At 39.0% G+C, this 57,671-nt stretch carries 47 protein-coding genes and 2 pseudogenes (2 of these 49 cut by a window edge); 6 read left to right on the forward strand and 43 right to left on the reverse strand.

The features are described from left to right. From flaG to K7887_RS19610, 18 genes and pseudogenes are all read right to left on the reverse strand, one after another. On the reverse strand, positions 1-3 hold the 5' end (the start) of the coding sequence (gene flaG / locus K7887_RS19525) for a flagellar protein FlaG (protein WP_223491270.1). The gene continues 345 nt to the left of window position 1, outside the view; the window shows 3 of its 348 coding nt (coding positions 1-3); the start codon lies at positions 1-3; the stop codon falls past the left edge of the window. A 58-nt stretch (positions 4-61) separates the two neighbouring features. Then, positions 62-1,633: a DUF4046 domain-containing protein gene (locus tag K7887_RS19530; RefSeq protein ID WP_223491271.1), complete on the reverse strand. Its 1,572-nt coding sequence runs from the start codon at positions 1,631-1,633 to the stop codon at positions 62-64. Positions 1,634-2,102: 469 nt separating this feature from the next. Next, positions 2,103-2,216, reverse strand: a pseudogene (locus K7887_RS19535) (flagellin); the annotation flags it as partial. Positions 2,217-2,560: 344 nt separating this feature from the next. Next, positions 2,561-3,385 carry a flagellin N-terminal helical domain-containing protein gene (locus tag K7887_RS19540; protein WP_223491272.1) on the reverse strand — a complete coding sequence of 275 codons (825 nt, stop codon included), beginning with the start codon at positions 3,383-3,385 and terminating at the stop codon, positions 2,561-2,563. Positions 3,386-3,659: 274 nt separating this feature from the next. Next, positions 3,660-3,866: pseudogene (locus K7887_RS19545) on the reverse strand (flagellin N-terminal helical domain-containing protein); the annotation flags it as partial. A 171-nt stretch (positions 3,867-4,037) separates the two neighbouring features. Further along, the gene (csrA, locus tag K7887_RS19550; RefSeq protein ID WP_088019536.1) at positions 4,038-4,265 is read right to left on the reverse strand and encodes a carbon storage regulator CsrA; all 228 of its coding nucleotides are present in this window, start codon (positions 4,263-4,265) and stop codon (positions 4,038-4,040) included. Between the two features lie 15 nt (positions 4,266-4,280). After that, a complete protein-coding gene (gene fliW, locus K7887_RS19555; protein ID WP_223491273.1) occupies positions 4,281-4,718 on the reverse strand; it encodes a flagellar assembly protein FliW in 438 nt (145 codons plus the stop codon). 12 nt (positions 4,719-4,730) lie between these two features. Further along, positions 4,731-5,324, reverse strand: a complete 594-nt coding sequence (locus K7887_RS19560; protein WP_223491274.1) for a DUF6470 family protein — start codon at positions 5,322-5,324, stop codon at positions 4,731-4,733. Between the two features lie 86 nt (positions 5,325-5,410). Continuing rightward, positions 5,411-6,289 (reverse strand): flagellar hook-associated protein FlgL, encoded by an 879-nt coding sequence (flgL, locus tag K7887_RS19565; protein WP_223491275.1) that lies wholly within the window; start codon positions 6,287-6,289, stop codon positions 5,411-5,413. Positions 6,290-6,298: 9 nt separating this feature from the next. Continuing rightward, positions 6,299-8,161: a flagellar hook-associated protein FlgK gene (flgK, locus tag K7887_RS19570; protein WP_223491276.1), complete on the reverse strand. Its 1,863-nt coding sequence runs from the start codon at positions 8,159-8,161 to the stop codon at positions 6,299-6,301. An 11-nt stretch (positions 8,162-8,172) separates the two neighbouring features. Further along, positions 8,173-8,637, reverse strand: a complete 465-nt coding sequence (gene flgN / locus K7887_RS19575; protein ID WP_223491277.1) for a flagellar export chaperone FlgN — start codon at positions 8,635-8,637, stop codon at positions 8,173-8,175. Positions 8,638-8,662: 25 nt separating this feature from the next. Beyond that, complete coding sequence (flgM, locus tag K7887_RS19580; protein WP_223491278.1) at positions 8,663-8,926, reverse strand: flagellar biosynthesis anti-sigma factor FlgM; 264 nt, start codon at positions 8,924-8,926, stop codon at positions 8,663-8,665. Between the two features lie 65 nt (positions 8,927-8,991). Next, the gene (locus tag K7887_RS19585) at positions 8,992-9,405 is read right to left on the reverse strand and encodes a TIGR03826 family flagellar region protein (protein ID WP_223491279.1); all 414 of its coding nucleotides are present in this window, start codon (positions 9,403-9,405) and stop codon (positions 8,992-8,994) included. Positions 9,406-9,466: 61 nt separating this feature from the next. Further along, positions 9,467-10,180, reverse strand: coding sequence for a ComF family protein (locus K7887_RS19590; RefSeq protein ID WP_223491280.1), 714 nt, complete (start codon positions 10,178-10,180; stop codon positions 9,467-9,469). Then, complete coding sequence (locus K7887_RS19595; RefSeq protein ID WP_223491281.1) at positions 10,177-11,670, reverse strand: ATP-dependent helicase ComFA; 1,494 nt, start codon at positions 11,668-11,670, stop codon at positions 10,177-10,179. The genes K7887_RS19590 and K7887_RS19595 overlap by 4 nt, the downstream gene beginning before the upstream one ends. A 269-nt stretch (positions 11,671-11,939) precedes the next feature. Continuing rightward, positions 11,940-12,782: a DegV family protein gene (locus K7887_RS19600; RefSeq protein ID WP_223491282.1), complete on the reverse strand. Its 843-nt coding sequence runs from the start codon at positions 12,780-12,782 to the stop codon at positions 11,940-11,942. 157 nt (positions 12,783-12,939) lie between these two features. Beyond that, positions 12,940-13,659 (reverse strand): response regulator, encoded by a 720-nt coding sequence (locus K7887_RS19605; protein ID WP_223491283.1) that lies wholly within the window; start codon positions 13,657-13,659, stop codon positions 12,940-12,942. A gap of 25 nt (positions 13,660-13,684) precedes the next feature. Continuing rightward, positions 13,685-14,827 carry a sensor histidine kinase gene (locus K7887_RS19610; RefSeq protein ID WP_223491284.1) on the reverse strand — a complete coding sequence of 381 codons (1,143 nt, stop codon included), beginning with the start codon at positions 14,825-14,827 and terminating at the stop codon, positions 13,685-13,687. Between the two features lie 357 nt (positions 14,828-15,184). On the opposite strand from K7887_RS19610, the gene K7887_RS19615 reads away from it, so the two are divergent. Together K7887_RS19615 and K7887_RS19620 are read left to right on the forward strand one after the other, a co-directional pair. Beyond that, the gene (locus K7887_RS19615) at positions 15,185-15,820 is read left to right on the forward strand and encodes a YigZ family protein (protein ID WP_223491285.1); all 636 of its coding nucleotides are present in this window, start codon (positions 15,185-15,187) and stop codon (positions 15,818-15,820) included. 24 nt (positions 15,821-15,844) lie between these two features. Further along, positions 15,845-16,840, forward strand: coding sequence for an LCP family protein (locus K7887_RS19620; RefSeq protein WP_223491286.1), 996 nt, complete (start codon positions 15,845-15,847; stop codon positions 16,838-16,840). A 429-nt stretch (positions 16,841-17,269) separates the two neighbouring features. Here K7887_RS19620 and K7887_RS19625 read toward each other — a convergent pair whose 3' ends face one another. From K7887_RS19625 to K7887_RS19670, 10 genes are all read right to left on the reverse strand, one after another. Further along, positions 17,270-18,331, reverse strand: coding sequence for a glycosyltransferase family 4 protein (locus K7887_RS19625; protein ID WP_223491287.1), 1,062 nt, complete (start codon positions 18,329-18,331; stop codon positions 17,270-17,272). Between the two features lie 501 nt (positions 18,332-18,832). Next, positions 18,833-20,887 carry a S8 family serine peptidase gene (locus K7887_RS19630; RefSeq protein WP_223491288.1) on the reverse strand — a complete coding sequence of 685 codons (2,055 nt, stop codon included), beginning with the start codon at positions 20,885-20,887 and terminating at the stop codon, positions 18,833-18,835. 70 nt (positions 20,888-20,957) lie between these two features. Beyond that, complete coding sequence (locus tag K7887_RS19635; RefSeq protein ID WP_223491289.1) at positions 20,958-21,875, reverse strand: glycosyltransferase family A protein; 918 nt, start codon at positions 21,873-21,875, stop codon at positions 20,958-20,960. A 13-nt stretch (positions 21,876-21,888) separates the two neighbouring features. After that, complete coding sequence (locus K7887_RS19640) at positions 21,889-23,016, reverse strand: glycosyltransferase (protein WP_223491290.1); 1,128 nt, start codon at positions 23,014-23,016, stop codon at positions 21,889-21,891. Positions 23,017-23,572: 556 nt separating this feature from the next. Then, positions 23,573-25,876: a SpoIID/LytB domain-containing protein gene (locus K7887_RS19645; protein WP_223491291.1), complete on the reverse strand. Its 2,304-nt coding sequence runs from the start codon at positions 25,874-25,876 to the stop codon at positions 23,573-23,575. 27 nt (positions 25,877-25,903) lie between these two features. Beyond that, positions 25,904-26,641, reverse strand: a complete 738-nt coding sequence (locus K7887_RS19650; protein ID WP_223491292.1) for a hypothetical protein — start codon at positions 26,639-26,641, stop codon at positions 25,904-25,906. A gap of 58 nt (positions 26,642-26,699) precedes the next feature. Then, positions 26,700-28,793, reverse strand: a complete 2,094-nt coding sequence (locus K7887_RS19655) for a cell wall-binding repeat-containing protein (protein WP_223491293.1) — start codon at positions 28,791-28,793, stop codon at positions 26,700-26,702. Between the two features lie 261 nt (positions 28,794-29,054). Further along, a complete protein-coding gene (locus K7887_RS19660; RefSeq protein WP_223491294.1) occupies positions 29,055-33,623 on the reverse strand; it encodes a cell wall-binding repeat-containing protein in 4,569 nt (1,522 codons plus the stop codon). Between the two features lie 207 nt (positions 33,624-33,830). After that, positions 33,831-35,012, reverse strand: coding sequence for a cell wall-binding repeat-containing protein (locus tag K7887_RS19665; RefSeq protein WP_223491295.1), 1,182 nt, complete (start codon positions 35,010-35,012; stop codon positions 33,831-33,833). 154 nt (positions 35,013-35,166) lie between these two features. Then, positions 35,167-36,279: a heparan-alpha-glucosaminide N-acetyltransferase domain-containing protein gene (locus tag K7887_RS19670; protein WP_223491296.1), complete on the reverse strand. Its 1,113-nt coding sequence runs from the start codon at positions 36,277-36,279 to the stop codon at positions 35,167-35,169. A gap of 79 nt (positions 36,280-36,358) precedes the next feature. Here K7887_RS19670 and K7887_RS19675 point away from each other — a divergent pair, with 79 nt between their 5' ends. Next, complete coding sequence (locus K7887_RS19675) at positions 36,359-37,087, forward strand: PIG-L deacetylase family protein (protein ID WP_223491297.1); 729 nt, start codon at positions 36,359-36,361, stop codon at positions 37,085-37,087. 42 nt (positions 37,088-37,129) lie between these two features. Here K7887_RS19675 and K7887_RS19680 read toward each other — a convergent pair whose 3' ends face one another. Together K7887_RS19680 and K7887_RS19685 are read right to left on the reverse strand one after the other, a co-directional pair. Then, positions 37,130-38,467 (reverse strand): cell wall-binding repeat-containing protein, encoded by a 1,338-nt coding sequence (locus tag K7887_RS19680; RefSeq protein WP_223491298.1) that lies wholly within the window; start codon positions 38,465-38,467, stop codon positions 37,130-37,132. Positions 38,468-38,614: 147 nt separating this feature from the next. Further along, positions 38,615-38,806, reverse strand: a complete 192-nt coding sequence (locus K7887_RS19685) for a cell wall-binding repeat-containing protein (RefSeq protein ID WP_223491299.1) — start codon at positions 38,804-38,806, stop codon at positions 38,615-38,617. Positions 38,807-39,018: 212 nt separating this feature from the next. On the opposite strand from K7887_RS19685, the gene K7887_RS19690 reads away from it, so the two are divergent. Further along, positions 39,019-39,384: a hypothetical protein gene (locus K7887_RS19690; protein ID WP_223491300.1), complete on the forward strand. Its 366-nt coding sequence runs from the start codon at positions 39,019-39,021 to the stop codon at positions 39,382-39,384. Between the two features lie 53 nt (positions 39,385-39,437). Here the strand turns inward: K7887_RS19690 and K7887_RS19695 are convergent, their stop codons facing one another. The 3 genes from K7887_RS19695 to K7887_RS19705 form a co-directional block, all read right to left on the reverse strand. Further along, on the reverse strand, positions 39,438-41,279 hold the full coding sequence (locus K7887_RS19695) for a cell wall-binding repeat-containing protein (RefSeq protein WP_223493711.1): 1,842 nt from the start codon (positions 41,277-41,279) through the stop codon (positions 39,438-39,440). A 163-nt stretch (positions 41,280-41,442) separates the two neighbouring features. After that, entirely contained in the window at positions 41,443-43,629 is a 2,187-nt protein-coding gene (locus tag K7887_RS19700; protein WP_223491301.1) for a cell wall-binding repeat-containing protein, read from the reverse strand. Positions 43,630-43,694: 65 nt separating this feature from the next. Then, complete coding sequence (locus K7887_RS19705) at positions 43,695-44,462, reverse strand: SGNH/GDSL hydrolase family protein (protein WP_223491302.1); 768 nt, start codon at positions 44,460-44,462, stop codon at positions 43,695-43,697. A 140-nt stretch (positions 44,463-44,602) separates the two neighbouring features. On the opposite strand from K7887_RS19705, the gene K7887_RS19710 reads away from it, so the two are divergent. Then, positions 44,603-45,373 carry a hypothetical protein gene (locus K7887_RS19710; protein ID WP_223491303.1) on the forward strand — a complete coding sequence of 257 codons (771 nt, stop codon included), beginning with the start codon at positions 44,603-44,605 and terminating at the stop codon, positions 45,371-45,373. Between the two features lie 164 nt (positions 45,374-45,537). Continuing rightward, entirely contained in the window at positions 45,538-46,464 is a 927-nt protein-coding gene (tagU, locus tag K7887_RS19715; protein ID WP_223491304.1) for a polyisoprenyl-teichoic acid--peptidoglycan teichoic acid transferase TagU, read from the forward strand. Positions 46,465-46,509: 45 nt separating this feature from the next. On the opposite strand, the gene K7887_RS19720 is transcribed toward tagU, so the two are convergent. From K7887_RS19720 to tuaB, 10 genes are all read right to left on the reverse strand, one after another. After that, on the reverse strand, positions 46,510-47,313 hold the full coding sequence (locus K7887_RS19720; RefSeq protein ID WP_223491305.1) for an SGNH/GDSL hydrolase family protein: 804 nt from the start codon (positions 47,311-47,313) through the stop codon (positions 46,510-46,512). A gap of 174 nt (positions 47,314-47,487) precedes the next feature. Continuing rightward, a complete protein-coding gene (locus tag K7887_RS19725; protein WP_223491306.1) occupies positions 47,488-48,261 on the reverse strand; it encodes a tyrosine-protein phosphatase in 774 nt (257 codons plus the stop codon). 380 nt (positions 48,262-48,641) lie between these two features. Beyond that, positions 48,642-49,997 (reverse strand): sugar transferase, encoded by a 1,356-nt coding sequence (locus tag K7887_RS19730; RefSeq protein ID WP_223491307.1) that lies wholly within the window; start codon positions 49,995-49,997, stop codon positions 48,642-48,644. Positions 49,998-50,412: 415 nt separating this feature from the next. Next, on the reverse strand, positions 50,413-51,171 hold the full coding sequence (tuaG, locus tag K7887_RS19735; protein ID WP_223491308.1) for a teichuronic acid biosynthesis protein TuaG: 759 nt from the start codon (positions 51,169-51,171) through the stop codon (positions 50,413-50,415). A gap of 15 nt (positions 51,172-51,186) precedes the next feature. After that, a complete protein-coding gene (locus K7887_RS19740; protein WP_223491309.1) occupies positions 51,187-51,927 on the reverse strand; it encodes a hypothetical protein in 741 nt (246 codons plus the stop codon). A 1-nt stretch (position 51,928) separates the two neighbouring features. Continuing rightward, entirely contained in the window at positions 51,929-53,434 is a 1,506-nt protein-coding gene (gene tuaE / locus K7887_RS19745) for a teichuronic acid biosynthesis protein TuaE (RefSeq protein WP_223491310.1), read from the reverse strand. 124 nt (positions 53,435-53,558) lie between these two features. After that, positions 53,559-54,866: a UDP-glucose 6-dehydrogenase TuaD gene (gene tuaD, locus K7887_RS19750; protein ID WP_223491311.1), complete on the reverse strand. Its 1,308-nt coding sequence runs from the start codon at positions 54,864-54,866 to the stop codon at positions 53,559-53,561. Between the two features lie 5 nt (positions 54,867-54,871). Beyond that, positions 54,872-55,762 (reverse strand): UTP--glucose-1-phosphate uridylyltransferase GalU, encoded by an 891-nt coding sequence (gene galU / locus K7887_RS19755; protein WP_223491312.1) that lies wholly within the window; start codon positions 55,760-55,762, stop codon positions 54,872-54,874. A gap of 28 nt (positions 55,763-55,790) precedes the next feature. After that, positions 55,791-56,960: a glycosyltransferase gene (locus K7887_RS19760; protein ID WP_223491313.1), complete on the reverse strand. Its 1,170-nt coding sequence runs from the start codon at positions 56,958-56,960 to the stop codon at positions 55,791-55,793. Continuing rightward, positions 56,960-57,671, reverse strand: the 3' end of a protein-coding gene (tuaB, locus tag K7887_RS19765; protein WP_223491314.1) for a teichuronic acid biosynthesis protein TuaB. It continues 761 nt past the right edge of the window; 712 of the gene's 1,473 nt are visible here — the last part of the coding sequence; its start codon lies off the right edge, out of view; its stop codon occupies positions 56,960-56,962. The genes K7887_RS19760 and tuaB overlap by 1 nt, the downstream gene beginning before the upstream one ends.

Raw genomic sequence — 57,671 nt, forward strand, 5'->3', positions numbered from 1 at the left:
CATACGGGTCCCCTCCGTGAAATATATACTCTATTAGTATTATCGGATAATAGTCTCGAACTTAAAGAAGAGATTTAAATTTATTCTTGATACCTTCAAACCCGATGTCTTTAAAATCTTCTGGTAGTATTGGCAAAAATGCGTATCCATCCTGCTTTCTGTAGTAATCTATTTTTCTATCAGCCTTTTCTTTGTAGCCCTTGTATTTATTGCTATGATAGAGTCCGAAATATTCTACAATAATGGTTTGTTGTCCTTGATTGATTATCCAGTCCGGGTAGTAGCCCTCATTACTTGATGGGTTAATAAATTTAATCTTTTCTCTTGTAATTACTGCTTCCTGCAACCATCCACAAAGGAAGTTGTGGATTTGCAACTCTTCCATGGAATCACAGAGCTGACCGTCGACTCCCACTAACAATTTGAATTCTTCAGGAGAGAATGTATATTCCGGAAAGGCTTCCGTAATCCAAAGGTGAAATTTGCTATCATAATGTCGATCTACCAAACTAATAAACCTTGGGAAAAACTTTCGAAAATAAGACCTTGTTAGAGCGGGAAGGTCCTCACGCGAAATGCTTCTCTTTTCACAAAAGGAACGTAATGCTTGAATTCTATTTTCCCTACTGTACCAATACCTATTAGGGACCCGCTGGAATTCTGTTACTTCAAATTGCCCTGGATATAGTGTGTTAACCAGTTCAATAGGTGAGGCATTAAATTCTTGAATGAGTCCGTATAGACCTTGTTCTCGGAAAAAGGATTTCGTGAAGTATTTGGGTATATCATGATGAGGAATATTGTGTTTTTTAAGTAGTGAGTCGATAGTTGTTTTTATATTGTGGATATCTTTCCAATATCTATTGGTTTTGCGGAATTGATCTAACGTGAAATCTGATGGGAAAAGGGATAATAATAATTGAGAGGGTGAGCCATTATGTTTTTTTAATAGAGTAGACAATCCATACTTAATTAACATCTCTTGAGTGACTTTAATTGGTAGTTGGTTAAAGTTAATGTTTTCTTCATTAATAATCTCCATAATTCTTTTTCGAGCATGATTAGGGTTATTCCAGTACCTTTGAGGAACGCTCTCAAAATCAGAGACATTAAATTCATCAGGGTATAAAGCATTTATTAAGCGAAGCGGAGAATGGCCATATCTTTTTAGCGGATTAGAAAATCCCCAACTTACTAGAGTCTCCACCTTTGCTACCTGAGGAATATCTTGGTGAGTATACCCTTGTTTCTGAAGGCATTGCTCAAAATATGTCTTTATATTTTTTGTGTCAGACCAGTACCCTTTTGTCACTCTTTGAAAATTAGTCTCTACAAAGCAATCTTTATACACAAATTTTATTAATTTTGGAATAGAACGATAATGATTTAAAAGTCCAAATAACTTATACTCCTTGAATGATTTAGTAGTTAATAACGGTATTTGTTCACGCTTTGATTGTATGATTCCCTCAACTGCATATCTGAAAATAAGAATAATGTTTTCTTTATTTTCTAATGTACCCTTAGGAAAAGACTTCCTTTTACCTCTTAGGATTTCCATATAAAACTTAACTACTTCTTTTTTCATTATTTCGTCTAAAGGCATTGAACGATAGATATCTAAATTATCCAATTGATACACCTCCTATAATTCAATTATACCACAGAAAGAACATATGTTCTGAACATAGACAAAGAAAAAACCCGGAGTATCCAGGCTTTTTCTTGTAAAGATTAACGAAGAAGTTGTAAAACGCCTTGTGGTTGTTGATTCGCTTGCTTTGCGACTATGTCTTTCGATCATAGAATAGACTATATCTTCATCCTATTAATATAGGAGCTGGGCACTTCGAACAGTTAGACTGACCTACGAGATTCATAGTCATAGCTCTCGCCTTAGACCGTGTTCTCTAGTCGTTGAACCTTCTCCATCCTTTCGGAACAGGAGCTTGGCTGCTGATTATCCATTTTTTATCCTCATCATTTTCAAACCGTCACGCTTACCGTTTCCAGTTTCGTTGTGGTTGAAGAAGCTTTAGGAAGTTCCAGCAATTCACCCAGTTATACTCTAGCTCGTTACCGTGCTAGACGCCCTCTAATCATCATCTCAAGAGTTGAAGTACACCTTGAGGCATTTGATTCGATTGAGCTAACATCGCTTGTGATGCTTGTGAAAGAATAGAATTCTTTGTTTGCTCCATCATTTCTTTCGCCATCGTGCGAACATTTACTTTCATAAATGACTAGACTATATCTTCACCCTCACACATTTGTAGGGGTCGGGCACTTCGGATTCACAGTGCTGATGGACACCATTTCACCTATGGATTTCATCATCATAGCTTTTCGCCTTAGATGGTTTATCCTAGTCGTTGAACCTTCTCCACCCTTTCGGAACAGGAGCTTGGCTGCTGATTGCCAAATCTTTTCTTTTTTTCAAACCTTCACGCCTGTCGTTTCCAACTACGTTGTGGCAAGAAAAGCTCTAATGGGTTTCCAGCAATTCACCCGATAATAATCGCTAACCGTTACCAGTCAGGACGACTGTGCTTGTTGCTGCCTATGCAGCTAAAGCATAATCAACGTCACGGATACGAGATTCCGCAGCTGTTAGGTTTTCAGAAGATGTGTTTAGGTTGTTTATTGTGTGCTCCAGACGGTTCTGAACGGATCCTAAGTTAGCTCTTTCAGTAGAAACAGTTTTTATTGCATCATCTAGTGCTTCTACAGATAATTGTGCTTTATCTTTACTTAAAATATCGTTACCGTTTACTCCTAGAGCAGTTGAATCCATATTTCCAATTGATAAGTCAATCGTTTGATCTTTGTTTGAACCTATTTGGAATTTTGCTGCAGTTGCCGTTACTGCAATCGTACTATCTGCATCTCCACCAAAACTTGTTGTAGTTAGTGCATTATTAGCAGTAAAGGAGAAACCTAGTTTATCAAAATTAATTGTACTTGAATTTGTCCCTGTTGGGGCAATAATATTATCTAAAACTTGTGTTGTTGAGTTTCCATCACTATCAGTAAATGTAGCAGTTAACTCAACTCCGGTAGTACCCGCAGCTGATGATAAAACTATGTTACCTACCCCTGAACCACCAACATTGTAACTAGTAACACCTGAAGCAGCTACAATATCTGCACCCGCAGTAGCTGTAGCTCCAAATCCACCTTTTAATAGCGTTTTGGTATTAAATTGTGTTTGGTCTGCAATACGAGTAACTTCACTTTTCAGTTGTTGGAACTCTTTATCAAGAGCACCTCTATCATCGTCTGTATTTGTCTCATTTGCAGATTGGACTGCTAACTCACGCATACGCTGTAGAATATCATGCGTTTCGTTTAAAGCTCCCTCGGCTGTTTGAATCAAAGAAATCAAAAATGTTATCGCAGTGGCTTTTTATCCTCTGCTTCTTTATGTTTCCATAAAGTTCAGGTCATATCTTCACCCCGTTAGGGTGCCCCGCGCTCGTGGGTGGGTTATCGGTACGGTTCCTCACCACCTGACCGTCACACCTTCCTAGCTACTGCTTTCCCGATTCACTAGACTTGGCTCGGTATTGCCCACCATCCACTTCTCAGTTGGTTTGGGGTTCCACCGAATTCACGGAGTTTTCATTTAAGCATTGCTGCTTAAAGCGGCATTTCTATTTACCGTCTTGTGCATTTCGGGAAGCTTGATCAAGACCACGTACTTGCGCTCTCATTTTCTCAGAAATCGCCAAACCTGCAGCATCGTCCCCAGCACGGTTAATACGTAAACCAGAAGACAATTTCTCCATAGACTTCATTTGGCCTGCAGTTGCAGAACCCAATTGACGGTGCGTGTTCAACGCAGCGATATTGTGATTAATTCTCATTATATTTTTCCTCCTTGAGTTGTCGCCGATTTCACGTCCTTGTGTAATCGGTGTTAGATTTGCAGATAGGTCAAAAGTCGGCCGCTTTTTGATTCTATTTGCTTACATGTTTTATATCGGCCTATCTCGACAACTGTTAATAGGGTTGGAGAGAATTTTTTACAGATTGCATCATTTTTTTAGTTGGTTGCTTAAAGCTTGCAGTAGATCCAGGGAGGAGTGGGATGCTGCGTTGTTTTCCTCTTGAATGGAAAGGTAGATTTCTTTTCTATGTATCTCGATATGCTTTGGTGCTTGGATGCCGAGCTTTACTTGGTCACCATTTATACTGAGGACGGTAATCTCTATGTCATCACCAATTTTAATGGCTTCGTCTTTCTTGCGTGTTAATACTAGCATGCGGTCTCCTCCTTTCTATTTTGCTATCGCTTCCGGAAACAGATTATGCTTCGTCTGATAAGGACTGCCTGTCAGGATTACTTGTTTACCAAGCTTCTTTTTCACGTTTATCACGACTGGTGCCTGTAAATTGGCTGTCGTTAAATGGAAGGGGTCTACCATAGTCAAAACAGTATAAACAGTCACATCTTCAGCTGAATCAAGTTCGAGGGCATTCACCGCCTGATTCTCTAAATTAAAATCATACTCTGGGTAGAAAGTGAATGGATTCGTCAACACAAATCCGAGATCAGGTGTCTGGACCGATTGCAAAATAAAAAACGTTCCGTCCTCTGAAAAAGGAATCACCGCGAACTCCTTCTCCTCCAAAAAACCTGGCAGCCCATTCGGGAACCTGATCACTTCTTCTTCCAACACTTCTATCAATCCATGATACTTCGTTTCTATTTTCATCGTTTCACAACCTTAAATTTTTTGTTCGTAGCCGCCTGTGCCGACATGGCGCAGGTTCTCAAAATCTATCTCCAATGATGGATGATTGGCCAAGCTGACCTGTGTCGAACCAGGTGTGTAATCGTGTACCGGTTTGTTTATCTTCGCATCTATTATAGGTTTTCGTTCTTGCACATCAATTTCCACTTTGCCTGGTACATAATTTATTTTCACACTAAAGTGCGATGGAATCCAGCCAATGTTGAATTCTTTTGGAAGACCCTCACTGTTTCTCTTAGCCTGACGAACAATAGCTCCACCGCCATTTTCAATCTGCATCAACTCGTTTCCGTCCTGCGCAACCCGTGCCAGACCTGCCAACCAGTCCTGCCGTCCAAGCTGCGCCGCTTCTTCAATGCGCCTGCCCACACTCTTCAAATCCATATCCTCTCTCGCCTGGGTCTGATCTATCGTCAACCTCCCAGGCGTTCTCCTCATCGTCAACTCTGCCTTAGGTTGCTCAATACTCAACTCCGCTCTCGGCTTCTCAATTTTCTGAACAGGCTTTTGAATCTGCAACTCAGTTTGCGCAAACGTCGACCGCAACCGTATTTGAGGAAATAGCATGTATCCACCAGCTCCTTCATACCAAAATAAAAACTGCCCCAGAAACAACTGCCATCAAACAGCTCCCTCCAAGACAGTTCCTCACCCTACCTTAAAAAATCCAACAACGTAGGCTGAATCACACGCGCACCCACACCAAGAGAAGCGCGATGCACGCTCTCCTGCGACGTCAAATCCGTAATGACCTTCTCTATATCTGCATCTTCATTATCAGACAAGATTCGTGTAGCCACCACTTCCTGATATCCAATGCGATTGTCTACCATTTCCAACCGGTTGTAACGGGCACCTAATTCCGAACGCTCTGCTGAAATCGTATCAGCAGCCTTATCAAATCGTCCCATCAGATTCTTCAAAGCATCCGTATCACTGGTCTCAAGTGCCGACTGAAGTCCATTCCAAATCTCCATCATGTCCTTATTAAATACATTTTCTGTATTGATATTGGACTGTAGCTTGATGCCACGGGAAACCTCCACCTCGAACGGAGAGTTTTCCGTGCTTACAGACGTAGGATCATTTGCGTCCGTGATACGAGGCTTATCAATTGCTGTGCCGTTGAAAATGTATTTTCCCGCAACCTGCGTGTTAGCAACCTGCACAAAATCATGTTTCAGCTGCTCAATCTCTTTTGCCATCGCCTGACGATCTTCTGGAGAATATGTATCATTGGAACCTTGCACCACTAACTCACGCGCACGGTGCATGACACTTTGCACGTGATCCAATGCCGCTTCGGAGTTTTCCATCCAGGCATACGATTCACTTAGGTTCCGTTTGTATTGTTCAAGCTCCGTCAAGTTTGTACGGTAGTACATCCCTTTCATCGCCACGACCGGGTCATCGGATGGTCTGGAGATTTTTTTACCTGTAGAAAGCTGTTCCATCAGTTTGCCCATTTTACCGTAGCTTGTGCTTAATTGACGCAGTGAGTTCTGCGTCAGCATGCTCTGTGTTACTCGCATCTATCTAACCTACCTTCCGCCTATTCCCATGCCGTTTATTATTTTATCTAAAAGTTCATCCGTTAACGTGATCATTCTCGCAGATGCGTTGTATGCATGCTGGTACTGAATCATGCTTGTCATCTCTTCATCCAGTGACACGCCACTTACCGATTGTCGACGCTGATCTACTGCAAGCTTCAATGTCTCACTATTATAGGAAAGTCGATTTGCTTCCTGAGCATCTACTGCCAATCCGCCGATGACACTCTCATAATAGTTTTGGAAAGTAGTAGACACGCCATTTAACTGAAGCGAACGGGCTTTTACTTCTGCAAGAGCTACTGCGTTGCTGCCATCTCCAACACGCCCACCGACCTGTCCGACTTTCGGGATGTCTACATTGATGAAGTTCCCTTTTGAAACATCTTCAAGACGAACCTTATCCAAATTAAAATCAACCGATGGGTTTCCGTTCTCGTCCGTGAACTCCTCAGACAATCCAGCTCCCAGTTGTTCAAGACTTGCAAAATTACCCGAAGTTTTCAGTTCTTGTTTTGGCGACTGCGCTGCATCATAGACCGTATAAGTAAACTGCTGAACCCCAGCAGCATCTACAGTAGACTGCACAGTAACAGAGACATTTTCCACGCCGTTAAAACCATGAAATTCCCCTGTTGTGATGATCCCTTTGTTGTAGCCCGAAGCCGCGATATTGTCCAAGGATTGAACGATATCCGCTGAAACAGTGAAAAGTTTTGCCGCATCCTTTTTGTTATCAGCACTAATGTCTGTATTTTTAAACTCAAAGAACTTGAACGCCGTATGCTCTCCGGTCTCTATACTTGAAATGCTCCAGCCCGATTCATGAACCCTGTTAATCTCCTGGGCAAATTCATAGGCCACTGTATCAAGATGGTTTAGCATATCAGGGTATAGACCCTTTTCTGTATTGCCTTCCATGAAGCCGTAGGAATCTATTAGGCCGCGCAGTTTACCGGAAGCCTGCATGCTGCCAATTCCAAAGCTTGTATCACCAAGGCTGTATCCGTCCACCAGTTCCGTATCATAACGATACTCTAGTGATAGGCTGTTCACTTTAAGTGTTGTTGCATCGACCAGGTTGCCGATTTTGCGACCAGAATCGTCTACCATATCAATAGTAAACTTTCCTTCCGCGATACTGCTAGGATTGCCGCCACTGCCTACTGTAGAAGTTTTTATATTAACCAGCTGGGATAGCTCGTCCACTAACCGGTCCCTTTCATCGTAAAGGTCGTTAGCAAGATATCCATGTGGCTCAATTTCACCAATTTGCTTATTAATATTATTTATCTGTTGGCTTAGTGCGTTAACTTGCTTCAGCGTGACATCCATCTCATTTTTAATATCACCTTGAACCGAGCTCAGGGAATCTGATAAGAATCGGAACGTTTCAGAAACCGCCAATCCGCGCTGCCTCACTACAGAACGTGCACCTGCATTAGTAGGATTGACCGCCAGATCTTGAAACGACTGCCAAAAACGATCTAATGTCGTAGAAAGTCCTGTCTCTGATGGTTCGTTCATGATCTCTTCCATCTTTTGCAGCGAATCTGCACGAGATTCCCAATAGCCAAGCTTATTGTTTTCCCCGCGATACTGGGTATCCAGGAAACTCTCCCTCACACGTTGGATGCTGCCCGCTTCTACCCCTGTCCCAATCTGCCCCGGAATCTGAGGACGATTTAATGATGGAGCTGGATATGGCTCGGTTTGAACGAAATTCACCCGTTGTCTCGTATAGCCAGGGGTGTTGGCATTGGCAATGTTGTGACCAACCGTCTGAAGGGCAGTTTGCTGGGTAACCAGACCACGTCTCGCAACTTCGAGACTATGAAATGTTGAACGCATAGATGTTCCTCCTAAGCTCTTGAATCGAATAGCGAGCGCGCTGGAGCACTGACACTTTTTTTCGTATTCGCAGGTTTTTCGTAGTTTACCGCATTCGGCTGCGGATTTAAGGTATTTAAGGTCATCGTGACGAATTGTAGGGATTGCTGAAGCAGGAGCTGATTAAGCTCGTTTTGATTTTGGATGTTGCCAATTGTTTCAGTCAGCCTAGCTTTCAGGTCTTGCAGGGCACTTTTTTCCGATGGGGTGGCCATTTCCGCAAGCTCAGTTACCGTTTTTCCCTCTGACAGCTCCGTTCGTTGCTTCTCTAGCTGGACTATCGCTCGCGTATATTGTTTTTCTTCCCTTGTAAGCTGTTGTAATTCTTCTACCTTGTTCGCCTTTACAATCTCTTCTTTCCGCACAGTAAGTTCATAGAGGTAGGCATGCAAGGTCAGCATTTTTTCGAGTATGGTTATGATGGTTGGAATCGACATAATTTCTCCTTGTTTTGTGGCTCTATTATTTATTAAAATAGTAATCAATCATCTTGTTGGCGATGGCTTTTGAGTCAACTTGATAAGTGCCGTTCTCCACAGAGACTTTCAGTTTAGCGATTTTCTCCTGACGAGCTTCGGTGAATAGGGAACGTTCTTGCAGTTCTTTTGCTCTACTCGATATTTCTACCTGGTCGCTTTTTGTCTGATTCGCTTTTGCAGCATGTTGCTGTTTCATTTGATTTTTATATGGGTTAATCCCTGAAGGTCCTAAATTGTTTATTTTCATTTAATATCCCTTCCTTCCGAACAGTTTGTCTATCTATTTTATCGGCACAGTGGCCAGAATGTTTATTAAAACTTCTTATTTAAAACGTGGTATGTTTTTCCTTCTTCACGGATTGCACGTTTTCTTTCTTCTTCGCGCTCTAATTCAGAAAGCTGTCCGTGTATATCCTTTTTACAGCCCTGACAAAGCTTGTCTTCTCTAATAATCCTACCACAACGGTCGCAAGGATAACCTAAATTCGGAAAATGAGCGAGTTGAATTCGGCCTTTTCTTATAAACTTTATAATTATATATTCCTCTACTCCCGTGCCCTCCTCGACCTGATCCATCGTTGCAGTCCTGTTTTCTCGTTGGCGGATGTATTTGTAAACAGTATTGTACTTCGCTTCCTCTTCTTTATAGCACGTTTCGCATACCTCCCGAAACGCATTTTTCACATAAATCTGACCGCAGTTTGGGCAATTATCTAGTTGAGACATAACGCAACTCCCTTTCGAGCAATGAATTCTTACTCTTTATATCGTAAGGGACGGCAAAATGTTAACTGCGAACAAGCGTGTAGGAGGAAATATCCTTTGCACCGGCGTCTTTTAGGACTTTTGCCGCCATTCGTACTGTGGTTCCTGTTGTGTAGATGTCATCTATGAGGAGGATGCTTTTACCCTTTACCGGTTCTGGGTCTGGGACGTAGAAAGTATTCTCCCGTTCCATTCTCTCTTTTCGTGCTTTTTTTGATTGTTTTTCTGAGTTGAATCTGGAGAGTAGTTCTTCCGGCTTACCAGGTAAAAGCTCTGCCAAAAGAAGCGACTGATTAAAGCCACGGTCATATTTGCGATCTGCACTTAAGGGGATGGGGACAAGAATAGGATTCTCTTTATTCCTTACCGCCTCAAACGTTTCACGGAACGCTTTCTTGAAACTTTTTACAAATGTGGCATCTCCGCGGAATTTATATCTCGCTAACACTTCTTTCATATGGTCATTGTAATGGTATACGGACCGGTTCCACTGGAGAAGTCCGGTTGCGGATAGATCGTTTTCCCATCTAAAACAGTCGGAACAGAGATCTCCATGTCGATTGTCTAGTGCCACCATCGCCCACTCCCGACCACAAATTCTGCAGAGTTCTCCTGCGATTTTTTGAAAAGCACTTTCACACTCCTCGCAAACAGGGTTATGCTTTTGTAATCCTAGGAATGCGGCCCATCCAAACAAAGAAGAAACATCACCATGACAAATCAAGCAATTCCTCATTGGAAGAAGCCTCCCTTTCGTGCTTGATAATTCATCTTTCTAATTTGGTCAACCGCGGCTACCATTTCATTTGTCTTACCGTAATGAAAAAAACGGACGTCTCCACTCGGATATTGACTGCTGCGGCCAACCCTGCCAGCGATTTGCACGAGAGCACTTTCTGTAAAGACATCTTCCTCCGCTCCAAGCACTCCTACTTGGACGTTTTCTACCGTCACGCCACGTTCTAGAATTGTTGTGGTTACTAGTATTTTTATTTTACCTTCTCGGAACATCGTTACCTTCTCTTTTCGTTCAGTGTCCTTTGAATGCACACCCGCTACGAGGTTTCCATGTTCCTGAGTTAAAATTTTCACTACTTTTTCTAAAAGAGCTATGTTGGGGACAAACAAGAATATAGGGCTTCCCTTTTCCATATGTTTTCTCACCCATACACGGACATTAGCCGGTAGCAGGCCTTTTAGGATTTTCCTTTCCCATTTCCCACACCACATTAGTGTAGGGACTGGCAGTGGTTGTTGGTGGTACCTAGCCGGAATTACCACTGATTCCAAACTCTTAGCACTGACTTCCCTCTGAATTTTTCTCGATGGAGTGGCACTTAAGTAGATAAGACTCCCTTCTTCTTTTCGTGCTTTTTTTTCTGCATACTCAAGCGTTGAATCTATGGAAAAAGGAAAGGCATCGACCTCGTCAATGATGAGGGTATCAAATGCTCGGTAATAGCGGAGTAACTGGTGGGTCGTGGCGATGGTTAGTAAGGCATTTTTCGTTCTGTCTTCGCTGCCTCCATATAAAGTGACAACTTCGATGTTTGGAAAAACTTGTTTTAACCTTGGGGATAGTTCTAATACTACGTCCGTTCTTGGTGTGGCAATGCAAACACGGCCGCCTTTGCTTATTGCCGTTTCGATTCCCTTGAAAAGAACCTCGGTTTTTCCTGCCCCGCAAACTGCCCAGACGAGGAGAGATGTGTTGGACTGGATTGCTTTGACAACTCGGTCGGAGGCGAGTTGCTGACCTTTGGAGAGTGTGCCTTCCCACGAGAGGTTTACATGTTGACCCATTGAGCGAGGCTGCGGTCCTATCCACGAGATAAGCGGGGTGCATTCACTTACCCGTCCCATCATGATGCAATGGCGACAATAGGTGCACATTTGGTGACAGCGGGCACAGTTAAACGAAGCAAACAGGTTTTGATCATTGTTACCACATCGATTGCATTTGGTTCCTGTTTTGGTGGAGTGGATTCCATAATCCAGCTTTAAATATCCGTTTTGGTAATGCGTTTGGAGAGTGTCGTGGGTGAATGGGAGTTCGTCTGCTAAAAGTCTTTTGCAGGAGAGGAAGTGTTGGAGGTCTTGATTGAAGGGGAATGTTTCCTGGATGGGAGGTTGCTGAATATTAGGGATATCGGAGATTCTTCGGGTGTGGTCTGAGTTTTGGTTGGTGAATTTTATTATGTTATTCCTTGTTTGAGTGAAAAGCATTAGTATCCTCCTTGGATTCTGAATTTCAGTATTTGATGGGCTTCTTCTCCGCCCGTTTTGTTAATATTATTGGTGAAACGATCTGAGGAGCCCTCTCTAAGCCCGTTCTGCTACATTTTCGCTTCAAACGGTAACAGAGACGCCTTCTCTAAGACCGTTGTGTCAATTTTCACTGTCAAACGGTCACTGATATATATAACAAAAAAGACACCCTAAGCAACTCCCTGCTCCTGATGTCTTTCCAATCTCGAAGTTGTATCTATAAAACCCTACCGCTTATACCACCCAAGCCCCAAAGCACCTTCACCAAGATGCGTTCCTATTACCGGGCCGAAATAGCTCAAGAAGAACTCCACGTGAGGGTACTTCTGTTCAAGCTCTTTCTTCATCTCTTCTGCTTCTGCTTCACGATTCGCATGGATCACACACGCGCGCATCGGTACTCCCAAAGAAGCATCCTCATCAAACAGATCATGAATTCGCTTGACCGCTTTTTTACGAGTACGAATCTTCTCAAACGGAACGATTTTCGTATCGACAAAATGCAACAGCGGTTTGACCTGCAAAAGGCTTCCGACAATCGCTTGAGCGCTGCTTAGACGGCCACCACGTTGTAAGTGAGAAAGGTCATCTACCATAAAGTAAGCACGGTCAGATTCTTTCATGACGTTCAGTCGCTCCATAATTTGCTCTGGGGACTTTCCTTCTGCGGCCAATTCCGCCGCTTCTAATGCGTAGAAGCCTTGGATCATGCAGCTGATCTCGGAATCAAATGCATACACATCAATTCCATCCACCATATCACCTGCTGCAACCGCACCTTGGTATGTGCCGCTAATGCCGCTTGAAAGATGAATGCTCACAACGGCGTCATAGTCCTTTGCAAGTTTTTCAAAAAGGGAAACAAACTCGCCGATTGCCGGTTGTGACGTGGATGGCAGTTCTCTGCTGTTTTTGACCTCTTCGTAAAATTGCTCTACTTTGATGTCAACTTCCTCTTGGTACGATTCATTCCCGAAAATTACATTTAGCGGGATCATATGTATGTCATGCTTTTCGCGTAATTCTGCTGAGATGTAGGCAGTACTGTCTGTAACAATCGCCGTTTTCATATTGTAGACCTTCCTTATACTAAAGTATTTCTATTATCTATTATAGATTGTACATGAAACGCCAATAAGTTTCATCTATTGTTTGTTTTTTATTGGGAAAGGACAAGCCTCACACCAAAACCCCACAAAAAAACCCTGGAGAACTAAATCCCCAAGGCTACCTAACCTCTACCCAGCCATTCTTGATTGCTACAACAACAGCTTGTGTACGGTCATTTACATTCATTTTTTGAAGGATGTTACTTACATGGTTTTTAACCGTCTTTTCACTGATGAATAATGCTTCCCCGATTGCCTTGTTGCTCTTTCCGTCAGCCAACAGCTGCAGCACTTCGCATTCTCGACGAGTCAACAAGTGAAGCGGGCGGCGAATTTCAATCTGTTGATACGTTGTTGCCGTCGAGCCGCCACCATTGCTTCCACGTGAGCCGCTTCGCACACCATTTTCCGTTAAGCGACGGTATTCCCTTACAAGGTTATGCGTTACTTTCGGGTGAAGATAAGACCCGCCATCAGCAACCACCTTAACTGCATCCACTAATGCATCGGCATCCATCTCTTTTAAAAGATAGCCGCGTGCACCTGTTTGCAGTGCGTGTGTAACGTAATTCTCATCATCATGAATGGATAGTACGATGACCTTTGCTTCCGCGTTTGCTTCCACTAAACGTCTTGTAGCCTCCACACCATTTACTTTTGGCATGTTGATGTCCATGATGATGACGTCTGGATCATGCTTTTCCATTAGTTCCAGCGCTTCTTCTCCATCGTCACCTTCTGCCACAACGTGAAAGTTTGTTTCAAAATCAAGAATGCGTTTAACTCCTTCACGGAAAAGCTGATGATCATCAATAATCACGATTTTTGTCGTATCCATTCCTCTCATCCTCCCAAATACATCTTTAGCCTAACGGAATTTTGATGAAGACGGTGGTTCCTTTGCCAGAGGAGGATTGGATGTCCATTTCTCCGCTGATCAGTTCCACTCTTTCTCTCATTCCAATTAAACCAAACGACTTTTCTTTTTTTTCTGTCGTATCAAATCCTACTCCGTCATCTTTTACAATGACAATGATATGGGTAGGTTTCACTTCTAATTTTACATAGATGGAGCTTGCCTCAGCATGCTTTATGGCATTTGTCAGCGACTCCTGTACAAGACGGAACACTGCTACCTCAAGGTTCGAGGAAATACGGTGTTCCACTCCGAGGTTCATAAATTCAATCTGCGGATATCCATTATGATAATCCTCGATAGTCGAAATATATTTCTTTAAAGTAGGCACTAACCCAAGATCGTCGAGTGCCATTGGTCGAAGGTCGTAAATAATCCTTCGCACTTCATATAGAGCGGAGCGCACCATTACTTTCAGGGAGCGGATCTCTGAAAGAGCTTCCCCAGGGCCCCGCTCCCGGAAAGTCCGGTCAATCAAATCGGAGCGCATCATCACATTGGCCAGCATTTGCGCCGGTCCATCATGAATCTCTCGAGAAAGACGCCTGCGTTCCTCCTCTTGCGCTTCCATGATTTTAAAGCCAAAATCACGTTTCTCAGAGGCATCGGCAATCATCTGGCCTACTTGCTGAAGATCTCCTGTGACGTAATTTAAAATCACGGACACTTGACTAACAAGGCGATCTGCTTTCGTAATGGTTTCTTCAAGATTCAAAAGCCTGCGTTCAATCTCATTTCTTCGGTTGCGAAGCTGGGCCTCTTTTTGCGAAATTGTATGAAGCTCCAGTTGCAGCTCATGTGCATGGTCATATGCTTGTCTAATTTGATCTTCTGTATAATTTTTAAACTGTCTGCTCACTTCTGAAAGACGGTTTCTTGCATGCCGGACCTGAACCTCCAGCTTGTCCTGTTTATGGATAAGCTGTGCCACTTCCAGCTTGACCGCATTCAATTCTTTTCCGAGGTTCTCAAATTCCTTGCGGGAGCTTTCCCCGATTTCAAAAATCTCGTCCTTACTCACTTCAACGGTTTTCACCATCTGTTCAATAATCATGTCTAATTGTTTAGAGTTTATAACTTTCCGAGACATAGGACATCCTCCAAAAGACCCTGTATTCTTAAAAGAATATCGCGAATACTTCTTTATTGTTATAGTACATTATACCCAAAAGGAAGAAAGACACTATATGCTATATCATTCCAAATCTTCCAAACCTTTGTGGGGGTACCTGTCGAATATTGTCCACACTTTATTATATCGGACCAAAGTTTTACTTGTATAACATTATTATTACAATCGGATTAAACTTTGTCGATTTTTGCCACTAAAAGGAGTTATGGACTATATTTTATTTGATGTCCCTTCACCCAGCACTTATAATAGATGGAGTATGGCTTATTTTTATCATCATACAAAAGTGCCAATCATTAAAGGAGAGTTGTCAGATTGCTATCTCACTACTATACCGTAAAAGGCCAAGGAGAGCATGAAATTACCATTCAAAAATCAAGATTCATCGCTCACATAGCCCGTGCAACAACTGAAGAAGAAGCCCAAAGCTTCATCCAAGAGATAAAAAAGAAGCACTGGGATGCAACCCACAACTGCTCTGCCTATATGATCGGAGAAAATAATCAGATTCAAAAGGCCAACGACGACGGTGAACCAAGCGGCACTGCAGGCGTTCCCATCCTCGAAGTCCTTAAGAAAAAAGATCTAAAAGACACTGTAGTAGTCATTACCCGATATTTCGGCGGCATTAAACTAGGTGCAGGAGGACTTATCCGCGCTTACGGAAAAGCCACTTCAGAAGGAATTGCTGCAACAGGAATGGTAGAACGAAAATTAGTGCAAATTATGCATACAAACGTCGAGTACACATTACTAGGAAAAATAGAAAATGAATTACGTTCTTCAGCCATACACCTCTTGAAAAACATTCATTATCTCGAGGACGTAACGTTTGACGTGTATGTCGAAGAAGATAAATGTCAGGCTTACCTGGAATGGATGATAGACCTAACAAATGGAAAAGCAGAAACCACTCCTGGAGATCGTCTATACCTTGAACAGGACGTGTAAATTTATTATAGAGGAGATATAACATTGGTTAATTCTAGATATGAAAAGAAAAAGAGGAAAGGGAAAAGGTTAAAAAGAGTACTACTCGTCTTTTTAACACTTTTCTTAGCTGTAGTTGCATACGGTGGCTACCTTTTGTTTGAAACATACCAAGCCGCAAATAATGCTTATACAGAGTTGGACAGAGAAAAATCTAAGTATCGGGACAAAGAGGTGGAAATTAACAAAGATCCATTCTCCGTCTTAATTATGGGAATAGAGGATTACTCTTCCGGAGGAGAAAACGGCCGTACAGATACTTTGATTGTCGCAACACTGAATCCAAAAGAAAAAACAATGAAATTATTAAGTATCCCTCGTGATACTTTAGTGTATTATGAGCATCTTGGATATGAATCAAGGATAAACCATGCTCATGCATATGGCGGAAAAGAAATGACAATTGAAAAAGTGGAAGAATTACTTGAGGTTCCAATCGATTACTATTCAACTGTTAACTTTGAAGGTTTTAAGAATGTAATTGACATTATTGGCGGAGTAGAAGTAGAAGTACCTTTCGACTTTACAGAAAAATCTGATGTAGATAATTCCCTTCTTCAGTTTACAGAAGGTCCTATGAACTTAGACGGTGAGGAAGCTCTTGCATATGCTCGTATGAGAAAGCAGGATCCTCGTGGAGACTTTGGCCGTAATGATAGACAGAAACAGATTATCCAGGCTGCAATGAGCGAAATGCTTAAGCCTGGAAACCTGTTAAAAGTGGATGACATCGCAAAGGAAATGGGCGATAATGTACAAACTAACATTCGAGTTTCAGAAGGAATCGGTTTAAGCAAATTGTATGCAGGCTTTAATTCGTCTAGCATGGAAAACGTAACGCTTGAAGGTTCGGATGATACAAGTACAGGAGCATACTATTTTATTCCTTATGAGGAGAGTATTTTGGAAGTGAGAAGTATTCTTAAACAGCATCTCGAGATTGAAGATGCTACTGCCCAGACAGAAGAAACGACTGAATAAGGAAAAAAGACCTTGGATATGCTCCAAAATCTTTCAGGCTGTCGAGAAAGTCTCGACAGCCGTTTTTATATTCATTAACTTTAACAAATTACCGCGTTAATGTTTTATAATATATGTAGTATACATATGCGGTGATTATATTGTTTAGCACAAGAAATACAACCCAAAATGAAGTTGAATTTGTCTCGATTGAAGACTTGTCCCCCAAGATCATCTGCGCATAAAAATTGATAAGTACATTGATTTTCCCCTTCATCCTTGACCGCATACGTTCCTACTACTTCGAAGATAGTGCTGACCTTCCCCTTACTCGGGAAGATCTTTATGGTCTTTGTCTCACACACAATAAAAAAGCGCCAAACCCAACTGAGGGTCTGGCACTGACATCTATCATTCTATCAATATTTAGTTAGGTGACTCAAGTATTCATTAATGTCTTCCAAATACTTTCCTGTAGAACTTCATAAACGGCTTGTTCTGTCCATTAAAGATGCCTACAAGTTCTGCAATAAACTGGATTAAGATGATAAGCAGTACGGTAATTAAAATCGTACCCCAGATGGTCGCAGAAGTTAGGAAGATTGCACATGCTGCAAAGATGATACCAAATCCGTAAATGACAAGCACCGTATTCCTATGGGACAAACCGGAAGCAAGCAACCTGTGATGTAAATGACTTTTATCAGGTGCTGAAATTGGTTGCTTGTTCAAGATTCGGCGAATAATTGCAAATGCTGTATCGAATACTGGCACACCGAGGATAATAATCGGGATGACAAAACTGAAAAGTGTCACACTTTTATATAGCCCCAGTAGTGATAATACGGAAATGCAATAACCTAAAAACAATGCCCCGGTATCTCCCATGAAAATTTTGGCTGGGTGGAAATTATAAAACAGGAAGCCAATGGTGCTACCCAAGATAATAAGGGATAGGGTCAAGATTAACTCTTTACCGCCGAGACCTGCAATTACTGCAATGGTGCCAATGGCAATAGTGGAGATACCTGCCGCAAGCCCATCCAACCCGTCAATTAGGTTGATCGCATTTGTGATTCCGACAATCCAAAGAATCGTGATAGGGATGGACAACCAGCCTAATTCAAGGCGTTCTACGATGAACGGAATGGTAATGAAGTCAATTTTAAGGCCTGTATAAACGATAACACCTGCTGCTGCAATTTGGCCAAGAAGTTTTGTTCTCGCTTTTAGTTCATATTTATCATCAAAGATTCCAATCAGGACGATAATCAATGCTCCAATGGTAATTCCGGTGATTCTTTGGTCATAAAGACCAACAAATATATATCCTACAACAACACCAATGAAGATGGCGAGACCTCCTAAGCGAGGCATGATCTTCTGGTGGACTTTACGATGGTTCGGTTTATCGGTTGCTCCAATATAATGAGCGAATTTTATGACCAATGGCGTGATAACGAGGACAGTGATGAATGACACTACGAAAGCGAGTATTAGTTGTATATCCATTGTTGTCACCTAATTTCTTGTTCTTATTTTTAGCATTTCAAATTTGCGGAACAAACATGTCTAGTTTAATTATCCAATTGCTTGTATCGCATCCTTTGTCATTTTAACAGATATATTATTTATTGAAAATATAATCGTGTAAATGTAATAGTAGGTGTCCTTTGTTGTAATATGAATGACTTATTGCGTAATACAGTACCTAAATCTCACGTATTTATTGAGTCATATACCCCAAAACTCGTTTTTGAACGCCAATTGTATGCATAATTTACAAAACACCATACAAACTAAAAAATCTTAGCTTCTCTATTTGAGAATAAACTTACCGATTTCGTTTCACTGTTTTAAATTTTGACTCAATGGAGCTTTCAGTATGTTTTTCTGCATTTTAGCAATGATACTAATTATGTTTACCTTTACTTTTCATTAACATTCATTACATAAACAAACAAATGGCTATCGAAAATCGATAGCCATCAACATAATTAATCTTATTAAATATTATTTGCCCAAAAGAATGTTGTCAATATTCCACAATACGTTGGAATGAACTGCCTGTCTGCCACCCAGTATTTCAAATTCTTTATGGTTACGTTTTTCAAGATAGTTCTTTGTTGCAGAATCAATATTTGAAGGACGGACAAGCATTAAGGCTTTCCCTTGCTTCGCAGCTAGCAATCCACCTGTTAAGGCGTCTTTAAAGTCTGCTCCTGTGGCAAAATAGTAGCCATCATAGGACGAATTAAAGTACTCGGCAACCGCAATATTGGTTTTATATCGATTTGAGCCCGAAATCCGTGTAGCTGCTAAGCTTTTTTGAACAGAATTACTAATGGGTTTAGTTCCACCAACAATGTATTTATTCGTAAAATCATGTAATTCAAGGAAATCCCTTGTAGCACTTGGGACCCATGTTTCTTCTACAAACACAATTGGCATACTTCTCTTTGCAGCTTCGACTGAAGCAGACAATGCATCTGGAAAGCTCTTACCATTCACTATCATTACTTCCCCATTATCTTTCGCTACAAACTTACTTATTTCCACAGCCGTATCATAACGCGTCTGCCCTGAAATCCTCGTTGATTTCAATCCATTAGTATTTAATTTATCCTCTACACTTTTACTGATTGCCTGTTCCCCACCGACTACAATAACATGGTCCACACCCATTTCTTTCATAGAGGAGATGGTTGCCTGTGGCAGATAGTTCTTCTCTGATAAGAAAATAGGACTGTTGATTTTATAAGCCAAAGGAATGACTGAAAGGCTGTCTGCAAACGTTTTGTTGCTGGATATAATCGCGAACCTACCTTTTAAAACACGGTTACCATTTGTCAATGTGGATGAAGATACAGTATCCCACCCTCTTTTGGCAACTTCCACTGATGTTTCCAAGGAATTCTTGCCTGAAATCCTGTTTTTCCCATGATAATACTGAAGGGAGTCTGCCGCATTTACTTGGCCAAGTCGTACAGGAAAGTCTAATACGTTTTTACTTGATTTCTCTATGATTTCCTTTAACTGTCGACCTGTTAAATTCTTATCTGTACTTTTCAACATAGCTGCCTGTGAGGAAACTAAAGGAGCAGCCATACTTGTACCGCTCATTTTTCCGTACCCACTTATACTAGTTGAAAAAGTAGCAGGCAATGTGCTAAATATTTCAACACCAGGTGCAACTACTGAAACGGAGTCGCCGAAGTTTGAAAAATCAGCCAATTCTCCTGTTAAACTAGATGCACCTACAGACATAACTCCTGGATAGCCTGCTGGATACTCCACTGTATCAGATGAATTATTTCCGGCCGCGGCCACTACCATGACGCCACTATTTATAGCCTTATCAATCGCCTCTTTCAATGTATTGTTCTGTTTTGGACCAGCAATACTGATGTTTATGATGTCTGCTCCATTTTCGATTGCATAATCAACTCCGGATGCAATATCAGAGGCAAAAGCACCTTGGCGATCTCCTACCTTAATTGGCATTATGTGGGTATCTTTTACTATTGATACAATGCCGCTTCCATTATTTGTTTTGGCCCCAACAATACCTGCTACATGTGTGCCATGTCCAATTTCATCAACTGGCATGCTGCTTGGTGATAAAACATTGTAAGGTTTAACTATGTTTTCTTTCAGATCAAGATGGTGAAGGTCTATCCCCGAATCAAGCACAGCAACGACTGGCTTATAGCTTTGCACGTATCCAGACCATGCTTCCTGCACATTCATTACTTGTAAGTAATCTCTTTGGTATGGATAGTGGGGGTCGTCTGTATTGGTAGTTGTGCTTGTATAATAGAAGAAGCTGTCTTCTTCTACATATTCCACTTCCTCTTGGCTTTCAAGCTCCTTTTTTATTTTACTGAAGTCTTTCTTTTTAATGTTTTTTATTTGTGGTTTTACTTTGCTAAAAGAATAATTGCCATTTTCTTTATATTTGACAATTATCCTCATGTTTTCTTCTTGAGAAGCATGTACAACCTCTTTTTCGATAAGAGGGGTAAGGCACAAGAGCATTACGAGCATAAAACTAAGGCTTTTCTTCATCTTCGTTTCTCCCCAATCCCCCTTGATTTCATATTGCCATCACCATCTTCTGTTTTAAATCTCGTGTAAGTCAGTTACGTCTTCCTGGTTGGAATAACGAAACTACTGACAATAAAAACGGAGGTAATAACAATGCTACCGCTTTAATATTTGGATAATAGAATAAGCTTTTAAACGAATACTTCAACGAATAAAAGTAATTATTCCGGTGAACAGCCTTTGCTAGATGTAAGAATCTAGATGACTTAAATCTTCTTTGTAGTAAAGAGGATTTTCCCTCTAAAACTTCACGATATTTTTTAAAAAGATAGTTTAAAGCCCTGTGGTGATTCTCGCTTTTTCCACTAATCTGATTGGCTGCATTTTTAGCGATGGTATATCTGACATTATATTGATTATCATGCGCTACTTGTGTACGTTCACAACACCTTATCCATAGGTCATAGTCTTGCATAGCGGGCAGATTATTATCAAAACCACCAGCCTGTTGGAAAACATCTTTTTTTACTGCAACGGATGATGTCGTACCGATATAGTTATCTTCGAATATTTTTGGATACAGGTTCCCTTGAACCGTAGCGGGAATCATTCTTATCACTTTTTTACGGTTCGTATTATAAACAACTAACTTCCCCGAATACACCAGTCCAACTTGTTCATTCAACTTAAACTGTTGAAGCTGGCTTTTTATTTTTTCAGGTTCCCATGTATCATCATCGTCCAAAAACATCAAAATATCCCCCGAAGCATTTTCTGCCCCAAGATTTCGTGCATAGCAAGCACCTTTACTCTTAGGTATTTTAAGGTATCGGTACGTAAAGTGTTCACTGTTAAATTCGTTCAAGAAACGTTCAGTTTGTCTGTCCTCACCATCCATAACCACCATAACTTCGTCCGGCTTTTCCGTTTGCTCCTCTATACTTTGCAAGGCCAGAAGCAAAAGCTGCGGTCTATTATGTGTAGGGATGATGACAGATACATTATTCATAATTGCTCTCACCCTAACCCTTCGTTTCTTCTACCCTCTGTTGTAAAAACTCTTCATATTTGGAGACAACATACTTATCCTCCATTTGCTTTAAATGTAGGGAGAGGGCCTCATTATCTCTATAACTTTTAACTTTTATCTTATCTATCATAGCCTTAGCCAACTCGTCTGGTTTTCCAACCGGTACGAGCGAACCGAATTTCCCTTTTTGAAGAATTTCGTCAGGACCACAGTCACATGCAGTCGAAATGACCTGCTTGCCTAAATAAAGGGCCTCTACAAGTACATTGCCGAAGCCTTCCCATTTTGAACTTAATACAAACAAGGAGGCCTTATTTATATAAGCATAAGGATTATGGACAAACCCGCGTAGTTCTACCGCATGATTCATCTTCTCCTTGGAGATGATAGCCTCCATTTCTCTCCTTATCGTCTGCTTCCCGTCTCCCAAAATAATTAGACGTGCATATGGGGCTTCTTGGAGAACCTTAGCAAACGCTCTTAACATGGTAGGATAGTCTTTTGCTTCAAAGATCCTCCCTGCTGCAACCATTGTAAAAAAGTTAGGATCATTCAACCATGGGTTATCAACTGTTTCGAGCGCTTTCTCCTTTATTTTACCATTAATGACAGGATTATAGATTACTTTTATTCTATCATTTGTCAGCCCTAAAAAGTTACCCGATTGTTTTGCCACACACTCGGAAACTGCCACAAAATGATCCGCATTAGGGAACAGTTTCCGCATGATAAATGGATAAAAGCGGTGCAGTTTTGTTCTTGGGCGTAAGTAGGACTGCTTCAAGTTTGTATGCAGTGCAATAATATGTTTTGTATTTACTTTTGCAACACTCATCGCAAGGCTCGAAACGATATTGGCATTATCAAGCCCTGACAAAAGTACATCTGGCCTATTTTCCTGCAAATAATGTCGCAACTTCCATACACTAAGAAAAGTCTTTTTAGATCCAAGCGGTACAAGTCGTACCTTATCTGAAACTGTATGTAAAAGCTGACCCTCGCGTTTGATAAGGATCAAATCTACTTTATGCCCCTTTTCTGCCAACCCGTTTGCTAAAGTGATGACCACTTTCTCTGCTCCGCCAAAGGTTAGTACAGGAATAAACAAAGCAATATGCATTTCTTAATTTTCCCCTTTGTCCAAAAAATTTTTCATAACTGTCCGCAATGTTTGCAGTGGTAAAGTATAAGGAGCGTTCAAGTAGCTTTTCTTTTGACAAAGGGCTCTTGATAGTAGCATTCATAGCACGGGCTATGGCAATATAATCTCCTACGGTAACTAATGCACCGAACTTCCCGTCTTCCAAAATCCCACTGTGACCACTAGGGCGATCAGTGGAGCCAACGGGTGTTCAGGACTAAATAATTTAGAAAATATGGCGATCCTGGCAAAGCTGACAAGTGCCGGTACGCCGTGGGATAAAAAATAAACATAATCATGTTTCAATAAGATAAAACATGTTCCTCCACGTTATTAAGTACAATTCCATCCATTCATTTATTATACATAAAAGTTAAGATAACTAAAACTTAGAATCATATTGGGTAGCTATACCTCCGCTGGTGATTTCCGCAAATGGCTCGCTTTCCTAGTGGAGCTGCTGGAGCCTTAAAAACATATAATATTATTTAATTTAGATGAACATAAAAAGCTGCCCATTAGGACAGCTTTTTTATTATTTCAATATGTCTAACTCAATTTTACTTCTCGTACTTTCAGAAATTGCTCCTGTTCCACCCAAATAATGAATAGAAGGAACGTAATGGATGTTTTCATTGATATAGTCAGATACAACAACAGGTAATGTATCTTTCTTTGTTAATAGAAGTGGTGCATCCATTTTAGCAGCAAGTACCGATCCAGGAAGAGCATCAATAAATTGTTCTCCTCGAGCAAAGAAAAGGTTACGCGGGTCTAAATTGTACTCATTTACAATGGCTACACTTGTCGCGTAGCGATCTGGACCGCTGACACGTTTTACTACTCCACCTACAAGGTTTGACAGTTTCGCCTCTACTTCAGCGGAAACCGCATTTCCACCACCAATGATGGTTGCCTTTTTCACATTGTTATCTTTTAAATACTTCTCCACACTCTCCGGTAATTCATCTACCTTAGTGAAGAGAATTGGAATTTGATTTAAAGCAGCATGAGATGCAACAGATAACGCATCCGGGGAGGTAGAACTTCCTGAAGTAAGGATAACTTCTCCTTCAGCATCTATATTCGCCGCTACTTCCACAGAAGTGTCATAGCGGTTACTGCCTTTGATTCGTGTAACTTGAGTTGCATATTTGCTCAACTCTGACACTGTTTTTTCAGAAATAGCAGCTTGTCCACCTAATACAAAAATTTGGTGAATAGTTTGTGTTAATAACAATTCTTTGACAGAGTTTGGTAACTCGTCTGTTTTCACCAATAATAATGGTGCATCATACTTTTTCGCCAACACACTTCCTGTCAGTGCATCAACCGGGTTGTCTCCACGACCGATAACTACCGTTTGGAAGCCTTGATTCCATCCGTATTCTGCAATGGCTGCACTAGTTTCATAGCGGTCTGAACCACTTAAACTGTTATTAATATGATCTGAGATATAGTTAGAGAATGTGGTTCCCTCATAATAGAATCCTAGGATATCTGTATATGCTTTCCCTTGGTCCGCCATTGCTTTTGCACCATACTGACTCATCCCTACACCATGGCCCCAACCTTTACCTTTGATGTTATAGACTCCATCTTTTAGGCTGATGGAAGTGACAAAGTGACTCTTGAAATCATTGATTCCAAATATTCCACGCATAGCGGCAATCGGGCTATTTACCTGTTCAAAAGTGTGAAGCTTAAGCCGTGTTATCTTCTCGTTATCCACATTTGTTGTTTCCATGACAAAGCTTCCATCTTTATTCTGAACAAAATATTCGATAGTGTAACTGCCGTGAGTTCTTCTTTGTCCAGGTGTGGTAGAGTTGGAAACTGCCACATCGTTAATCCCGACTATTTTAATGTTAGCTTCTTTCAACGCAGGGGTATTGTTCTTTAAGTAATTTTTCACATTGTTGATTACTTTTGCTTCATTTGTGCTTGCAAACTTAAGCGGGTTTTGCACGCCAATTTCCTGTGTTGTTCCCCACCATTCCTGTGGTACTTCTAGGTCTAGACTTTCCACTTCAAGTTGTTGAGATCTTAACATAAGATTCCAATCAAAAGCTGGATCGTAAGGGTCTGCCTTTGCGTTTAAATAATCTAACTGGGAACCACCAGGCCATGCACCCTTATTGGCCTCACTATATCCACCATTATTGGAACTAAAAACAGCATCAATTAGACTGCCCTTATATGTTAGAACCTGGCCTTTTGTAGCGTTTACTGCCTCATTTGTGTTCGCATACTTGGATTCATCCCACCAAATGTATCCGTCATAACGTTGTGACCCAACATCATCCGTGATTATTTGATGGACTCTTTTTAACGCATAGGTTCTTGCCGCAACTGCTTGAGCCTTTAATGCTTCAGTATGCCAGCTAGGATAGATTTCACTTGGCAATACGCCTTTAAGGTAATCTTCCATCGGCAATTTGTTGACAGGAACTAGATAATTATTTTCGATCGTAAACCGAATGCCCCCTAAATACGGACGTCCATTTAAACGAATGTAATTGGTCTTTCCGTACTTAACCGGTTTAATTTCAAAGGTTTGATTAAAGCTCTTGATTTTCTTGCTATTTTCATAGAGTTCAATCACACTGCCATTCAATTTCACTTCATAATTTCTATCTTGCTTAAGCTCAAAATCACTGCCTGCCAATTGATAGCTCCCTTTGAAGTTGAAAGGAATAGCCTTTCTTTCTTTCAAGTGATACTTTAATTTCACAGAAACCTCATTTGGTATGGAAGCTTCAGACGAAGCCTCTACCTGTGTGAGGCTCGGCAGGAAAACAAGGCATGCCACAAGCAATGAAACAATCCACTTTTTCATTTTTCTTCCCCCATTGTGTTTCTTTTCTTATTTTTCTACAATCTCAAGCTCTGATTTTCCGGAATAACCATATTCCCCAGTCACTTCGTATGTTTCTTTTACTAATCCATAACCTGGAGCATAATAGCGTGTATAGATGGTATCAGCATTCTCTACTTCGTCTGTCACCTTCTTAATGACATACACATCTTCAAATGATCCATATGCTACATCTAGTTTCACTCCGCTTTCTACTAGTTCCCATTGTGCTGATGCTTCTGAAAGCAACACTTCCGGATTTCCGTTCGGTGTGAACGAATCTAGCAGATTAACAGATGCATCATCTACTGAAACTTCTTCATAAACAAGTGCCACTTCAGTTGGTGTCCATTTATAAATCTGAATAGACTGATTGCCGCCAACCATCATAGCAAACTGTACATATTCATCATTGGCAGCAATAACCTTCTCTGTAACAACAATGTCTTCGCCATCAGTGAACTTCTTTTCCCAGCCAATGCTTGGTTGATATATCTTAAAACCAGGATCTGAAGGTGTTTCATTTTCATCCGCTTCATCTGTTGAAGAAACATCTTCAGGTTTTTCTTCTTCTGTTGTTTCCTCGTCTTCTTTAGTATCGGCAGAACCGGTATCTTCTGAAGTAGATTCTTGTGTTTCTGAGTTCTTTTCATTATTTGTTACGATTTCTTTTTCTTCTGTTTTAGAGCAAGCTGAGATTACTAACATTAAGCAGGTTAAAACAATTACTAGATAAGACTTTTGCAAAACAATCACCTTTCAAAAGAAGCTCGATAAGATTAGGTCTTATCGAGTCTTCTATTTGTTATTTTAGTTTTGTAGTAATCGTAGAAATTTGTGCATCCTTGATCGCACTTGTTCCTCCGATAATTTCTACTTTATTTACTTTAACGTCATTTGTATAAGCCATCAGGAAGGACTCAACATTATTGTTTCTGCTTTTTCCTACAAGTACTAGTGGAGCACCATTATGAATGGCTAAAGGCGCTGAAACTAAAGCATCAGGGAAGTTTTGGCCTGTTGACAGAAGGACCGTTTCACCTTCTAGGTCGCTTGAGAACTGCCATAATAGTTGTGCCAATGTTTCATATCTATTAACTCCGGATAATCTAGTAATTTTACTTGCACCCGTAATGGAACCTTCCACTTTCGTTGACACCGCTGCAGTTCCTCCGACAATGACAACTTCTTTTCCTGACATATAAGGAATCGCATGCTGCGAAATCGAGCTTTGCTCTGTCAGTAGGATTCCCCAGCCCTTTTTCGCAGCAATCGGCGCAGCTGCAAGAGCATCTGCAAACCCTTGACCAGAAGCTATGAACACACCACTTATATCTCCCAATTCAGCTAGGATGGCTCTATTCGTTACATATCGGTCTTTACCAGAGATTCTTTCTACTTCCAAGCCACTATTACGAAGAGTGATTTCCGCTTGTTCAGGAACCGCACCATGTCCTCCGATGATTACCACTTTATTTGCACGTAAGCGAGTGATTTCTGCGATTACTTCTTCGTTCAATTCTGTGTTTCTAGAAAGTAATATTGGTGCATTTCCATATTTAGAAGCTAGTGGTCCTGCAGATAGGGCATCTGCAAATGTTTTACCTGTTGCTAAAATAACCGTTCTTTCTTTTTTAGCTTCGTCAAAACCATTTGGATAGATTTTTTTAGATGTTTCGATAGCAGTTAAGTATCTATCTGTACCGGAAAGTCTCTCTACATCCACTACCCTACTTACTGGAACTCCGCTAATATTTGTCCAAGCGACTTCATTTGTACCAATAACGATAATCTTAGAACTAGTACTTGCTTTAGCCGTATTTAGGGCATAGTCATAATCAAGATACTTTCCTAAGAGCTTATCCTGACTGTACACTTCATATTTAGGCGTAATATAATTCGACCAGACGATGTATCCCGTCTTGTCTTGAGTAACTCTTGTATCTTTTCGGTTTTTGGCAAAATTGATAGCATCTTGTTCTGTATAGAACTCTTGCAATAAACCATTCAATTTATCGTAAACTTTGAATTTATCACTTGTGTAGATAGTTTGTTGCTTATCCTTATCCCATACTTCCACAAATTTTGTTTGTTTTTTGGCATAGTTCAGCGCATCTTCTTTTTTATCAAAAGTTGCTAGTTTATCACGATCTTTATCATACACTTCATAGATTTTGAAGTAATTAATAACCGCTGTTGCCAATCCTTGAGCAGCATTTTGCTGGAATTGAGAAGTTTTGATTAGCTTCTCTTCGTCCTTGTTCGTCATAAACCCAAGCTCAACAAGTACAGATGGCATTTGCGCATTTCTGATAACGAAAAATGCTTGGTGGTTGTGAATACCTCTGTCAATGTATCCCTTTTCAACCTGTCTAATTTTACCAAGAGTTGAATTATGTACTAATCTAGCAAACTTTCCACTTTCTGCAGCTAGTCCTACCTGTATTGGGTCTGGTGGATATTGCTTTTCCGACTCACTCATCGCACTGTAATCATAGTAATAAGTTTCAAACCCTTTTGCCACTTGAGAGGTTGGATGTGCGTTATGGTGAATCGAAAGAAACAAACTTTCATCATTGTTGCCTTTAACAAAATTATTTGCCACTACCATTCTTTGAATCAAGTCTTCTTTTGAAGTTGCAGCGAAATCTTTATTATTAGATTCACGTGTCATATAAACCTTGATGTCTGTGTTCTTTAGTAATTCTTTTAAACGGATTGCTACATCTAAATTAGCATGTTTCTCACAATAACCAGTTTGGTTACCTGAGAATCCACAAGTACCGGAGAATTTCCCACCATGCCCCGGATCAATAACTAGTACCTTCTCTGCAAAAGAAACAATTGGTGCCATAAAAAATAGGAACACCAGCAAACTACAAATCTTAAAATAATTCACAATTAACACTTAACCTCCCAAGAATGAAAAAATTATCGAATCTTGCTATATTATACCATCGTAATTTACAGAATTGTGTCGTTTTTTACATTTTTTATATTTACATTTCGTAAGGATTAACAAGAATATTGCGACAAATAAAGGTTTTTCTTCATATTCATTAATTAAAATAAACCAAAAGCACTATATTTCAGATTATCCTTCCAACAACGAATAAAGCCGCCAGAGGTTACCCCCAGCGGCTTTATTACAATCAACCTATTACTTTACGATTTTTGCTAAGTGCTCAAACACTGAAGCAGATACAGCATTTTCTCCACCAATAACAGTTAAAGTATCTACTCCCTCAGAAGTTAAGAAACCTTCAACATGGCCAGAAACGCTAGTTCCAACTAGTAAAATACCAGTATGGTGATTTGCAGCAAGTGCCGCACCAGCTAGTGCATCAGCAAACTGCTTGCCTGTTGCAACATAGTAATGGTTTGCATCTAAATCAAAGTGCTTTGCAACATTTACAGCAGTTTCATAACGATCTTTTCCACCAATTCTCTTAGGATTTGGTAGGGATTTCAATACGTTGTCAGAAACAGCAGCTGTTCCACCCACAACAATAGCTTGTTTAGGGCTAAGTGCGATTAATGCTGCATTCGTTTGTTTTGGTAATTCTTTTTGATCCGTTAATAGAATTGGCATGCCGTTTTGTGCTGCGTAAGAAGCAACAGATAAAGCATCTGGGAAGTTCTTGCCATTAACAACAACTACTCCATTCGCTCCATTTGGTGCAACTTCTGTAGCAATTGCTCCAGCAGTAGACCATCTATCAGAACCGGATAAGCGTTTCACTTCAAGACCATGCGCTTTGAAAGTATCTTCCACACCTTTGCTTACAGCTGCAGTTCCACCAAGGATGTAGACTTTCTTCGCACCTAATCTCTCAATCTCAGCTTTTGTAGCATCTGGTAGAGATGCAGTTTTTGTTAATAGTAGTGGTGCATTGTATTTATGAGCCAACGGTACACCAGCAAGTGCATCTGCATAGTTGTCTCCACGTGCAATAACTACTACATCAGACTGTTCCCAACCTTCTTTACTTAATTCTACTGCAGTAGCATAACGATCTGCACCTCTTAAGCGATCAACACGCTCTGCAACTTCATTTCGGTAAACAGTTACTTCTTTCGTTACTGTGTTTCCACCTAGGTCTGTTAAAGTGAAGACAAAGTGGTTGTTTCCTGGTTCTAGACTTAGGGTAGTATCATATTCCACGCTAGCAGGCTCCATGATTTTCACAGGGCTTGTGAAAGGCTGTTCGAATACATGGTTATCATCCACGTGAAGAGAAACATAGTTGAAGTTGTCTTCTAAAAGAGTAGTAGCTGTTACTTCTTCTACATCCATATCAACAAACTTCGGTACATCTACAGTTAAAGTCGGCACTGTTGTGTCAACGAAAACTTTTCTTGAAATTCCGAATTCATTACCAGCGCCGTCAAGAGCAGTGATAAGAACATCGTAATATCCGTCTTCTTCATATGTTACTGTCGTTTCGAATTTGTAGCGGTCTTCTCCCTCTTCATTTACAAGAGTCGTAGCTACTTCATTACCATTTACCATTACCTTTTCTACACGGACATCATCTGTAACATAACCAGACACAGGTACCTCATTTGTTGCATATGCTCCAAATGGTTCTGGATCCATCATGAATATTACAGGTTCTGTAGTATCACCAAAAGTGTACGTATCGAAACCGATATTCATTACTTTGTCTACTGCAATTACATCAATATCATTAATATCAGAAGTAGGTAATGTTACATTTTTAGCACCAGCGTCAAGAACCGTCGCTTTACCATTAACATAAACAACGATTGCGTCGATTCCAACTCCTGCATCAGTAGCATTCCATTCAAGTTCACCAGTTTCTTCATTGAAAGATGTGATTTCCACTGTTGGTGCAGTAGTATCAACTACAACTGGAATCTTTTTAGATTGCCATTTATCTGTTCCATCCACTAGAGCGTTGATTTCATAATAGTATTTACCGTCAGCAACTACATTGCCTTTAACCGTACCATCCCAAGCACGATCAGCATTCAATGAGAAGTATGAGCCATTTCCAGCGTTAAAGAAATTCTTTCTTACATAGTTCGAAGATAAGATTCTACGAACTTGTTTTCCATTTTCATCAAGTACATTGTAATGTACTTCTTTGGCGTTACGCAGGTATGCGTTTAGGAAATTGATGCTATCGTTCCATCCGTCTTGGTTAGGACTTAAACCATAGTAAGCATTTCCTTCTTCATCATTTAAGTGAGTCATCCAGAACTGTGCATCTTCCACACCATCTTCAAAAACTGCATCAGCTGGGAATCCAACGTCATAATACTTATCTTCACCAAATGCCATGAAGCCATCTAATACAGAAGGCTCGCTCCAATCACCATAGAAGCCTAAGAATGGAACAGAAAGATCTGCTTCATATTCATGAGAAAGTGTTACAAAACCTTCTACAAAAATATTTTCGACTAGATCCATACTTGTAGGTGTGCCATCCGCTTTATAACCAGGGACTTTTGCATTTGCTAAGTCAATAGAAACAGTAAATTCTTTCGTTTCACCAGCAGCCAGTGTAAGCTCTTTAGGAGCTGTCACTTTCGCGCCTTCTAAAGCACCAGTTGTTAATGCGTTTAGAGTTGGACCATTATCTTGCTCTAAGAACGAGTCTGTTAAAACCGAAGTATCAACTTTGTATGAAACTTCGTAATCTGCAATATTAGTAGCAGAAAGAGTGAAACTTACTTTAGTGGAATCAAATGCTTTTAATTCTACTTTCCCTTCACCGCTATTCTTTTCCACTACATATGCAGGAGTATCGACTGCTGCAAAAAGTTGCATCATTCCCGCACCTTGACGGCGAGGAGAATAGTCATTACCATACAAATCTTCGATACTGTCAGCAGTGTTCATCATCAAAGCTTTTGCCATTCTAGTACGCTCTTCAGCGTTCAGATCAGTAAATCTCTCATCAGTTTTCAAGTATTGTTGAACTAGTGCAGCTCCACCAGCTACGTGAGGAGCAGCCATGGAAGTACCACTTTTAACTCCATACTTGTCATCATTTAAAGTAGAGTAGATGTTTCCACCAGGAGCTGTTATTTCCGGCTTTAATTCTAAACTTGGAGTAGTTCCCCAAGAAGTAAAGTCTGTCATTCTACCCATCTCAGGGCTTTCTTTTTGGTTCAATTGTTCTACGTTTCCATCAGTATTACCATTTTTAAGAGCTTCTACGATAGCTTGACCGTCCCCATAGCTAAGCTTCATGAACGGAATAGCCCAACCACCTTGATCTTCATAGAAGAGTGAAGCAGGGTTATTGTTATAAACGACAATTCCTGCTGCTCCTGCAGCTGCAGCATTTTGCGTTTTGTCGAAGAAAGTTAATTCTCCACGTGACATTACTACTACTTTACCAGTAACGTCTACACCTTGGTAATCAGCAGGATGACCAAGGCCATCTAATAAAAACAGTTCCACTTCTGCAAGGTCTTCCCAGCTATCAATGCCGTATCCAACCCCTTCAAAGTCTGTTCCATCAATAGTTAAAGAATGTTGATATAAATAAGCTGTGTTACCTGAAGCAGCCACTTGTAAAGTATCTTTGTTAAGACCTGGCGCTCCAACTACTCCGATATCAGGATTTTGGAATAATGGATTATCCCAACCGTATCCGATATGACCGGAGTTACCAGCAGATACAGAAGAAACGATTCCGTTTTCAACTGCACGAGTAATTGCTACATCTTCAGCGCTATCTGCTTCATAGAAGGAAGCAGTAGAACCTAAACTCATATTTAGGACATCTGCACCAAGTTTGATAGAATCATCGATTGCAGCAAGATAAATATCTGACCAAGTAGAAGGATATAAAGGATCATTTGAGAATACTTTCATCCCTAATACTTGCGCTTCAGGTGCTACACCCATGATTTCTCCATTTGCAACTACGGTACCAGCGACGTGCATCCCGTGTTCGGATGGAGCAGGTCCTACATCTTTAATTTCGTAGTTTTGGTCATAGTAGTTATAGCCATAAGGTACTTTTTCAGTATAGAATTTCCCTTTAAGACCTTCAGAGCTTACTAGACCATCTACAAGGTCTTTCGTTAAGTATTCTTCCGTGTCATCACTTAACACGAAATCTTTGTGAGAAGGATCTACTCCGGAGTCAATAACCGAAACGACCATACCTTCTCCTTTGAAATGAGCATCAGCCCAAACTTGCATAGATTGAATATAGTCATGACTAGTAGTCATGTTTGGTTCAAATTCTGGACGATTATACTCATTTGCTAAGTATACGTTTGCTACGCCATTTAAAGCTTCGATTTTCTTAATGTCACCAAACATCACTTCACCACTGAAACCATTGAAGGCTGTAGTAAATTGGTGCTTGTACTCCATAGATACACCTTTAGAAGAAATAGCAGATTTAACAGTAGCCTGCTGATTTTCGACTGCATCTACTAATGATTTTTTAGTAGATTCTTCAAGGTCTTTATAAAGAACATTTTGCTTTGTTGCATATTGAATTGGCGCTTCTCCATCCAATTCAACAATTACACGGACTTTATCCGTTGCTGAGAATGAAGCTTTCGCTACTTCTGCAGTTTCCTCAAACTTTTGTCTTTCATCAAGCATTTCTCTTACTTCTTTTAGATCAATCCCATTAGGTGTTTTCGTTACCGATGTAGCACCAACAGCAAACTGCAGGTTGGAGAACACTAGTAAGAAAGCCACAAAACCTAGAAAGCACTTACGAAGTTGCACTAACAAAAACCTCCCCCGAATATTGTTGAAAAATGAAACGATACGTAAAAAGATAGTCCTCCTTTCTTCCTACATAAGATTTCAAATTACAGTATAATTTTACAGAGGGATTACTTTTTAGTCAATTGTTTATCTTTTAAATATTTAGAATATTATTTGTTGCATAGAAAAAGGAGCCTCTAATTAAAGAATGACTCCTTCATAAAACTATTTTACTATATTTGCATTTATTGAATTTTTTCCGCCATAGATGTAATAATGCTCAACCTTCGCTTCTTTTAAATATCCTGTAAGTTCATTAATCATCGTATGCCCATTTACTAATACTATTGGCATATTGTTCTTGGATGCAAAGTTACTTCCGCTCAATGCATCCGGGAACATTTTGCCGCTTGCTATTCCTACCGCTACACTTTCTGGATAGAACTTTTTGGCTACTTCAACTGAAGTCATGTATCTATTAGTACCTGACACTCTAGAAACATTCTTGACACCGGCAGCTTTCAACTTTTTCACCGCATCTTCTGTAACCGCAGACTTTCCACCTACTACAGTGACCTTTTTCACTTTGTGTTGTTTTACGTATTCCTCCAATTCTTTTGTCAAAGTAATCTTGGAGGTATTAAGCAATACAGGTGTCGTAGTATTTGATGCGTATGTGGCGATACTTAAAGCGTCAGCAAAGTCTAAACCTGATACTACTATAATTTCATCTGGATTTTTCTTCACTTTTTTTGCTATTTCAATAGAAGTTTTTGTTCTGTTTTCACCAGAGATTCTATCTACTTTAAAGGATTTTTCAAAGCTTTTTTCCACATTGGAAGAAATTGCATTTGTTCCTCCAAGGATAATTACCTTTCCATCTTTCTTCAAAAGGCGCTTCGTTTCATCTATTGCACTTTGTAGAACTTTGTCGCTATCGTTAACTAGCAAAGTAGTTCCGTTCATAACTTGATTCAATACGACCGCAGCCAATGCATCTGGATAATTCTTTCCATTCGCAAGAAGAACGACATCCAAGGAGTGGTCTGGAATTCTATTAGAAAACGCTAAGGAGGTATCATATCTGTCAGGACCAGAAATCCTTTCTTTATGCCCTTCTCCTGGTATCATTTTCGTCTTAACCCTCAATTGATAAGGCTTTAAACTAGGGTTTCCATCTGAACTTGAAACAGCTAGATAATATGGTCCTGAATCTTGAACGACAGTCATTAAAATTTCTGTATCACCTTGTCTATAAACACTTGATTCTTTTACCAAAGTCCCTTTTTTGTCGTACAATTTAATACTAGCATCAATGTCAGAAAAGTTAAGGTAGCCAGTTGACTCCCATTCGAACTCCCCGGCTTGCTGTAATGCAACAAGTTGTTCTTTTGATGTGTTATACATTATTCTTGTCAGGTTCTACCCCTATATGATGAGCTTCTACATTTCCCAAGCTCACTTCTTCCTCTTACCAGCAATGTTCTACCTTTATTAATTTCCGCTACTTTTTACAGACAAAAAAAGAACGCAACTTTAGTCACGTCCACCTAACCAACACCTACACTCTCACATATTTCTTATTAGCATGCATAACCACTGCAACGATGGACCAGAACAATACAAATAAGCCACTATAAAAGATATGCGGATACGCCACACTTCCCTCTAAAAACTCAAACAATAATGAAGCAAGAGATCCTTCTCTTCCATACAGATTAATAACAATCTTTCCGAATAACAGGAATACAAGCATCTTCCCAAAATAAATTAAAAAGCTGTTTCGTCCGAATGCCTCTAAGTACCAAAGAGGGATTCCTGTAAGCTTCCCTTGCTTCCTTTCTCTTGTATCAATAAGGTAAAAAAGGATCGCCAGAAGTAGCAAGGTTAATCCGCTTGCTAGCATTGCAAAAGAAGGTGTCCATAACCGCTTATTTAATTCTATAAAGTTATTAAAAATAAATGCTAATGATATGAGCCCTATAGAGATGCTAAAAACTCGTCGAAGAATCTGTTTTCTACTATTTAACACCAGCCCCACCGCAAAACCAAAAGCAACATTAGACAAGGCACTAAATATAGACAAAATTCCCTCAGGATCAAATCCTTTCTCTCCTTGTGCATACATGTGATTTTCACCGAACACTATCGCATCTACCACTCCTGAAGGATTACAATCTCGCTGAGGCACACCACCTTCACAACCTCCGCTACCTAACACAAGAACTGCTAAATAAGCACTTGCTATAAGCAACCCTATGGCCAGCATACTCTTCCAGCCTTTAGCCAAATAAGACAGGATAACAACCCCAAGTCCAGTGAGCGCAAACAATTGCAAAACACCGGTATACCTTAACGTAGCAAAATCTAGGCTCCAAGAAGATATTAAGTTAAATAGAAGTCCATATAGAACCAGTAAAAAAGTTCTCCTAAGAAGGTCTTTCCATTTCACGCCTTTCCGGTAAACAATAGCCAAGCCAATTCCGTACACTGTCAAAAAGGCCGGAAATACAAGGTCTGTTATCGTCAACCCGTACCAATATGCATGGCGGAGATAATCATAATCCCCTCCTCCAGGCAACGCACTGACAAATACAGATAGGAGGACGACAATCCCCCTTGTAATATCTATGGATCTATATCTTTTTTTCACGCTAGAATTATTGGCTGCCATAATATTTGTGCCTACACTTTCATCTATAAAGTTTGATAAAATGATTGTAGCATACTTGTCGAACAGGAAAGGACCACTGATGAAAAAATTAATACTTCTATTAACAATAATATTAGCAGGCTGCTCTGCCACCAAGAATGATCAGCTTGAAGTATTCTATTCCCCCCATCCAGATGATGAGGTTCTTAGCTTAGGACCGGCTATCATTCATGCCTTATCTGCAAGTAAAGAAGTCCATGTTGTATTATTGTCAAAAGGGAAAGCAAGCAAAGCCATCAATACCGTTAATGAGCGATTAGAATCGGAAGGCCACCCTCTCATCTCAGTCGATGAGTTTGGGGATGCAAGAGCAGCAGAATTTAAGACGGCAGTTAGTGCTCTTGGTGTGAAAGCATCCAACGTGACAATCCTTGATCTGCCAGACGGAAAACTAAACAAAGATGACATATCAGAAATCATTCTCCAAAAAGAAAACCTTAATGCTAAAGTCATACACCACGTTATGAGTGATAAAGACCCTCACTCTGATCATTCTGTGACAGGACAAGCACTCCATGACTTAATAGATGCAGAAATAGTGCATAATGGAAAATTCTATTTTCCTGTCCAAGAACACGGAAATTTCCCTTTTGATAACAAAATAAAACTTATAAACAAAGATCAAAAATCCCGCATGAAAGATGCATTAGAAGCTTATGAAAAATGGGATCCTGCTTCCGGCAGTTATTCCATAGGCAAAATTTCTGTCCCAGATTACTTTATTTCAGCAAAAAACAATATGGAAAGCCGGTACCATTACAAACCATAAAAAAAACAGGATGGAAAACAATTGTTTTCCATCCTGTTTTTTTCAATGATAACGTTTAGCGCCAAGATATCTTGGGTAAAAGTAACTATTGGACATTTCATCAATTGTCACACCAATATTAGATCCAGCTGATTTGGCATGGATGAATTTGTTATCCCCGATATAAATGCCCGCATGGGAAGCTCCATTGTAGCTTGGGTCTGTTTTGAAAAATACAATGTCTCCAACCTCTAGCTTGGAAACCGATTTACCACCAGCATATAGGTCCCGTGTAGTTCTAGGTGTACTAATTCCATGTTTCTCAAACACGAATTTAATATAGCCACTGCAATCAAAGCCAGATGGTGTAGTGCCTCCATATTGATAAGGAGTACCTAAGTACTGTTTAGCAGTGTTCACAAGGGCATCCGTGTTGAAACCAAGAACACTTTCCACATTCGAAGAAACCGCACTTGTCCCACCAATAATGGAAGCTTGAGAAGAGCTTACAGAATTTAAAACAGTCTGAACAGGTGAAGGAACCTTGTCCTTTTGAACCAATACAAGGGATGAATTTTTCTTTGCAGCTAAGACAGAACCTGTTAATGCATCTGCATAACTTTGACCTGTTGCCACATATACATTTTCCCCAAACTTAACGTTAAGACCATTGACTACTTTAGATACAGTGTCATATCGATCTTTTCCAGAATACCTTTTCGCATTTGGTACATCTTTCATAATCTTGTCTGAGATTACGCCTGTTCCACCAACCACAATTGTATTTTTATACTTAGAAAGTACCTTTTTGGTTGCAGGAGGCAAAGAATCTGTCTTCGTTAACAAAATAGGATAGCCTTTTCTAGCTGCATGCGACGCAATTGCTAAGCTATCAGGGAAATTTTTCCCATAAACCAGTACTGCAGTATCCGTCTGGCCGGCCAACTTCTCTGCAATTTTAACAGATGTTGAATACCTGTCCGTGCCGCTAATTCTTTCTATATTTGTAATGCCAATCTTTTTCAACTGAGTTTCTACATTTGCAGTCACTACACTTGTTCCACCAAGGATGATGACATGTTTAGCCTTTAATCTTGTTATTTCATTCTTTGTTTCACTAGGAAGAGAACTATTTTGTGTTAATAAGATAGGTGCATTCAGTGAATAGGCAAGCGGTGTACCGGTCAGAGCATCAGGAAATTGATTTCCGGCTGCGATAATAACCGTATTAGAGCTTGTCCAACCTTTCTTAGAAACCGCCACTGCAGTTTCATATCTATTTTCCCCATTGATTCTATCAACATTAAAACTGTTTGCATAATTAACGGAAGGCAAAGTGACAATAACGACCATACCAAGAACAAGAGCGACTATGTATCGTTTCCATGCTGAAGTCTTCATTTTTTCCCCCTAAATCTACATATTATTACATAATTTACTTACTCATTATAACACTAGTAAAATAGTCCGAATATTAAAATTCAGTAACAAAAAAGCGCTTAAATGTAATATTATAGACGCTTTTTTGGCCAAGACTATTTAACTAGATTAATAACGGTATCTGTTCGTACAGCAGAAGTACCACCCCAGAACAGATATACTGGAAAAATCTCTAGCACGTGCCAACTGCAACGTTTCTGTTGGTAAGTATGTTGGATTCACAAGTAGAAGTGGTGCATTCCTTTTAGCAGCCAATACTGATCCAGTCAATGCATCTGGAATATAGGTCTTTTCAGTCAATAAAATCGGGCTGCCGTTTCAAAACGGCTAGCCCCTTCAATTCTTTTTACCTCTATCCCCATATTAAGGACACCGGTTTCCCCTTTTATTAATTCTATAAAAGTTGTGAAATGAATGTTACAAATCTAGTATTTGGGGAATAAAGTAAAGTAGGAATATTACTAGAGTGGCATACATATGTTGAGAATAGAAGAATAAAGGGGAGGTTTCTAATGGAATTTACAAAACGGTTTCTACCTGCACTAAAGCTTAAACGACCAAAGTTAAACATGGCCTTTGAAAGAGAAAATTTCTCGGCTTTTTTTGAAACATATTGGATACAAATGATTATAGTGTCTTGCCTTTCCAGCGTTGCACTGGGACTGCCAGCATACATCATTAAATTTGCCTTCACCGAAGGGATCTTTACCTTTTATTTGCTTGCTCTATTACTCTCCCTCCCATGGTTTTTAGTTCCGATACTATTTGTTTTGTATTATGTGAAAGACATTACTATCGCCAAAAAGGCGGCCGTCACTACTGGTGGAATATTACTTTTAACTTTCACTATTTGGATTATTGCACTTTTTCAATTATAAAAACTCATGAAACCAGTAATCCCCACTCCGGTTTTAGGAAGTGGGGATTATTGTTATTTAAGGATAAGTCTGCTCAATACATCATTATTGACTGCAGAGTCTCCTCCTAGTACATGGAAAGTATCAATGTTGTGTTTAGCAATGAGATTTGTGGTTTCTATGCTCTCTTGGTTTTGCGTATTTCCAATTAGCAAGATTGCTGCATTCTCCTTAGCTGCTAAAACAGAGCCGGTCAATGCATCAGCAAAGCTCTTTCCTGTTGCAACATAAAGCATATCTGTTGGCATGTTAAGTTCTTCAATGATCGCAACAGATGTAGCATAACGATCCTTACCGGCAATTCTATCAGCTTTAGGTAAGGCATCAAATGCTTTTTTACTTACTACATTATCTCCACCTACTACAATGGTTGAAGTAACCTTATTGTTCTTAATGGTATTAGCCACAATGGAATTTAAAGGTTCGCTTCCTCCACCTTTTGTTAACAAAATAGGGATGCCACTTTTGGCGGCATATGGTGCAATGGCAAGAGCATCTGGAAAGTTGCTGCCACTAGCTACAACTGCTTTAGAAGTAACACCTAGTTCTTTCGCAATAAGGGCAGATGTTTCATAACGGTCTTTTCCAGCAATTCGTTTAACTGTCAAGTTCATATTTTTTAGAGTAGATTGAACCTCAGAAGATACGGCACTTTCTCCACCTAAGATGATTGCCTTTGTTGCCCCTAACTCTTTTATTTTTGCTTTAGTAGATTCATTTAATTTGAATTGTTTATGGGAAGTTAGCAAGATTGGTGCATTTAGCTTGTACGCTAAAGGTGCACCAGATAAGGCATCTGGGAAATTGCTGCCGTTTGCAATAATTACCGTATCCGCTTTATTCCCCCATCCTTCTTCCGAAATCTTGGCAGCAGTTTTATATCTATCCGTTCCTGAGATTCTTTTTCCCAATGGCTTTAAATATGACGAGGCCAGATGACCTGTCCATTCATTCTTCATCGCTCCGTTGGAAGCCAAATACCATCCAAAATGATTATAGGAACCTTCTTCATTACTTTTAGGCGTTTCATCGGTTTTGAACATACTTTCTATTGTTAAAACACCTGGGTTAAAATAATCTTGAGTTTGTTTAACCGTACTTGGTTCCGATCTTCTTCTAACCTTTTCATCCACTCTAACTAAATCGTCAGGTCCAAACAAGTGAGTAGTATGTGACAACGGTCCGTAAATAGTGTACATTTTCTTTTTAAAGTTAACTATTTCTTTTCCACCTGAATTTTTTACATACTCTAAATCCTCAGGTTTGATCTGATCCAGTGTCCGATTTAGATTTAATCCAGGGTTACCGTCTTCCAAAACCGTAAAAACACGATCTTGATAAGACTCCATGTTTCTTTGCCCCTTTTTATCTTCATCATTTAGAATGAGTGGGCTATTCTTAGGTACAATACCGTTATAAGCCATCAACGCGAAATACCAGTTCTCAATATAATTACGGTTTCTATCATTAAGTGTTGGAATTCCCTTCCCACTGAATCTCTCAAACTTGTCATTGAGAATCATCACACCTTTTTCGATATTATATTGAATGTCGGAAACTAATCTATTATGATCAAGTTTATACTCCCCTTCAGGATCTGTGACTTGCATAATGCCAATTCCACCATCTTCAGATATAAGAGCTTTATCTCCCACGCAGTGAACCCAACCTCCTGCTTCTACAAAGGCAATGGCTTTAACAATTTCCGCGGGTACGTCTTGTTTATGTGCCTCTTCTGTCAACAAACGGTCAATCTCTATTAACGAAGACGGTTGTTTACACCCCGTATTTTCTTGCGCACTAATGGATTGTGGCAATAGTAATGCAAATACCACTAACATTACTAACACTTTCATTTTTTTCACTTGTTAATATCCCCCTTAAGTTTCAGTTCGTCCTTTTCTATGATAACAAGATCAAAAGATAAAAACACTAATTATTACCATAAAAGTAAAATAGATTAATAGATTTACATAAAAATGGAGAATCCTTTTTAAAAGATTCTCCAAGATTTATCTATCATTTTCCAATAAACATCTGGGTCCAATGCTTAGACTCTTTTTCATACCCTACACCAATATGCGTTATATCAGGGTTTAATATATTCGCTCTGTGACCCTCAGAGTTCATCCAAGCATTAACAACTTGTTCAGGAGTCAAGTGACCCCTTGCGATATTCTCTGAAGCACTAGTGTACTCAATTTTGAAATGATTCATCATCTCGAATGGAGTACCGTAAACAGGACTTGTATGGTTAAAGTATCCATTAACTTTCATATCTAGCGATTTTTCTCTTGCTACCAAGCTTAATTGGACATGGGTATAAAGTGGATTAACACCATATTTTATTCGCTCCGCATTAACCAATTCAATTACTTTTCTTTCTTCTTCACTTAATACAGCAGTATTGTAAACACCTTTACTAGCTTTAAAGAGTAAGTTTAGAGCTTTATCATTTACCGCACTTCTGCCACCAAGTACTTGGAAGTTAGAAAGATTCCTACCACTCACCAGCTCAGAAACGACTGGTCTTTCTTTATCATCAACCAGTAAAATGGACGTTCCTTTTTTCGCTGCAAGGACAGAACCTGTTAAAGCATCAGCAAATGAGCGACCTGTAGCTGTATAGATATTTTCAGTCGGAAGGTCGAGCTCTTTTATAATTTCAACAGATGTAGCATAACGGTCTTTACCAGAAATACGTTTCCCTCCTGGTAATTCTTCCAACACCGCATCAGTCACTGCAGAGGTGCCTCCTGCTACAATAGTTTGTCTAATCTCTTTATCTTTCAATAATTTTGCTGTTGGCTCATTGATAGTTTCAGATTTTTCTTTGATTAATAGTATTGGGTAGCCGTTTTTCGCTGCATAAGGAGCAATAGCAAGTGCATCTGGAAAATTTGACCCGTTAGCAATTACTGCTTTCTCAGGTGCGCCTCCCAAGCGTTCTGCTATCTTAACAGCTGTTTCATAACGGCTTGCACCACTTATTCGTTCCACTTCAACACTTTTGTTCATCTCAATGCTCTTCTTCACATCATCACTGACTGCACCCGTGCCGCCTAATATGATTACCTTCCTTGCACCAAGCTCCTCAATCATATTCTTTGTCTGCTCTGGAAGACTGTCTTTTTTAGTTAAAAGAATTGGAGCATCTAGTTTATACGCTAGAGGTGCACCTGCCAAAGCATCTGGGAAGTTCTGACCACTTGCAATGATAACTGTCTCAGCTGTTTCCCAGCCTTCACGTGCTATTTCATTAGCTGTAGAATATCTATCTGGACCAGATATTCTTTTACCGAAAGAAGTTAAATAAGAAGAAGCGACATAGCCATTCTTCTCAATGCTTTCTAGTTCGCTAGATACAGGATACCAAACAAAATGATTAAAATTTCTTTTGTATGCAGCCGTATCATAGATAAACGAGTCTTCAATCATGACTACTTCCTGATTAATTTTCCCAAGACTTGTCCCTGTAGCCCCAGGGATATTTCTAATGTTAACTTCCTCCGTTGCTACAACAAGTTCCTTTGGCTGAAACTTATGCTTTGTTTTATGTACAATCCCTTCTTGTGTATAAGCCATTTTATTAAACGATAATGATCCGTTTTCACCATAATTTAGATGGGATAATTCTACCGTTTCTAAAGCAACATTTATATTCAGATCCGAACTTTTCCCAATACGTTGGAAAACACGATCTTGATAAGATTCAAAATTTCTTTCCCCAGTAGCTCTTATTAGTGGACTATTTACTTGTTTAATCCCGTTATATGCCATTACCGCAAAATACCAATTTTCAATAGTATCGCGGTCTCCATCATTTAGCACTGGAATATTAATGCCGCTATAACCGTATTTTTCATTTAGAATACTAACCCCAACTTGTATGTTGTATTCTATGTCATACTTTAATCTCTCTTCATCATACTCATTGGAGTGGTCCGTTATTTGCATTATCCCTATGCCATTATCTGGAGCAACCAAAGGTTCTCCATCTTTACACTGCACCCACCCTGATTCTTCAAACGCAATTGCTTTAACTATTTCTGCTGGGATTTCTTGAGACAAGGCTTCTTTTGTTAGCAATAAATCAATCTCCTCATATGGAGGTTGCATACATAGATTGTTCTCTTGTGCATTAATAGATTGAGGTAATACTAAAGTAAATACCATAAATAATGTTAATAACTTAATTCTCTTCAAAAAATCAGCCCCCTTATTTGCTATTTCAATTCTATCGATTTCTAAAAATATTGGTGAAATTCCCTTTATTCAGCAATAAAATACTCTATTATAAAATCAGCCCAAATGCTTTGCCCTTTAGCATTAGGGAATGTGCCTTGGAGAAATGATTTGATATTTTCAGAAGATGTGTCTGGCCAAACCTCCCAATGGTTAAAATACTCGATATTATTTTGCATCGCGTACTCTTCCAATGCGTTAACTTGTTCCATATATGTCTCTGGTTCATATATAGGATTTGGTGGCTGTATTATCACATATGCTTCATTGTTAATCTTCTTAACTGAATCGATAATCATCTCTAAATTTCCCAGTGTATCTTCCATTTTAACAAAACCGTTATCATTCAATAGTAAGGGCTCTATAATTAATACATCAGGGCTGACAGCAGCTATCTCATCGTGACCTTTTGTCTCAATTAAATGATTGGTAGTTATCTTTTCAAAGTTCATTATTTCAATATCAAAAGTATGTACACCATAGTTCTCTTCTAGCGCATTTTTCACCTGTAATGGCCAAGGCGAATTGTTGGAATCACTATTCATAATTGCGTCAGAACCAACAATTAACAGTTTGATAGTTTCTTCAGAATCCATTTTTTTCTTTATACTATTTTTTAATTCATCATCCATATTTCTTGTTAAATCTAGTAGATTGTTGTCTTCCACCTCCATTGGTTGGTCTTGACTTGTAACTTTTCCCGCCTGTGCAATTTTATTATCATACTGCACCTTACCTAAAAATATTAAAGATATTGCTACCGTACATAATAGTATAATGATAATATTTTTCATCTTTTTACACTCCTATAAAGAATCTACTACAATTATATACATATTCTTTGTAAACTAATAGATTTACAAGCAATATTTTACAAAATATGATAAAATAAGTTTAAATAACAAGATTTATATAAAAATATTAGGAGGGAATTATGGTAAAGTCTCGCGTTGCTTTATTATCCACTCTTGCTTTTTCTACAATAGTATTAGGATTTGGATCTTTATCCTATGGAGAAGTTAAAAGCAATTACATATCAAATCAAAAAGAGAAATTTATATACTTAAATACAGATCCGATTATAGATCCAATTACGCCAGAACCTGAACCTGAACCTGAACCTGTGCCAGAACCTGAACCGAAACCAGATCCTAAGCCGGAACCAAAACCTGAGCCCAAGCCGGAACCAAAACCTGAGCCTAAGCCAGAACCGAAACCTGAGCCTAAGCCAGAACCAAAACCTGAGCCTAAGCCAGAACCAAAACCTGAGCCCAAGCCGGAACCAAAACCTGAGCCTAAGCCAGAATCGAAACCTGAACCTGTCCTAGAACCTGAATCAGAACCTGAGGAAATTATGGATTCGGTAGAAACTGAAGAGGAAAATATAGAAGTTTTAGCCACACCTTTGTCCAAGGATTTTCTTATTGAAACATATAAGGAAATGGAGTCAGATTTCTCAACACTAAATACATATATTTTCACGAACATAATTACTATACTCATAGAAACAAACAACTACACTTCTGAGTCATCAAGTTCATTTTCAAATCTACCGTTAAATGATTTAGCTACCAAGCTATCTCTGCAACAAATTGAAGAATTGGAAGAGTTTCTGTTAACGGAAGAACTAAAAGAAATGGACACACTTCTAATTACTGAAAGATTAGAAGAAATTCATGAAAAAAAATTAAATCTCATCCAATAGAAGAGTATCTTAAAGAGAAACCTCAACTTAACCATAAAAAGTTGAGGTTGTTTTGTAATATAATAAATTTCATGAAGTACTTCCTTCAGATACAAGAAGTAATTGTATAAACAATTGATAACACATATAATCAAAACTAGAATATAAAAAAGGAAGAGTGCAAAATGTTCAAGAAAAAATGGTTTATTATATTAGTAAGTATTTTAGGTATTGCGACTATAGGTGTTGGAATCTTTGCTTTTAGTGTGTATAAGTCGCTAGAAGATGCTGCATCTTCTATGCACACTCCACTTGAAAGGTCTAACTCTGAAAAAAGAACGACTGAAGTTGACTTCAATCAAAAAGATCCATTAGCTTTTCTGATCTTAGGGGTAGACGAAAGACCTGGAGATAGAGGGCGTTCAGATTCTATGATTGTTCTGACCGTTAATCCAAATGAAAAGTCTATTCAAATGGTAAGTATCCCACGTGATACAAGAACAGAAATAATCGGAAAAGGTTTTGATGATAAAATTAACCATGCTTATGCATTTGGTGGTCCAGAAATGTCGATTGCCACTGTCGAGAACTTTCTTGATATTCCCATAGATTATTTTGTTCAAGTAAATATGGAAAGCTTTAAGGATATTGTAGATGCCGTTGGAGGTGTCACGGTTAATAACAAATTAGAATTCAGTCATAATGGACATCATTTCCCCTTAGGAGAAATTGATTTAGACGGAGAGGAAGCTTTGAGTTTCTCAAGAATGCGCTATATTGATAGCGACTTTGGTAGACAGCAAAGACAGCGCGATGTTATTCAAGGTGTTATTAACAAAGGTGCATCCATTTCTTCCGTCACAAAAATTGACGACATTCTTGACATATTAGGTAATAATGTCCGTACCAATTTAACATTCGATGAAATGGTGGACATTCAGTCCAACTATAAAGAAGCACGTCATACACTTTCTCAACACCAGTTAACAGGAACTGGTACAAAAATTAACAACATCTACTACCTACTTGTAGATGAAAACGACCGCTTGGCACTTTCCAATCAGCTAAAAGAGCATCTTGAGCTTGACTCAGAAGTTGCGAAAAATAACTAACAGAAAGAGGGCTACCAATTTTATGGTAGCCCTCTTTCTTATTTCTTAATTTTTAGTTTCACCTATAAAATAATCTATTAAATGCTCTGCCCAGATTTTGTGACCTTCTTCATTCGGTATAATATCGTCATTTACTATGTATTTTGAAACCTCATCTGATTCTTTTGGCCAACTTTCCCAATGGTTAATATAAGGATAACCATTCTCTTCCGCCCATGTTTTCAATTCCTCAACATCCATGGGGTAATAAGTTGCATTTCGAAGAGGTTGTCCAGGTTGTAGAAACACAAAAAGTTCAGGATTCTTCTCTTTTAAACCGTCAATCATAGTTGAAATGTTCTGAAGAGAATGTTCCATTATAATAAAACCGTTACTTTCCAGTAAGAACGGCTCCAAAATAACAATGTCAGGTTTTGTAACTACATTCTCCAAATAAAGACTTTCATTCACTACATCAGCTGTTGTCACTTCACCAGGTATAGCATTTACTGTTATGTTAAATAGTCCTTCATATGTAGTTTCCAACTCTTCTTTGAACAATTTAGACCATTTATTATCGGCTAACTCGTTAACTTCTGAGCCGATAATTACAAGTTCTACTACTTCACCTTTATTTTGTTTTTCTAAAAGGAATTCTGATACTTCTAAAGGGATCTCCCCAAAATCTTGCTCCGTCAATTCTTCCTTATTTCCCACCACTTTTTCATCAGTATTTGATGGATTAGTATTGGCGCTAGTACTCACATATTCTTGATCCATTGCAGACCCCAATTTAGCGTTCCAATGGAAATTTCCATATACTATTGCACCAATACAAGTTAAAACCACTAACATCATTATCGCTCTCATTTATTACCACCTCATACCAAATATACTACTTTTTTAATACTTTTCAATAGTTTTGGCAATAGGAAAAGTAGTATTCTTCTAGATTTATGCATATGTCCGCTATTTGTAAGTACAAACCATTATTGAAATAAAATAAAAAAGAGGCTACTCAAAAATGAGCACCTCTTTTTTCTCCTACCCTAAAATACCAAATAACTTCTTTTTCTTTTTAATTCTCTCAGGTACTTCTTTTATTACCATGGAACCTTCCACCAGTAATTCAGCATTTTCTAATAACAAATATTTTGCATCAGTACCACACTCTTTTTCAATTACATTAAAGGCTTCCGCCATTTGGAAGTTTCTTCCCTTTAAATTATGAGCATCAGATGCAACAAAATGAGTCAGATTAGCTTCAATGAGTTCTAAAGAGAACTTCTTTATTTTCTTACCGAATTTACCGGCTACACTTGCAGCGGTAACCTGTGTACAAGCACCTTTTTTTACTAATTGGTAGAGTTTCTCGGGATTTTCAATCAATTCAGCATTTCTCTCGGGATGTACGATAATTGGGGTGAGGCCTTTCATCTGTATATCATAGATAATTTTTTCCGTATATAGAGGCACTTGACTTGAAGGTAATTCTATAAAAATATATTTATCTCCGTCATTCATTGTCAGCAGTTCGTCTCTTTCATATTGCTCCAACAGTTCTCCTGAGATTCTGGTCTCCTGACCAGGTAACACAGTAATATCAATTCCTTCTTTTTCCAACCTGTCGTTCAACTCTTTTACCTTTTCAAGAATCTCTTCTCTTATATTGTAATATTGCCCGTTGTTATGGTGAGGAGTTGCTACTATTTTTGTTATACCTTCACTATAAGCAGCACGTGCCATTTCCAAGCTTTCTGTCATGTGTCTAGCACCATCATCTACCGATGGAAGGATGTGACAGTGAATATCTATCATATTTAAAACCTCCAAAAATAGTACTTTTATACCATTTTTCCTTCTAACTTAGTCTATCATAATCTTAGCACAGTAGAAAGATATAAGATATGGGTGCATTTTGTCGAAAGAGGAAAATTATACTATGTATATTATTCATAATAAATGAACCTTTATCTATTATTTATTTCACTATTTTTCTAAAAAATAAACCTCCAAAGAAAAAAACCTAAAAATGTAGAAGTCTTAACCTACCGAACAACTACACGCTCAGGTTACAGAATATAAATAGAATCCTTCAAAATATATGGGTTGTCCTTTATGACCAAAATAAAAAAACTTGTAGAGAACCACATAGGTTTCTCTACAAGCTGAAGATCTTGGAGGCTCCAAGGTCTTTTTTATGAGGTTTTTTGATTTGCAGTTTGAGATTCCTTAACTCCTTCTGACTTGGTTTTATCAACCATTACCAGAACAGTCCTTAAAATGATAACAATATCAAACATCACTGAGAAATTACGGATATAGTGAAGATCAAAACGTAATTTGTCCTCTACACTTGTTGTGTATTTCCCCATAATTTGTGCGTAACCAGTTATGCCAGGTTTTACAGTGTTACGGTACTGGTAGGAGCTGATGTCCTTTTTAAACTGCTCAATAAAGAAACTTCTCTCCGGTCTAGGGCCGACAATTGACATATCCCCTTTTAATACATTAAAGATTTGAGGTAATTCGTCAATTCTTGTAGCTCTCAAAAAGTTTCCGACTTTCGTAATACGAGGATCTTTGTCAGTAGCCAGCATAGGTCCTGTAGATCCTTCTGCATTTTCTATCATCGTACGCAACTTTAGAATTTGGAACTCTTTGTTATCTTTTCCTAGACGTGCTTGAGAGTAGAAAATTGACCCTCTAGGCTCCTGAATCTTAATAAGTAATACTCCCAACAAAAAGAAAGGAAGGATAAATGGAAGTACTAAAATGGAAACGGCAAGATCAAAAGCTCTCTTTAAGATTTGTTGATCGACAGTTAATCCGAATTTTTTCACAGAAAGAGCCATCGTATCTTCAAAAGGAGTAATATCTGATTTAGATAACAATAAATCATAAAAGGATGGCACTAAGTATAAATTCTTTTTATTTTTGAAAGCATAATAGATGATTGAACTTTTTTTCTCGTCTGTATCCTTTGGTCCTAATATGACGGAATCAGACTTCTTAATAGCTTTAAATGTATCATCAAGTGGTGTGTGGTATTCTGCATACTTGATATTAACTTTAGAGGCAAAAGTATCTTTTATCTGATAAGTAAGCCTTAATTTGTCTTGTGGTTTGCATATGAGCAAGATATCTTCCGGGTTGGTTGCTTTCTTGAAAGAAATAAATATCATTTTCCAAATAATCAATAAGACAACTGAGAATAAAAATGATAATAAGATTACAGATCTTGGTAAACCAAATGCACGGAAAAAGAAAGAAATTGCCATGGTAGCGACAGTGATGGAAAAAGTACTGACTAGTATACTTCCGATGTAGTCAAAGAACCGCTTTCTTCGAGAAGGGTTGACTTCATATACGGACAAAAAGAACGTGCTGATTAATAGTACCCACGGCAGGACAACAAGGAATGAGTCCCAATTCTTTGCATCATAGGTTTCGTAACGCACATAAAAAGCTAAGAGATATGATATGGTTATAATTAGTAGATCAGTTAATATAAACAGCAGACGACGACTTTTTTCATCAAGTAAATTGCCCAAGCTCAAAACTCCTTTAGTTATTCTTTTAATGGACAAAACGTAAAATAGTATTACGGCAACAATATTAATATCAGCGTATCACATTTTTTCTTTTACAAACAGTGCCAGATTTAGTCAATCCAAATCTCCTATTTTAATGGATAATTCTACAAAAAAAGATGCAAAGCTCTACATTCCCTGTAGTAGCTAGTTTTTTCGGCAATTTTTTTAGCCTAAACCCTGTATCATTTTATCAAAATAAAAGCTGTTGTAAAACATGTTTCTACATTAAATTATGTTAAGTTTGTGACACCTCGAAATGACAACTCCTCATTTTTATACCCAATAAATAAGACGTAAAACATGGAAGAAAGTTTCAATAAAAAAAGAGCCCTTTCTAATTTGGAAGGACTCTTACTTTTGTTCCTTATAAAATTTATGCTTGTACTCGTTTTTTTATTGCATAGAAAGCATAATTAATAAAGCACCAGCTTGCATAAGGTAGACTTAGCTTTTCAATTTCTCGATAAACATACCAATTTCTTTTGGCTGTCTTTAATTTGTTACTTGAGATAGACCCTTCGACAATTCGATAGTTGGCCAAAGGCTCCTGCATTCCATATGCAATATGACCTTCGCGCAGAACTTTTAACCAAAGTGCAAAATCTTGCCTTGTCCGAATTAATGGCATCTGCAGAGGTTCTACTTTTCTTGTGTCGATCATTACCGTCAGACATCCAATTATCGTGTTTTTCAAAAGGCCTTTGTAATCAATTTGCTCAGGAACATCTATCACTTTATCAAGTGGTTTCCCGTTTTCATCCATTAAGTTGTAAGCTGTAAAACTGAATGCATAATCATTTTCTTGCATAAAAGCCAATTGTTTTTCCAGCTTATCCAACACCCATAAGTCGTCACTATCCAAGAAAGCAACATAGTCTCCTTGAGCTGCTTTTAAAGCGGTATTCCTTGCCACCGCTGCACCGCTGTTTTCTTCTAGAAAGATTGGCTTAATTCTTGGATCTAATTCAGCATATTTTTTTAAGATTTCTCTTGTTGTATCCTTTGAACAATCATCAACAATGATCATTTCCCAATTTGTATATGTTTGAGTTCGAACTGATTCGATTGTTGCTGATATAAACTTCTCCGCATTATAGGAGGGAGTAATCACTGAAACAAGTGAGGAAGACATACATATACACCACCTTTACATATCTTCTTCTCTAAATAATAACGGAACGACAATATAACCAAACACAATCGTTACACCGATTAAGCCACCTAGAACGGCTCTTTTTTTGCTGGAGAAATCTTCGGAACGAGACTCACTCACCTTGACTGGCTCTGTTAACTCCGCTGGATAATAGGATAATAATATTTCTTTATATTCAATAATTAATTTTTGTTGTTCCACTAAGGATAACTCGATATTTACCTGTGTATCCTCCAATTCTTCTAAGCTTTTTCCTTCTATGAAATTATTGTAAATTTCTTCTAAGCTTTTTCCTTCTATAATATCTTTGTAAATTAATGAGTTCTCCTCTAATTCCTCGTTGTCATCCGCTAAGAATGCATCTACTAATCGTTCTAACCCCTCTTCTACTTCTTCTTCATTGTCAGAACGGTAAATAAGCTCAATAGTAGTACCGGACAAAGTATTAATTACGATACCCGATCTTAATGCTTCTAACTCCTCAGGCTCATAATCAGGAAAAGTGGATTCAAGAAAGGTGTTACCGGTAATGTAACGTTTGGCTCTTTCAGCATTGTTCATTTTTTCGTTTTCATAAAATCCTAGTTCTATTTTTGCGCTCGCAGCATAGCTGACAACAGGTTCCGATTTCATTTCAAAAAAGTAACCTAATCCGGCTAACAACAATGGAATGATAATTAGCAAAGGAATGGATTTTTTTATTCTTTTTATAAGTAAGTTTAATATATTTTCCATCTTATTCTCCTTCTATTAGAGGGTTATGAGTAGGTGATAAAACCACTTTCTCGTTACTCTTTCTCTTTCTCTTTGTTAAGATGTTAAGCGTAACTATTCCAAATGCAAAAAGTACCCAATGGAAAAACAGGTTAGAAACGGAGCTAGGGCTTATACTGGAAATAACAAATGCTGCCAATGCCACAAGTATCGCTTCTGTGATAAGCCTATACTGGTTGGATAACCCTTTATTAAAATGTTGGAATAACTTAATCATTAGGTAGGCATATAAAGTTATATAACCAATAACGACAAATATTCCAAAGTTGGTGAATATCTCCAAAAACCAAAAATGCACATTCACCACTTGATCCGTATCGTGTATGGAATAGTTCTCCATGTAATATTCTGTATTTCCTGCACCCACTCCCATAACAAAGGAGTCCAATGAGAAATTGAAAGCATTCCTCATTAAATTGGCTCTTCCTATATTCGATGGAAGTCTTCCAGCAACATCATGGATGGTAGGGCTAAGAAATAAGCTGGAAAAGGTCGACCATAATTTATTGTAAAAGAGGAGAACAAACAAAGAAGCTCCCACTGCGCCTAAAGCCAATATCCACTTTCTCACAACACTTTTACACAATATAAAAACGTAAAAACCTATCCCTGCAATGACAGCTAGCTGGCTGGCCCTTGACTCGGTCAACATGATTAAATGCAGAGCCGCCAAGGAAAGAACAATGCCCCCTGCTTTCCAATACTTATTCTTACCATTTCTAATTAGCGATAGAAAGAAGAATAACGATATGGAAAGGAAGGTTGCAAAATCATTCTGGTTAGTAAAGACAGATGTAGGATAATGCTGATTATATTCAGGTCCTAAATGTAAGGAGGAACTAGGAAGATGGTTCTTGGTAAAGGCGTTCCAATAGCCGATCAGCATAACAAAAACTGACATGACTACCCATATATAATAAAAATTCAGTACCTTCTTAAGGTCGTTAAGAAAGAGTGTAACAATAAAAATCAGGAAAATGCCCATCACCAAAATGGATATGTATTTAATACCCTCTGTTACAGACTTTGCCCATAAAAGTGTAAGGAGTGCATAATACAACCAAAAAACAAAAAAAAGCAAACTCCCTTTTACTCTAAGATCCGTCCATTTCGTCCACAAATCTTTCCTAAAGTCACTGCGAATCAAGTTAAAAACAATTAAAAAGCCTACTATTATTAACAGGATTCTATATGGAAATAAGCTAAAGAATCCTAAGTTAATGGAGAAAAAAGCATTATTCAAAAAAGTTGCACCTAATAACACATAGATAGTAATCATCAAGTACCTATTATCAAAAAGGTATTCTTTTAAGATTACTAATACTAGTAACGCTACATTGAGTAACACCAAGGGGATATAAATGTTTGGTCTATCTATAAAGATCAAACCTATTGTTAGTATAGCACCAAGCAATAATCCAACAATCCCGATTACCACTTGTCTAATGCCAGTAAATCCAAGGTTCATTTTCCTCCTCCTAAACTAACTACTATATTAATGTTGAGGCAGAGACATCTTGTTTTATAAGGGGCCTCCACCATCAAAATGTTAAACTTTATTTTCCATTTCTAGCTCCTTGCATACTTTACCATTATTTCACGATCGGCCTTCCAATTGAATGATAGATCAGGGAGTGTTTTTTTGCCTCGTTCAAGTCAAAAATGTTTCTGCCATCAATGACAATTGGGTTTTCCAAGCATTCTTTTACTTTAGTAAGATCAAGCTCTTTTACCTCGGCAGAATCTGTCACAATTATGCAAGCATCTGCACCACTAAGGGCATCATACACGTCATTATAATAATCAATAGTATCTCCAAAATGTTTCTTTGCTTCCTCGATGGCAATAGCATCAAAGGCCTTGATCTTCGCCCCATGTTTAAGCAATTCAGGGATGATCTCAAGTGATGGAGCATCTCTCATGTCATCTGTATTAGGCTTAAATGCTAATCCGAGAATGGCAAAGGTCTTATCTTCAATATCACCAAAAACATCTATGATTTTTTTTACAACCTTACTTTTTTGTATATCATTTGTTTCCATAACGGCTCTAATTAGTTTAAAGTCATACCCGACTGAGCTTGCGATATGGAGCAAGGCACTCGTATCTTTAGGGAAACAAGATCCTCCATAGCCTATCCCTGCATTAAGGAACTTCTTGCCGATACGGCTGTCGAGTCCCATGCCCTCCGCAACCTTTGTCACATCCGCCCCAATTTCTTCACAAATATTTGCGATATCATTGATGAAAGAAATTTTAGTAGCTAAAAAGGCATTGGAAGCATACTTAATCATTTCTGCACTTTCTAAGTCAGACTTTAAAATAATCGTATTAAAAGGAGTATGCAGCTCTTCGATGATGCTCGCAGCCTTTTCACTTGATGCACCAATAACAGCACGTTCCATATTCATCGTGTCTTCAATGGCAGATCCTTCTCTTAGAAATTCAGGGTTAGAAACAACGTCAAATTCTTGATTGCCACCAGAAATCTCGTGAATAATGTTATATACTCTTTTACCTGTTCCTACTGGGACAGTACTTTTGTTTACCACTACTTTGTAGGAGTTAAGATTTTCACCTATTGTTTTTGCTACCGCGTCCACATAGCTTAAATTGGCTTCTCCTGTTTCTGCCATCGGAGTTCCTACGGCTATATAAACAATATCAGACTCTTGGATGGCAGCTGCAATGTCTGTCGTAAAAGAAAGATTTCCTTTTGCCGCGTTTTGTTTCACCAAATCTTCTAGACCTGGCTCATAAATAGGGATAATCCCTTTTTTCAGGTTGGTTATTTTCTGCTCGTCTATATCACAACAAATAACACGATTTCCAATTTCCGCAAAACACGTGCCCGACACTAAACCAACATAGCCGGTTCCCATAACTGCTATTCGTTTCATACTACCTATCCTTTCGTGATGTAATTAGAATTAGCTAAGGATTTTAGATATTCTATCACTTCTTCTCGTAAGTCTTCTCTATCAAGAGCAAAGTCAACTGTTGCTTTTATAAATCCGAATTTATCTCCAACATCATAACGTATTCCACCGAATTGATAAGCCAATACCTGTTGTTGACTATTTAAGGTATTAATTGCATCTGTCAATTGTATCTCCCCGCCAGACCCTTTAGGGGTGTGCTCAAGAATATTGAATATTTCCGGTGTCAACACATAGCGACCCATAATGGCGTAGTTGGAAGGTGCTTCCGCAAGCTTCGGCTTCTCCACAAATCCTTCCACGTTAACAACGTTCTCTTCTAGCTTTTCTTCTTTCGGAGAAACAATACCATATTTAGAGACATCTGCATCTGGAACGCTTTGAATTCCAACGACAGAAGAGCCATATTTGTCATAAACATTGATCAGTTGTTGCAGACAAGGTGTGTCCCCTTTTACGATATCGTCACCAAGCATGACACCAAAAGCATCATTCCCAATGAACTTCCTTGCACACCAAATCGCATGACCTAGCCCAAGGGGTTCCTTTTGTCTTATATAATGAATGTTTGCTAAATTAGCAATGGATTTTATTTCTTCTAAGATATCGTACTTTTCTTTTTTCTCTAAAGTTTCTTCCAGTTCATAGGATTTATCGAAATGGTCCTCAATTGCCCGTTTACCTCTTCCACTAACAATAATAATATCTTCAATCCCTGATTGAACCGCTTCTTCAACAATATATTGGATAGTTGGTTTATCTACAATTGGAAGCATCTCTTTGGGCTGGGCTTTTGTCGCAGGTAAAAAACGAGTACCAAGTCCAGCTGCCGGGATAATTACTTTTTTTATTGTCATAGTTTCCACCTCAGAAAATATTTTTTCTTTATAGTAACTTGCGGTATATTTGAATAAGGTCCTTTGAATTCTGCGTAACATCGAAGTTTGATGTTACCCTTTCAAAAAGACTCTTGATAACCTCTGACCCATAGTTGCCTTTATCTGTATACCCTAAAACCCCGTCTACTACCTGCTCGGAGGACTTGGGTTCAATTAGTAAGCCTTTATATTCTCCAAACAACTCAGGAATTCCACCTACATTAGAAGAAAGTACAGGAACCTTTAGGGCTAATGCTTCAATAATAACAGTTGGCATGCCTTCCCTATAAGATGGAAGAAGGAAGATATCGGCTGCGCGTAAGTAATCTTTTACTTTTTCATTCGCAATCTGACCGGTCAGGATGATTTTATCCTTTCCTTCCAGCTCATTTTTCAATGGCCCATCGCCAACAAGCACAAGCCTGAAACGATCGTCTAACTGCTCTATTGCGGAAACCATTTCCCGAATGCCCTTTTCATTCATAATCCGACCAACGAATAATAAAAGCTTTTTATCCTCTGGCAGGTTAAGGCGCTTTCGCAGACTAATCTTTTCTTCCTCGCTAATATCAGAACCCGAGAACCTTTCCATATTAACGCCTATCGGAAGCACTTCCGGCTTTACGCCTGTCAGCTTTTCTGTCTTCTCAGCTAAAGCGCCACTTACAGCTGTCACCATGCCGGCATTCTTGACAGCGAATTTAAAAGCATTCATGGCACTGTTACTGTATTGGGGGTAAACATTCACATCGCTACCATGCAAGGTTAATACATAAGGTATTTTATATGTACTGGAAAGGATTGCTGCTGCACCGCCGCTAGGCATCGCAAAATGGGCATGCATAATATCAAATTTGATTCCTTGATCTTCTATATATCGCTGAATGGCTTTTGCAAACCTTTTGTGTGGCTGCGCCCATTTTAACTGACCAGGGATAGCAACGAATCTAGGTCGATGTATCTTGATCCCATTCCACTCATAGCTTTGTGGGAATTTCTTGTAATTTTTATATTTCTGGCTGACCCGCGATAAGACTTTTGGAGAATACGGGACAGGTGCCACCACTTCAATATCCACCCCTAAATCTCGGATAGACTCCGCCTGTGTTTGATGAAACACACCAGCACCCGGCAAATGATCAGAAGGATAAGCAGTCGTAACAAAAAGCACCTTCATCACAATCTCCCCCTTGTTGTTTTGTTAAGGATTTTCCTTACTGGTTTCCATTCTTTTATTTCAGGATACCCGAAATAGATGGCAAGTACATATATAATCCCACCAACACTAACCGAAAGGGCGATATTGATGTATATATTGATAAATTCAACTTGATATAAAACGGTCTTAAAGAAATAAACGATAACGGCCATTATACCTGTAATTAGGATTGGCTTTAATAAAGTACGAACATAATCTTTCATTTCAAGGTCAATCAACTTTTTCAACAGCCATCTGCCGATCAAGAAGTTGATAAAACTTGTGACAACGTATGTCCAAGCCACTATATATATATCATATTTAGTAGCAAAATACATAGTGATACCATACAGAAGCATGACACCGAAATCCCAATAAAAGGCGATATTTGCTTTCCCTTTTGCCAATATAATGGAACCATTAGGGTTCATCAGGACTCTCAAGATACCAACAATTGCTAATATGCCGAGAATAGGTGCTGCATCCAGCCATCTTGCACCAAAGAACACTTCAATGAACAAATCGGAAATCGCCATTAACCCTAACAATAACGGCAAGCCGACAAGAGCCAGCATCTTTGTGACATTCAGAAAACCTTCTATTAATAGCTTGTTATCCGACTGACTCCGTGAGAATACGGGAAACGCGACCCTTGTTATGATTGGGTTTATTTTCATTACCGGAATGGTC

The sequence above is a fragment of the Sutcliffiella horikoshii genome, from assembly GCF_019931755.1.
GTDB lineage: Bacteria > Bacillota > Bacilli > Bacillales > Bacillaceae_I > Sutcliffiella_A > Sutcliffiella_A horikoshii_E.

Excerpts from the sequence above, each read along its gene's own strand:
- K7887_RS19560 (WP_223491274.1), bottom strand. The coding sequence starts at position 5,324 with ATGCTATTTCCTCAAATACGGTTGCGGTCGACGTTTGCGCAAACTGAG.
- K7887_RS19585 (WP_223491279.1), bottom strand. The coding sequence starts at position 9,405 with ATGTCTCAACTAGATAATTGCCCAAACTGCGGTCAGATTTATGTGAAA.
- K7887_RS19595 (WP_223491281.1), bottom strand. The coding sequence starts at position 11,670 with ATGCTTTTCACTCAAACAAGGAATAACATAATAAAATTCACCAACCAA.
- K7887_RS19720 (WP_223491305.1), bottom strand. The coding sequence starts at position 47,313 with ATGAGAGCGATAATGATGTTAGTGGTTTTAACTTGTATTGGTGCAATA.
- K7887_RS19740 (WP_223491309.1), bottom strand. The coding sequence starts at position 51,927 with ATGGAAAATATATTAAACTTACTTATAAAAAGAATAAAAAAATCCATT.
- K7887_RS19705 (WP_223491302.1), bottom strand. The coding sequence starts at position 44,462 with ATGAAAAATATTATCATTATACTATTATGTACGGTAGCAATATCTTTA.
- K7887_RS19665 (WP_223491295.1), bottom strand. The coding sequence starts at position 35,012 with ATGTATAACACATCAAAAGAACAACTTGTTGCATTACAGCAAGCCGGG.
- flgM (WP_223491278.1), bottom strand. The coding sequence starts at position 8,926 with ATGAAAATAAACAATTTAGGACCTTCAGGGATTAACCCATATAAAAAT.
- flgN (WP_223491277.1), bottom strand. The coding sequence starts at position 8,637 with ATGTCGATTCCAACCATCATAACCATACTCGAAAAAATGCTGACCTTG.
- K7887_RS19600 (WP_223491282.1), bottom strand. The coding sequence starts at position 12,782 with ATGAAAACGGCGATTGTTACAGACAGTACTGCCTACATCTCAGCAGAA.
- K7887_RS19670 (WP_223491296.1), bottom strand. The coding sequence starts at position 36,279 with ATGGCAGCCAATAATTCTAGCGTGAAAAAAAGATATAGATCCATAGAT.
- K7887_RS19760 (WP_223491313.1), bottom strand. The coding sequence starts at position 56,960 with ATGAAGGTGCTTTTTGTTACGACTGCTTATCCTTCTGATCATTTGCCG.
- tuaG (WP_223491308.1), bottom strand. The coding sequence starts at position 51,171 with ATGTCTTCCTCACTTGTTTCAGTGATTACTCCCTCCTATAATGCGGAG.
- K7887_RS19695 (WP_223493711.1), bottom strand. The coding sequence starts at position 41,279 with ATGAAAGTGTTAGTAATGTTAGTGGTATTTGCATTACTATTGCCACAA.
- flgL (WP_223491275.1), bottom strand. The coding sequence starts at position 6,289 with ATGCGAGTAACACAGAGCATGCTGACGCAGAACTCACTGCGTCAATTA.
- csrA (WP_088019536.1), bottom strand. The coding sequence starts at position 4,265 with ATGCTAGTATTAACACGCAAGAAAGACGAAGCCATTAAAATTGGTGAT.
- K7887_RS19610 (WP_223491284.1), bottom strand. The coding sequence starts at position 14,827 with ATGTCTCGGAAAGTTATAAACTCTAAACAATTAGACATGATTATTGAA.
- flgK (WP_223491276.1), bottom strand. The coding sequence starts at position 8,161 with ATGCGTTCAACATTTCATAGTCTCGAAGTTGCGAGACGTGGTCTGGTT.
- K7887_RS19675 (WP_223491297.1), top strand. The coding sequence starts at position 36,359 with ATGAAAAAATTAATACTTCTATTAACAATAATATTAGCAGGCTGCTCT.
- K7887_RS19640 (WP_223491290.1), bottom strand. The coding sequence starts at position 23,016 with ATGCATATTGCTTTGTTTATTCCTGTACTAACCTTTGGCGGAGCAGAG.
- tagU (WP_223491304.1), top strand. The coding sequence starts at position 45,538 with ATGTTCAAGAAAAAATGGTTTATTATATTAGTAAGTATTTTAGGTATT.
- K7887_RS19625 (WP_223491287.1), bottom strand. The coding sequence starts at position 18,331 with ATGGATATACAACTAATACTCGCTTTCGTAGTGTCATTCATCACTGTC.
- K7887_RS19645 (WP_223491291.1), bottom strand. The coding sequence starts at position 25,876 with ATGAAAAAGTGGATTGTTTCATTGCTTGTGGCATGCCTTGTTTTCCTG.
- fliW (WP_223491273.1), bottom strand. The coding sequence starts at position 4,718 with ATGAAAATAGAAACGAAGTATCATGGATTGATAGAAGTGTTGGAAGAA.
- K7887_RS19590 (WP_223491280.1), bottom strand. The coding sequence starts at position 10,180 with ATGAGGAATTGCTTGATTTGTCATGGTGATGTTTCTTCTTTGTTTGGA.
- tuaE (WP_223491310.1), bottom strand. The coding sequence starts at position 53,434 with ATGAACCTTGGATTTACTGGCATTAGACAAGTGGTAATCGGGATTGTT.
- K7887_RS19690 (WP_223491300.1), top strand. The coding sequence starts at position 39,019 with ATGGAATTTACAAAACGGTTTCTACCTGCACTAAAGCTTAAACGACCA.
- K7887_RS19710 (WP_223491303.1), top strand. The coding sequence starts at position 44,603 with ATGGTAAAGTCTCGCGTTGCTTTATTATCCACTCTTGCTTTTTCTACA.
- K7887_RS19725 (WP_223491306.1), bottom strand. The coding sequence starts at position 48,261 with ATGATAGATATTCACTGTCACATCCTTCCATCGGTAGATGATGGTGCT.
- tuaD (WP_223491311.1), bottom strand. The coding sequence starts at position 54,866 with ATGAAACGAATAGCAGTTATGGGAACCGGCTATGTTGGTTTAGTGTCG.
- galU (WP_223491312.1), bottom strand. The coding sequence starts at position 55,762 with ATGACAATAAAAAAAGTAATTATCCCGGCAGCTGGACTTGGTACTCGT.
- K7887_RS19680 (WP_223491298.1), bottom strand. The coding sequence starts at position 38,467 with ATGAAGACTTCAGCATGGAAACGATACATAGTCGCTCTTGTTCTTGGT.
- K7887_RS19635 (WP_223491289.1), bottom strand. The coding sequence starts at position 21,875 with ATGAATAATGTATCTGTCATCATCCCTACACATAATAGACCGCAGCTT.
- K7887_RS19605 (WP_223491283.1), bottom strand. The coding sequence starts at position 13,659 with ATGGATACGACAAAAATCGTGATTATTGATGATCATCAGCTTTTCCGT.
- K7887_RS19630 (WP_223491288.1), bottom strand. The coding sequence starts at position 20,887 with ATGAAGAAAAGCCTTAGTTTTATGCTCGTAATGCTCTTGTGCCTTACC.